44 protein-coding genes and 1 tRNA gene are annotated in these 41,894 nt (G+C 45.0%); 28 read left to right on the top strand and 17 right to left on the bottom strand.

Going from position 1 to position 41,894, the window contains the following annotated elements; genetic code table 11:
* Positions 1-196 (top strand): hypothetical protein (locus K2Q26_12090; protein MBY0316257.1); only part of this gene is annotated, 196 nt, incomplete at its 5' end.
* A gap of 16 nt (positions 197-212) precedes the next feature.
* Here K2Q26_12090 and K2Q26_12095 read toward each other — a convergent pair.
* Complete coding sequence (locus K2Q26_12095; protein ID MBY0316258.1) at positions 213-1,709, bottom strand: leucyl aminopeptidase family protein; 1,497 nt, start codon at positions 1,707-1,709, stop codon at positions 213-215.
* 27 nt (positions 1,710-1,736) lie between these two features.
* Between K2Q26_12095 and K2Q26_12100 the strand changes: the two genes are divergently transcribed.
* Entirely contained in the window at positions 1,737-2,258 is a 522-nt protein-coding gene (locus K2Q26_12100; GenBank protein ID MBY0316259.1) for a hypothetical protein, read from the top strand.
* Between the two features lie 136 nt (positions 2,259-2,394).
* Positions 2,395-3,318 carry a hypothetical protein gene (locus K2Q26_12105; protein MBY0316260.1) on the top strand — a complete coding sequence of 308 codons (924 nt, stop codon included), beginning with the start codon at positions 2,395-2,397 and terminating at the stop codon, positions 3,316-3,318.
* Between the two features lie 32 nt (positions 3,319-3,350).
* On the opposite strand, the gene K2Q26_12110 is transcribed toward K2Q26_12105, so the two are convergent.
* From K2Q26_12110 to cysS, 5 genes are all read right to left on the bottom strand, one after another.
* Positions 3,351-4,118 (bottom strand): glycosyltransferase family 2 protein, encoded by a 768-nt coding sequence (locus K2Q26_12110; GenBank protein MBY0316261.1) that lies wholly within the window; start codon positions 4,116-4,118, stop codon positions 3,351-3,353.
* Between the two features lie 9 nt (positions 4,119-4,127).
* Positions 4,128-5,420, bottom strand: a complete 1,293-nt coding sequence (gene tyrS, locus K2Q26_12115; protein MBY0316262.1) for a tyrosine--tRNA ligase — start codon at positions 5,418-5,420, stop codon at positions 4,128-4,130.
* Positions 5,421-5,423: 3 nt separating this feature from the next.
* Complete coding sequence (gene infA / locus K2Q26_12120) at positions 5,424-5,645, bottom strand: translation initiation factor IF-1 (protein ID MBY0316263.1); 222 nt, start codon at positions 5,643-5,645, stop codon at positions 5,424-5,426.
* 118 nt (positions 5,646-5,763) lie between these two features.
* Positions 5,764-7,119 carry a S8 family serine peptidase gene (locus K2Q26_12125; protein ID MBY0316264.1) on the bottom strand — a complete coding sequence of 452 codons (1,356 nt, stop codon included), beginning with the start codon at positions 7,117-7,119 and terminating at the stop codon, positions 5,764-5,766.
* A gap of 84 nt (positions 7,120-7,203) precedes the next feature.
* On the bottom strand, positions 7,204-8,661 hold the full coding sequence (gene cysS / locus K2Q26_12130; GenBank protein ID MBY0316265.1) for a cysteine--tRNA ligase: 1,458 nt from the start codon (positions 8,659-8,661) through the stop codon (positions 7,204-7,206).
* A 193-nt stretch (positions 8,662-8,854) separates the two neighbouring features.
* On the opposite strand from cysS, the gene K2Q26_12135 reads away from it, so the two are divergent.
* On the top strand, positions 8,855-10,273 hold the full coding sequence (locus K2Q26_12135; protein ID MBY0316266.1) for a YdiU family protein: 1,419 nt from the start codon (positions 8,855-8,857) through the stop codon (positions 10,271-10,273).
* Here K2Q26_12135 and K2Q26_12140 read toward each other — a convergent pair.
* Positions 10,270-10,836 carry a porin family protein gene (locus K2Q26_12140; protein ID MBY0316267.1) on the bottom strand — a complete coding sequence of 189 codons (567 nt, stop codon included), beginning with the start codon at positions 10,834-10,836 and terminating at the stop codon, positions 10,270-10,272. The genes K2Q26_12135 and K2Q26_12140 overlap by 4 nt on opposite strands.
* A 176-nt stretch (positions 10,837-11,012) precedes the next feature.
* On the opposite strand from K2Q26_12140, the gene K2Q26_12145 reads away from it, so the two are divergent.
* A complete protein-coding gene (locus K2Q26_12145) occupies positions 11,013-12,113 on the top strand; it encodes a SprT-like domain-containing protein (protein MBY0316268.1) in 1,101 nt (366 codons plus the stop codon).
* On the opposite strand, the gene K2Q26_12150 is transcribed toward K2Q26_12145, so the two are convergent.
* Complete coding sequence (locus tag K2Q26_12150) at positions 12,110-14,170, bottom strand: hypothetical protein (GenBank protein ID MBY0316269.1); 2,061 nt, start codon at positions 14,168-14,170, stop codon at positions 12,110-12,112. The two genes, K2Q26_12145 and K2Q26_12150, sit on opposite strands and share 4 nt — an antisense overlap.
* 91 nt (positions 14,171-14,261) lie before the next feature.
* Here K2Q26_12150 and K2Q26_12155 point away from each other — a divergent pair, with 91 nt between their 5' ends.
* Positions 14,262-14,873: a DUF2238 domain-containing protein gene (locus K2Q26_12155; protein MBY0316270.1), complete on the top strand. Its 612-nt coding sequence runs from the start codon at positions 14,262-14,264 to the stop codon at positions 14,871-14,873.
* Between the two features lie 3 nt (positions 14,874-14,876).
* Entirely contained in the window at positions 14,877-15,758 is an 882-nt protein-coding gene (locus K2Q26_12160; GenBank protein ID MBY0316271.1) for an MBL fold metallo-hydrolase, read from the top strand.
* An 88-nt stretch (positions 15,759-15,846) separates the two neighbouring features.
* On the opposite strand, the gene K2Q26_12165 is transcribed toward K2Q26_12160, so the two are convergent.
* Positions 15,847-17,187: a VWA domain-containing protein gene (locus tag K2Q26_12165; GenBank protein MBY0316272.1), complete on the bottom strand. Its 1,341-nt coding sequence runs from the start codon at positions 17,185-17,187 to the stop codon at positions 15,847-15,849.
* A 268-nt stretch (positions 17,188-17,455) separates the two neighbouring features.
* Here K2Q26_12165 and K2Q26_12170 point away from each other — a divergent pair.
* The 3 genes from K2Q26_12170 to K2Q26_12180 all read left to right on the top strand — a co-directional run bounded on the left by K2Q26_12170 (position 17,456) and on the right by K2Q26_12180 (position 18,251).
* A tRNA-Cys gene (locus tag K2Q26_12170) sits at positions 17,456-17,529 on the top strand.
* Positions 17,530-17,810: 281 nt separating this feature from the next.
* Positions 17,811-18,017, top strand: a complete 207-nt coding sequence (locus tag K2Q26_12175; protein ID MBY0316273.1) for a hypothetical protein — start codon at positions 17,811-17,813, stop codon at positions 18,015-18,017.
* 78 nt (positions 18,018-18,095) lie between these two features.
* The gene (locus K2Q26_12180) at positions 18,096-18,251 is read left to right on the top strand and encodes a hypothetical protein (protein ID MBY0316274.1); all 156 of its coding nucleotides are present in this window, start codon (positions 18,096-18,098) and stop codon (positions 18,249-18,251) included.
* 3 nt (positions 18,252-18,254) lie between these two features.
* Here K2Q26_12180 and K2Q26_12185 read toward each other — a convergent pair whose 3' ends face one another.
* The 3 genes from K2Q26_12185 to K2Q26_12195 all read right to left on the bottom strand — a co-directional run bounded on the left by K2Q26_12185 (position 18,255) and on the right by K2Q26_12195 (position 19,974).
* Positions 18,255-18,731: a DUF305 domain-containing protein gene (locus K2Q26_12185; protein MBY0316275.1), complete on the bottom strand. Its 477-nt coding sequence runs from the start codon at positions 18,729-18,731 to the stop codon at positions 18,255-18,257.
* A gap of 80 nt (positions 18,732-18,811) precedes the next feature.
* A complete protein-coding gene (locus K2Q26_12190; GenBank protein MBY0316276.1) occupies positions 18,812-19,228 on the bottom strand; it encodes a hypothetical protein in 417 nt (138 codons plus the stop codon).
* An 8-nt stretch (positions 19,229-19,236) separates the two neighbouring features.
* Positions 19,237-19,974, bottom strand: a complete 738-nt coding sequence (locus tag K2Q26_12195; GenBank protein ID MBY0316277.1) for a hypothetical protein — start codon at positions 19,972-19,974, stop codon at positions 19,237-19,239.
* A 268-nt stretch (positions 19,975-20,242) separates the two neighbouring features.
* Here K2Q26_12195 and K2Q26_12200 point away from each other — a divergent pair, with 268 nt between their 5' ends.
* The 9 genes from K2Q26_12200 to K2Q26_12240 all read left to right on the top strand — a co-directional run bounded on the left by K2Q26_12200 (position 20,243) and on the right by K2Q26_12240 (position 28,955).
* Positions 20,243-20,749, top strand: a complete 507-nt coding sequence (locus K2Q26_12200; GenBank protein MBY0316278.1) for a sigma-70 family RNA polymerase sigma factor — start codon at positions 20,243-20,245, stop codon at positions 20,747-20,749.
* Positions 20,736-21,281, top strand: a complete 546-nt coding sequence (locus K2Q26_12205; protein MBY0316279.1) for a hypothetical protein — start codon at positions 20,736-20,738, stop codon at positions 21,279-21,281. The genes K2Q26_12200 and K2Q26_12205 overlap by 14 nt, the downstream gene beginning before the upstream one ends.
* On the top strand, positions 21,278-21,907 hold the full coding sequence (locus tag K2Q26_12210) for a hypothetical protein (GenBank protein MBY0316280.1): 630 nt from the start codon (positions 21,278-21,280) through the stop codon (positions 21,905-21,907). Before K2Q26_12205 ends, K2Q26_12210 begins: the two co-directional genes overlap by 4 nt.
* Positions 21,908-21,917: 10 nt before the next feature.
* Complete coding sequence (locus tag K2Q26_12215; protein MBY0316281.1) at positions 21,918-22,235, top strand: heavy-metal-associated domain-containing protein; 318 nt, start codon at positions 21,918-21,920, stop codon at positions 22,233-22,235.
* Entirely contained in the window at positions 22,232-22,597 is a 366-nt protein-coding gene (locus K2Q26_12220; protein ID MBY0316282.1) for a hypothetical protein, read from the top strand. The genes K2Q26_12215 and K2Q26_12220 overlap by 4 nt, the downstream gene beginning before the upstream one ends.
* Before the next feature lie 9 nt (positions 22,598-22,606).
* Entirely contained in the window at positions 22,607-24,847 is a 2,241-nt protein-coding gene (locus K2Q26_12225) for a multicopper oxidase family protein (protein MBY0316283.1), read from the top strand.
* Positions 24,848-24,947: 100 nt separating this feature from the next.
* Positions 24,948-25,247: a metal-sensitive transcriptional regulator gene (locus K2Q26_12230; protein MBY0316284.1), complete on the top strand. Its 300-nt coding sequence runs from the start codon at positions 24,948-24,950 to the stop codon at positions 25,245-25,247.
* 20 nt (positions 25,248-25,267) lie between these two features.
* Entirely contained in the window at positions 25,268-27,655 is a 2,388-nt protein-coding gene (locus K2Q26_12235; protein MBY0316285.1) for a heavy metal translocating P-type ATPase, read from the top strand.
* A gap of 202 nt (positions 27,656-27,857) precedes the next feature.
* The gene (locus tag K2Q26_12240; protein ID MBY0316286.1) at positions 27,858-28,955 is read left to right on the top strand and encodes an agmatine deiminase family protein; all 1,098 of its coding nucleotides are present in this window, start codon (positions 27,858-27,860) and stop codon (positions 28,953-28,955) included.
* Between the two features lie 184 nt (positions 28,956-29,139).
* Here K2Q26_12240 and lpdA read toward each other — a convergent pair whose 3' ends face one another.
* Entirely contained in the window at positions 29,140-30,546 is a 1,407-nt protein-coding gene (gene lpdA / locus K2Q26_12245; protein ID MBY0316287.1) for a dihydrolipoyl dehydrogenase, read from the bottom strand.
* A 43-nt stretch (positions 30,547-30,589) separates the two neighbouring features.
* A complete protein-coding gene (locus tag K2Q26_12250; GenBank protein MBY0316288.1) occupies positions 30,590-30,880 on the bottom strand; it encodes a hypothetical protein in 291 nt (96 codons plus the stop codon).
* Positions 30,881-30,948: 68 nt separating this feature from the next.
* Between K2Q26_12250 and K2Q26_12255 the strand changes: the two genes are divergently transcribed.
* Genes K2Q26_12255 through K2Q26_12275 form a run of 5 tightly spaced genes read left to right on the top strand, consistent with a single transcriptional unit; the run spans position 30,949 to position 36,982 of the window.
* On the top strand, positions 30,949-31,359 hold the full coding sequence (locus tag K2Q26_12255; protein MBY0316289.1) for a metalloregulator ArsR/SmtB family transcription factor: 411 nt from the start codon (positions 30,949-30,951) through the stop codon (positions 31,357-31,359).
* Positions 31,356-32,558, top strand: a complete 1,203-nt coding sequence (locus K2Q26_12260; GenBank protein ID MBY0316290.1) for a TolC family protein — start codon at positions 31,356-31,358, stop codon at positions 32,556-32,558. Before K2Q26_12255 ends, K2Q26_12260 begins: the two co-directional genes overlap by 4 nt.
* Positions 32,555-32,980 (top strand): hypothetical protein, encoded by a 426-nt coding sequence (locus tag K2Q26_12265; protein ID MBY0316291.1) that lies wholly within the window; start codon positions 32,555-32,557, stop codon positions 32,978-32,980. The genes K2Q26_12260 and K2Q26_12265 overlap by 4 nt, the downstream gene beginning before the upstream one ends.
* A 13-nt stretch (positions 32,981-32,993) precedes the next feature.
* On the top strand, positions 32,994-36,158 hold the full coding sequence (locus tag K2Q26_12270; protein MBY0316292.1) for a CusA/CzcA family heavy metal efflux RND transporter: 3,165 nt from the start codon (positions 32,994-32,996) through the stop codon (positions 36,156-36,158).
* A complete protein-coding gene (locus K2Q26_12275) occupies positions 36,155-36,982 on the top strand; it encodes a cation transporter (GenBank protein MBY0316293.1) in 828 nt (275 codons plus the stop codon). Before K2Q26_12270 ends, K2Q26_12275 begins: the two co-directional genes overlap by 4 nt.
* 470 nt (positions 36,983-37,452) lie before the next feature.
* Here the strand turns inward: K2Q26_12275 and K2Q26_12280 are convergent, their stop codons facing one another.
* The 3 genes from K2Q26_12280 to K2Q26_12290 all read right to left on the bottom strand — a co-directional run bounded on the left by K2Q26_12280 (position 37,453) and on the right by K2Q26_12290 (position 40,162).
* The gene (locus tag K2Q26_12280) at positions 37,453-38,193 is read right to left on the bottom strand and encodes a hypothetical protein (protein MBY0316294.1); all 741 of its coding nucleotides are present in this window, start codon (positions 38,191-38,193) and stop codon (positions 37,453-37,455) included.
* 408 nt (positions 38,194-38,601) lie between these two features.
* Complete coding sequence (locus K2Q26_12285) at positions 38,602-39,729, bottom strand: hypothetical protein (GenBank protein MBY0316295.1); 1,128 nt, start codon at positions 39,727-39,729, stop codon at positions 38,602-38,604.
* A gap of 31 nt (positions 39,730-39,760) precedes the next feature.
* Complete coding sequence (locus K2Q26_12290; protein ID MBY0316296.1) at positions 39,761-40,162, bottom strand: helix-turn-helix transcriptional regulator; 402 nt, start codon at positions 40,160-40,162, stop codon at positions 39,761-39,763.
* A gap of 43 nt (positions 40,163-40,205) precedes the next feature.
* On the opposite strand from K2Q26_12290, the gene K2Q26_12295 reads away from it, so the two are divergent.
* From K2Q26_12295 to K2Q26_12310, 4 genes are read left to right on the top strand one after another with little or no spacing between them, the layout of a single operon-like run.
* Positions 40,206-40,715: a hypothetical protein gene (locus K2Q26_12295; protein MBY0316297.1), complete on the top strand. Its 510-nt coding sequence runs from the start codon at positions 40,206-40,208 to the stop codon at positions 40,713-40,715.
* A 12-nt stretch (positions 40,716-40,727) separates the two neighbouring features.
* The gene (locus tag K2Q26_12300) at positions 40,728-41,144 is read left to right on the top strand and encodes a hypothetical protein (protein ID MBY0316298.1); all 417 of its coding nucleotides are present in this window, start codon (positions 40,728-40,730) and stop codon (positions 41,142-41,144) included.
* Positions 41,145-41,196: 52 nt separating this feature from the next.
* Positions 41,197-41,484: a TrbC/VirB2 family protein gene (locus K2Q26_12305; protein MBY0316299.1), complete on the top strand. Its 288-nt coding sequence runs from the start codon at positions 41,197-41,199 to the stop codon at positions 41,482-41,484.
* Positions 41,485-41,540: 56 nt separating this feature from the next.
* Positions 41,541-41,816 (top strand): hypothetical protein, encoded by a 276-nt coding sequence (locus tag K2Q26_12310; GenBank protein MBY0316300.1) that lies wholly within the window; start codon positions 41,541-41,543, stop codon positions 41,814-41,816.
* Positions 41,817-41,894: the final 78 nt, after the last annotated feature.

Consider the following 41,894-nt stretch of genomic DNA (forward strand, 5'->3'; position numbering starts at 1 on the left):
TGGCGATCAAGATCTCACGGCCGAGTCCATGGACCCCAACGTGGATGACGAATCACTTGGCGTACGCTCTAAAGGTCTCGACGATGTCGAGAATGAGCCTTTAGATTTTATGCGCGGAGAGGTCGATGTCAAAACGCAAATGGATCGCATGGCGCGAAAACTTCAAGCCGATGTCACCGGTCGCCGAGAAAACTAGACGAGAAAACAAAACGTTAATTGATTTCGCAAAAGTGACAGAGGGTTTGGACCATTTGACCAGATCCTCCTTTTTCGGAAAACGCCCCGCTCGCCGAACTCGCCCACGCATAAATATCGAGATGCGCCCAAGGCGTCCCATCAACAAAAGCCTCTAAAAATAAGGCGGCCGTTACTGCGCCTCCAAAACCATCGACAGCGTTAATGTAGTCAGCGACCTCAGATTTCAATTTACTTCTTTGACCAGGATCGAGCGGCATTCTCCAACAGTTGTCTCCCGAGGCCTGAGCCTTCATCAGGATCTGCCCTGCAATCTTATCGTTATTGGCGAAGAGTCCGGGTAGACCATCACCCAGCCCCACCTTGATGGCCCCGGTGAGAGTGGCCACATCAATAATCCAATCCGGCTTTGTTTCACTCGCCACCGTAAGCGTGTCGGCGAGAACTAATCGTCCTTCCGCATCTGTATTGTGAATCTCTACGGTCTTTCCGTTACGGGCCACGTAGATATCTCCAGGGCGGAACGATGTCGAGCTCACCGAGTTTTCAGCGAGGGGCAAATAGAAATCGGCGTTGATTTTTTGCTTGGTGGCCATCATCCAGTAAGCCACTCCTATAACAGACGCAGATCCGCCCATGTCTTTCTTCATGTCACGCATGCCCGAGGACGGTTTAATGTCGAGCCCACCGGAATCAAAAGTAATTCCTTTTCCCACGAAAGCCACCACAGATTTCTTCGACGAATTTCCACGGTAACTCATCTTCACCAACATCGGAGGAACATTAGATCCATTGCCCACGGCCAGATGCAAATTCATGTTTTCTTTTTTGAGGCGATCCTTATTCCAAATGTCCACCTTCATCGAACTGCCGCGAAAAAGCTCTTGCACGGTCTGAGTGTACGTCGCGGGATTAAGAATATTTCCCGGAAGATTGACTAAGTGGCGGGCGATGTTGACGGATTTACCTAACGTCAATGCACCATCAAAAATCTTCTTTGCGGTTTTTAATTTTGGAGCATCGATCGTTAAAGATTTATTTTTTTGCGAAAGTTTGGGCCAACATTCTCTAAATCGATAGCGAGCAATTTCCATTCCCACAATCAAGCCTTTAAATTCCATCTCGTCGCTACCGATGTAAGTCAGTTCGATATTCTCAATGGACTGAGCTTCACGGAAAACCCCACCCATGGTATCTCTAGCCATGGCGTAAGCGCTTATATCAAACTGCCCAGAGTGAGTGAGATGCTTTACCTGCTGGGCCGAAATCACCCACACCATACCGGTGGATGTTGCATATTTATCGATGAGAGGTTGGGCGGGTGAGGTTGATCTCTGCACAAGGGGTGGAGTCACTTTTTTTGCGTCGTACTTTTCTTTGCAGCCAAAATAGAAAATCTCTGCCGTCGCTGATGGCGTTGCTTTGGAAGAGGACTTTACTGAACTCGCCGCAACCCCCCACTTCGTTTGATCGAGAAACGACTTTAGTGGCCCTTGCAACAACTCATTTGACATAAACCTTACCTCATATAGACTTGTGATATGCGCAAAATTTGCGGACTTATTTCATTACTCTTGCTCAGTCTTGTATCGTCGGCAAGTGTTTACGCAGCCTCCGGCAAATCCAAATCTGACAGTCACTACTACTTTGGATTCGGACCTGGTTATTTTAGCAACATGAACACAAGAAGCCTGTCGGCCGATGTTGCCACTGGCGTGTTCTGGAGCTTAGATCCCGTTTTTGATCTCGCCGCCACCGTTAATTTTGGATTCTCTATGGAGCACAATGATGTGCGGTTTGTGTCCCCTCAGTTAAAGGGACGCTACATGTTTAGCGAACTTCCTTTCACCTGGTATGCCGGAGGCGGAATGGGCTTTGGCTACGGAGCCGCTCATGATGGAGATTCGGCAAAGGGCTTTTCGTTAAGCCTAGCCATCGGGTATCGCGCCTACCGACAAGCACGCATGCAGCTCAGTTTTGAATTTGAGCACCAAATGATCCTTAAGGAATCCGCCAGCGGAACTCCCCTTTTGACCTCGTTTAAGGTCGGCGTCCACTTCTAGGCCGAAGATAGATCCTTTAAATGCATTCTAAAGCCGCAGAGATACGCAGATCAGGTATAATTTTTAGGGTCACCTCGAACTCGTGGTAAGCCGTCGATCTTGTTGCTAAATTGGTCCCTTCATGGGTCAAATGAGGGTGTATATTTTAATTTTGGCGATGCTTATGGCGTCGACTTCGCAGGCGGGGCTTCTAGAGCGGATGGGTTGGCGCTCGCGAAGTTGTGTAGATATTTTTAAAGCTCAACCACGCTCCACCGCCGTTGTGGCCCCAAAAACAATTCCAGAAAATTCGACCACCTCTATGAATCGCCGTGGTTTTCTTCGCGGTCTCGGTTGCACCGCCGCGATCGCCACTACGCTGGGTCCATCGGCCTTAAATCTAAATAGCGCCCCTTTGGTGACTAAATCCACGGAACAAATTGCAACTATTTTTTCTCGACGGGTTAAACTTCTTCACTCCAATGTTTTTGCCGGCCCCGGGCGAATTCTCGAAAGTATTTTCCCGGGATTTGATAAAGCCGACGTACAAACTCAGGCCGAGATCATTAACGAGTTTGCCACGGCGTGGATTCGTCACGAGGCGGCCGGTGTTTCTGGAGGATCCGCAGCCCACTCCTTAGTGCAAACTCTCGGTGGTTCGCCTCTCACAAGAAATATGTCGGGCCTGATGCGAACATCTCTTCAAAACCTCACCCCCTTGCAACAAACAGTTGTGCAGCAGCACCACGTCGCAAGAGCTTCTCTGCCGCTGGACGAATCGAACTCGAGGCTCGTTCAGACCATTCGTAAACGAGGCCAAGATATGCTGGATCGCTTTCTCGAAAAATTTAAAAAGCCGGTGGAAACTGTAACGGACGAACTGACCGACAAGATCACCACGCCATTAGAAGACGTCGCTCGCACTCCTGTCGTCGAGGAGCAAGATCCCGCCACTCTTCCCCCGCGACCGCTCACTCCCCAGGAAGTCGCCATCAACGAAGCTTTAAGGGAAAAAAGCATTATCGACACCGAGGAAGCCGTTAGAATCGTATGCAGTCTGTGTCCCGAGGACGAACGCTAGATCGAACTTTCGCTCAGACTAATCACTCTTTTTTACTTTTGATTTTTTCGCATTTCCCACAATTTAAAATAGCGGGTCATCCAGCCGAGGGCATCGAACAAGGACGCAAAGAAGCCCGGGATTCCATCTCGAAAACCACCTTTAAGAAAATAACGGCGGAAAAATCGATTGGCCGGCTTTAAGATAAAATACTTAATGTTATTCTTCCAGTTCACTTGAACATCGGCATTTAACAAATACTTCGCCTCAAAGGTGCAGTAAAAGTCAAATTTTCGAATGAACATGGAGATATCATCATATGGATAATGCTCCATGGCCGCATCGAGAGAGCCGATAGGGCCGTTCACGTGGAGACGCTCATGCACATGGCGATTATGAAATATTCCGTAACCCTTTTTAAAAATTCGAATTTGATGATCCGGGTATTGCCCCCCGTGCTTGAGCCAACAGCCAAAAAAGTAATTTCGACGAGGCAATTTAAAACCTCGCACCTCGGGATCCGCCGCGATTTTTTTGCGAAGCTCATCGACGATCTCCTGAGGGAATCTCTCGTCGGGATCGACGTAGAAAATCCAATCTCCAGTGACTTTTTCAAAGGCGATGGTGCGATTGATATTCGCATTCATGTTGTTGGGCTCGGAATGAACTTGGCAGCCGATGGACTTCGCAAACTCGAGTGAGCCATCCTTACTTTCGGCATCGAGATAAAAAACCTCGTCGGCAATTTGCTGGAGTTGGGGCAGAAGCTCTTTCAGGTGGGTGATTTCATTATGGCCAATACAAACAAATGACAACTTCATGGACCAACCTTATACGAATAGAACTACACAGTAGGACTTTTTCCCTTTTCTTAGGACAACAATAGACTGATAGAGCAACGTCTCTGGCTTAATCACCATGTCCTCTTTTTCGACACGGACGCTGTTCACGTACACACCGCCCCCTTGAACATCCTTGCGGGCGTTGCCCTTAGACGTTGCCAGTTTAGACTCCACCAAAAGATCGACGATATTGATGTGACCAATCTGCGCCTTAGGTACTTTGACGGAAGGAGCTTCGCTAAATACTTCAAGCAGCATACTCTTGTCTAATTCTCTCAGCTCGCCTGAGAACAACGCTTGCGTCGCTTTTTCCACTTTCGCCAGCTCGTCCTCACCGTGAACAAGAAGTGTTAATTCCCGAGCGAGTTCTGTTTGGGCCAATCGCTTTTCCGGCGTTTCTCGTGTGGCTTTGTCCAGCGCCGCGATCTCCTCTAAAGACTTAAAGCTAAAGTAATTGATGAACTTCATCACATCAGAGTCCTGAATGCGAACGAAGAACTGATAAAATTGGTAAGGTGACGTCTTACGAGCATCAAGCCAGATATTGCCTGTTTCTGTTTTACCAAATTTAGTGCCATCGGATTTCGTGACCAGAGGCATCGTTAATCCTACGGCTTCTTCCTTTGAAGCTTGATTATTCGCAACACGCATTCTTCGAATAAACTCAACTCCGGCAGTGATATTACCCCACTGGTCCGAGCCCCCCAACTGCAACTGGCAGTTGTAGTTTTTATTGAGCACGTAGAAGTCATAGGACTGAAGGAGCATGTAAGCAAATTCCGTAAAAGAAATCCCCTGCTCGCGATCTTCGATGCGGGACTTGATAGACTCTTTGGCCAACATGTAATTGACCGTAAAGTGCTTACCCACATCTCGAAGGAAATCGATAAAACTAAACTTCTCCATCCATGTGGAGTTATTGACCATCATCGCGCCCTGGGGGCCCTTAAGATCAATGAACTTTTCGATCACCTGACGGATTCCAAAAATATTTTTTTCGATGGTGTCACGATTGAGAAGCACGCGCTCCGCACTTTTAAAACTTGGATCTCCGATCATGCCTGTCGCTCCCCCAAGGAGAACGATGGGTTTATGACCCGCCATTTGAAAACGGCGCATCGTGATTAAAGGCATCAACGAGCCTATGTGGAGAGAGTCTGCAGAAGGATCAAAACCACAATAGAATGTTCGCGAGGTATTGAGCCATGACGACATGTTTTCAAGAGTTTCTTGATAAATCAGTCCGCGCTGTTTGAGTTCTTCGTGGAGCGAATGCTGCAAGAGCTAGCCCTTATGCCTGAAGGTAATGAGACCATGCGTAGGATCGTAGGGAGAGACTCCGACGGTGACTCTATCACCGACGATCACGCGAATTTTGAAACGTTTCATTTTACCGCAAAGACGTGCATTCACTTCCACACCGTTATCGAGCATCACTCTGTAGTTTCCGCCACCAGTAACGTCGGAAATCTTGCCATCCAGCTGTATTAAATCATCTTTTGCCATGGAGAGAATGTAGCTGATCGGCATTGATAACGCAATACTTCTCTTAGCTCAGTATGAAGGCATAAAAAAAGGGAAACCGAAGTTTCCCTTTCTTAAGAACTTGTAAAAAATCCTCGGATTAGAACGCGTGGATCTTTTGTGCTGCAGTGTTCAAGTTCAAGATACCGCCAGATACGGTTTTGCCCTTGAGAGCTTCCATTGGAGTTACAGTTTCCAACATGATCTCTTTAAGAATCAAAGCCGCAACTGCTGGATCTTTATAGTACCCGTCGTTGAAAGCTTGTGAAGCCGCGCTGTGGAGGTACGCTACTGCGCCCGCAACATGCGGAGTCGCCATAGATGTGCCCGTCAAGCTAGAGAAACCATTCTTAGGAGTGGTCGAGAAGATGTTCGTTCCAGGAGCCGCAAGATCAATCGTGGTTGCACCGTAACCTGCACCGCTGTTCTTTTTGCCATCTTTTTGCGTGTTCGTGACTGAGATCAAAAATTCGCTATCACAGCCTGTAGGAACATCTCCGGATTTATCAACATCAAGATTGATGTTCGCCGTCGCAGCTGCAGAGAGAATGCCGACTTTACCCATCTCGTTGTAAATATCGTTCCAAGCGGAATATTGAGAGCTTGAGCAATCGCCGTAGTCGACACCAAAGCTAGAGTTGGTGGAAACAACATTGGCTCCGGCCATTCCCGCCGTCTCTAGCCACAATTTCTTTTGCTTAAGAACATAACCGTAAGACTTGAGAACCGTTTTAGTGTCTCCAGAAGCGCCATCGACAGTCATGATTTTAACATTCCAGTTGATTCCAACACCGTGTACGGAGTTGTTTCCCTTCATGCCGATCGTTCCTGCAACATGAGTTCCGTGCATATCAGGAGAAATCTCACCGTTGTTAGCGAAGATATCCCAACCGTGAATATCATCCACGTAACCGTTGTTATCATCATCGATTTTGTTTCCAGGAATTTCGCCTTTGTTGACCCACATATTTTCGCGAAGGTCTTCGTGCTTAATATCTACGCCACCATCAACAACGGCGACAACGATATCATTTTGACGGAAATCAAGACCACCCACTCCGTAGTTCACCCATGCTGTCGTCGCATCGATACCAAAGTTGTTAGCATCTTTGATGAGGTCCCACTGTTGGCTGAACTTTTTGTCATTCGGAGTCGCCTTAGAAGGGTCTGCCGTACGACGAACCACTTTGTGGTTTTCTTGCGCGTAAATCACACCAGACATGTTGCGAACGCTGGCCGCCGCAGCACGAGTGCCCGAACGAGCCGCAGTGTCTGAAAGCGTTAATGCATAGATCCCGAGCTCAGGAATAACCGGCTCAAGTTCTGTGCTTCCTTGAAAGTTAAATCCAGCGACACGTGTCGGTTGTAATTTAACGATGATTTGTTTTGATTCTGCCCCCGCAGAGAATCCCAATAAAGAAACGATAGCGAAACCGAAAAGATTTCTCAATTTCATACTCCCCCCTTCCAGTGGTATGTAAGTAATGCCTTCCTAGGCGTGTAAATTATTTAGACATAGGTCTAGGGAGTAAGACAAGAATTATTTGATGACTTCCCAAAGCGTTTCGTTCGCCGCGTCACGCACTTCAATCCCCATGGCCGTCAATTCGGCTCGGATTTGATCCGAGAGTTGAAAGTTTTTATCCTTGCGCGCCTGGGTGCGTCTTTCGACTAACTCCTCGATTTTCTTCACATCGAGATTTTTTTGGCGAATCAACATTTTGTCGATCTGTTTTAAAAAGTCCGTGGGATTTTCTTGAAAGAGAGCCATGGTTTTTCCATAACTTTTCACAAATTCTAAAAACAAAGTGGATACCGTTTTGAGCTCGGCGGTGATTTTTGCTCCCACTTTAAACTTACTATTATAAAGACGAACGATTTCAAAAACCTCCGCAAAGGCTTTTGAAGTATTGAAGTCATCATTGAGTGATTCTTTAATACGCAACTGAGCCTCGTCGATGGCTTTTTTAAATTCAGGAACTCCAGGGAGGTTCAATTGAGGTTCCACTTTATAGGTCTCTGCAGTTCTTAGGGCGGTATAAACGCGAGTCAGTCCCGAAATCGCATTGGAGATCGTCTGTTCTGAAAACTCGGCCTCCGAGCGATAATGCACGCTCATCACCAAATATTTAAAAATTTCGCCATTGTACTCTTCGAGAAAACTGCGCATGGTGCGGATATTCCCCAAAGACTTCGACATTTTTGCACCACTAAAGGTGAACATATTATTATGAAGCCAATACTGAGCATATTGTTTTCCGCTCGCCCCTTCGCCCTGGGCGATTTCGTTTTCGTGATGCGGAAAAATCAAATCCATTCCTCCGCCGTGAATATCAATCTGCTCCCCTAAAATATCTTTGATCATGCAGGAGCATTCGATGTGCCAGCCCGGGCGCCCTTCGCCCCACGGGGACGGCCAGCTCTGCTCACCGGGCTTCGCGGGCTTCCAAAGAGTAAAATCCATTGGGTTCTTCTTTTTGGGATCCACCTCCACTCGCGCGCCGCTCAACATATCATCGACGTTGCGATTACTCAGCTTTCCATACTCCGAAAAACTGGAGATGGAATAAAACACTTCGCCGTCGACGACGTAGGCTTTGTGGTTGTCGATGATTTTCTCAATGAGACGAATGATGCTATCAATATGCTGAGTGACTCGAGGATTATGCTCGTGCGGCTTTAAGTGGAGAGCCGCGAAATCTTTTTTAAATTCTTCGATATACTTTTCCGCAACGGCCGAGGCGGTGGTTTTTTCGGCGACCGCACGATTGATGATTTTATCGTCGACGTCGGTAAAATTATAAACAAAAGTGACCGTGTAGCCTAAAGACTCCAGCCAGTTTCTGACGAAATTATAAAAAACAGCCCCGCGAAAATTTCCGACGTGCAAAAAATCGTAGACCGTCGGCCCACAGCAATACATCTTCACCGTGTTGGGCTCTAAAGTTTTGAAATCCTCTTTGGTTCGAGACAACGTATTGTAAACTTTTAAACTCACCCAACTTCTCCTCAAAATTCTTTTATGGAATCAGAAAATACTAGGTCGCAAACACCGCAAAAACAAGCCCGAAGGTACCCCAGAAGGTACCCCAGAAGGTACCCCAGAAGGTACCCGGTACCATTTGCGGATGCGATGTGTAAAAAACGTTTTATACATCGCATCCGCAAATGGTACCGGGTACCTTCCACCGATGCCTGTATCTTCTCGTTATATTGCAGACCCTCGCTGGAATCAGCTCGACGAACGCTTTCGCGATCCGGTGAGGCCAGTCACTTTCCCTCTAGCGATGGAACGTTTTCGCAATCGACAATGGGATCGTCGGATCGGTCTCGATTCTCTCAATGATGAGGAATGGAAACAGCACTTCTGGGAGTTTAGGCCCCTCCCGCAAAATCTGCCTCAACCTTTAGCACTCCGGTATCACGGCCATCAGTTTTTGCACTACAATCCCGATTTGGGAGACGGCCGAGGCTTCTTGTTCGCGCAACTCCGCGATGATCAGGGCCGACTTTTAGATCTCGGAACTAAAGGCTCCGGCACGACTCCGTGGTCGAGACGAGGGGATGGTCGCTTGACCCTCAAAGGAGCCGTTCGCGAAGTCTTGGCCACCGAAATGCTAGAGGCGTTGGGAGTGAATACTTCAAAGACCTTGAGCGTGTTCGAAACTGGCGAAGAGCTTCAAAGGAACGATGAACCCTCACCCACGCGATCCGCAGTCCTGGTGCGCTTAAGCCACGGGCATGTCCGAATCGGAACTTTTCAAAGACACGCTTATTTAAGAGACACAGAGGCTTTGAAAACTTTAGTCCACTTTTCCTGCGACAACTATTACCCCAAGATCGATCGCGAACAGAATCTTCAAGCTCTTCTTGAAGAATTCTTCGATCGTGTTTGTCATTCGGTGGCGCAAATGACAGCACAGTGGATGCTGGGGGGCTTCGTCCACGGTGTTCTCAACACCGACAATATCAATATCTCGGGAGAGAGCTTTGACTACGGCCCCTATCGCTTCCTCCCCTATTACGATGCGAATTTTACCGCCGCGTATTTTGATCACAACGGACTTTACGCCTATGGGGAACAGCCCAAAATTATGCTTTGGAATTTGCAGCAACTTCAGGCGTGCTTGCAATTGATTGCGCCGACGGGAACCGATTTTAAAAATGGACTTCAAACGTTTCAGAGCGTATTCTCACAAGAAGTGATTGGGCTTTTTCTCAAGAAACTCAATCTAAGACCCCTCGAAGATACGGAGAAAAATACAGATCTGTTCTCTGCGACCATCGAATTTTTAAATGCGACCCGTTGCCCCTATGACTCGTTCTTTTTTGATTGGTTCTGCGGGGCCCTCAGCGAGGATCGAGCCCACAAAAGTGAGCGCGCACCTTTTTACAAAAAACCCGAATTTAAAGTAATCCATGAACTTCTCAGATCTTATAAGTGCTTGAATGAGGAAATTTTAAGTCAGGAGTACTTCCAACAAAAGGACTCCACCTTCCTTTTGATCGACGATATCGAAAACATTTGGACCGCCATCGATCAAAAGGAAGACTGGTCCCTCTTCCAAAACAAAATCACCGCCCTCCGAAAAAGGAGCGGCGGACCTTAGAACCAGGCGCGGACGTAGACTTGGGTGTTCCAGACGTTGAACTCGTCGTCACCGTTGGTGGTGTCGTCGTCTTCGTAAAAAACGTGAACGAAAGTAAAGTCAGGGCTAATGGAGATGTGGGGCGCCACCGCAAAAGAATAGCCGACGCGAAAGCCTGCGGCTGTGTCGGTCTCGGTACTGTCTTCCGCCACGCCGAGCGTAGTTAATCTCACCTGACTGCGAGCGATTCCTAAAAGTCCGCTCACATAGGGCGTGTGAAAATGGGCGGGATGGTAAAGTGCAAACGAAAGTTCGGCCATGATCGGCATCACATTCACTTTAAGTTCGCGAGTCTCATCGAGAGCCTCTTTGGTATTATAGAAGTTGATGTAGGCGCCTAAAGACAATTGATCATTCAGCTGACCGCCGATCGTCACACCATAAGTGAGTTCCGTGTCCACTTCGAACGTGTCGTTATTGACGACGTTTCCAACTCCGAGCTGAATCCCAGCGTAACTGCCATCCTGTTGACCCCAAGCTGTCAAAGAAATCAAAAATAGTCCGACACCTAAAAGCTTTCCCATATTTCCTCCAGAGGTAACAGTTCCCTTTTAGTTGCGCGATACGCAACTAAAAGGGAACTGTTACCTCTCAAAGGTGGCGCAATGAAGCGTCGCCCGTCAAGAGGGAATGGGCGCCTGACTTAATTTTAAGCTTTCGACTTGGCCCGCACCACCTACCAATGTTATCTTTTGAATCCATGACTTCCGAAACTCTCAACGCCTGCACCGTCCAACTGATCAAAGAATATTCCGATATTTGTTGGCGGTATAAAGTGAACCTTCGACGACCTCTCATCGAAATCGTCGAGGTCCGATCTTTCCTGGGGCGATGGAATCCGACCGAAAGAAAAATTGAACTGACGACCCACTTACTTTTAAGTAGCAGCTGGGACGATGTTTGCTCCGTGCTCAAACACGAAATGGCCCATCAGATGGTGAGTGAACTCTATGGCTCGAAGGATGCAACCCATGGAGAGGAGTTTCATCGTGCGGGACAAACATTGGGACTCTCAGAGAAATTCCTAAGAGCTCAAACAGAACTGAGCCCCGAGATCCCGCCAGACCAAGAAGCGTCCCCACTCCCTATCTTACTTCGTATTGAAAAATTACTCTCTTTAGCGCAATCGCAAAATGAGCACGAAGCCTCTCTCGCCATGAGAAAAGCTCAGGACTTAATCGCTCAACACAATTTAAACTCACTCCATGCCGCTCAACGTGACCCGCTCCAATTGAAAATTATAGAAACCCATCGCCAAAAAATCTCAGCTCTTTGCAGTCGCATCTGCGGTTTACTGATGGAGTTTTATTTTGTCGATATTGTGATTGGAGAATCCTTTGATATTTCTAAGAGAAAAAAAACTAAGACCATCGAAATTTTTGGCCGCAGCGAAAACGTCAAAATCGCAGAGTACGTCTACCATTTTCTCGTCCACTGCGTAGACACGTTGTGGGAAAACTACGCTCAAACAACCAAAACCCGCGGGGGTCTTAAAAAGTCCTACACCATGGGACTTATTGTGGGATTTGAAAATAAACTTCGCGAAGCCGAACGCGAACGCACAACGCCCGATCTCAAAGCTCTTATCCCGCTTAAAGGCCTTCTCCATAAGGAGCAAAAAGATCTCAAAAATTTTATAAAAAAACGTCATCCCCGACTGTCCCGTCGCTCGCGCGGACGCCAAATGTATGACGAAAGGACTTTTGCAAGAGGACTCACCGACGGCAAAAAAATTGTGGTCCATAAGGGCATGAGCTCCGCAGTTCAAGGCGGAATTAAACTTTTAAAAAATTGGCTCTAGCGCACTCGAAGGAGCGATAGCTTTGCGGGACTTGCCGCCGTGATGGTGCCCGCCAAGGCATCTTGGGCCGAGGTCAAAGTAATCACGTCTCCCGCGACGACCCCATTTAAGAGAAATGTAAGACTGCACGAGCTTTCGTTGTGTCCATTGGCATTACTGATTTGGTGAGACGAACAAACAGCTCCACTGATCATCGACCCGTTTTTAAGAACTCGAATCGTGACGTTAGGACGAGTGATCGCACCCGTCAAATGATCGTTGTAGGTTAAAAGATAGTTACCACTTTGAGTGATGGTGATCTGATGACTATTGGTCGCCGTGGAGTGCGTGTAATGCGTGGGATCTGTGGCCAGCTGCGTGTTCCATTGGATCGGTGAAGCGGCAAGGTTCCAGTTGGTCGATCCCACGGTTCGAGTGCCTGTGAGCGACAGATAATTCTCTACGCTTTTCAATTTTTCAACAATGATTGAGGCCTGTCGTCCCGTTTCCACTTGAATCGTATTGGTGGAGGCTTCGCGAAGCACTTCCACGGTTAAAATCTGCCCGGCCGTCACTCCCTGAAGCTGCCCGACCCAGTGAGCGGTGGAGGTGAGATGGTTTCCGGCACAATCGATAAACCCTTGAGCGCCTTGCCCCCCACTCACCAACGATCCATTGAGCCTAACATTCACTTTGACGTTATGTCGCGTTGTACAGGCGCCAATTACTTCCATAGGAATATTCACATACACCAGATAATTACCCGCAGTGAGGACGATATTGTGAGGCTCCGCGGGCTCCCAGGTGAAAGCGCTCGTGATTTTATTTCGCGACCAAACCATCGGGTAAGCTGTGACCTGATTCAAATTTGGAGAATTCGTCGTGGCCGTCGCCGTGGCATAGAAGAAATCTCGGGACGGATAAATAAATTCTACGTACGCCTGAATTCCCTCGGAGACCACCGCTCCCGTTCCAGACGCTACGCGCTCCACATAAACCTGAATTTCATCATTGATCGAAAGATTCTGCAGATAAGCGACAAGATGATTGGAAGAGTCCGAAAATCCCGACGCATTAATCAAATAAGAACTGTGCGCGAGAGCGTCCGTTTTTTCGACTCCGTTTACGAGCACTCGTGCTTTAATGGAGCATCGAGCGGCGCATCCACTCTGAATCGTCAGAGGCATAGTTAAATACATCAAATAATCCCCGGAGCGGTTCACTGTGAGAACGTCGGGCTCGGTCAAGGTCGAATGCGAAAAGAACTCGTTGTTAAAGATCGAAGACGACCACCGAATATTGGCCGAGGCCGTCGAATAGAAATCATTGGAGGCTGTGGTTTGCGTCCCCGTGAGGAGCGCTGTGGGCGAACGCAACCTCCACGCTGAAGACGTAGCAACTGTCGATGTTCGAGCAGCCGTATCTTTAGCACGCACGGAGGTGTAATAAGGAATACCGTAGGTCAATGCGACACCGGAGGTGGCCTGGAATGATGTCGCACTCACAGGAGACCAGTTGAGTGTGTTCGTTCCTCCCGCCGTTGTTCCAATGGCAAGATCGTAACCCGCAAGCTGGCAGTTGTCTGTGGATGCGGTCCAAGTGGCGGTCCCTGATTTGGAATCGGTGGAATCACTTGCCACCACTAATCCCGTCGGTGCCGTGGGATTGGTAGCATCCACGCGAAACGGGTTTTGCGCAATATGAGTATCTAAAACAGAGTTGTTAGCCCCTCGCGCTCTCACCATCACGTAGTAATCTGTGCATTCCGCCAAAGTTAAACCGGTGAACTGATGGGACGTCGTCACTCCAATATCGGTCCAGGCGACGGTGCTCGGATTAAGTTCACTAGCTGTTGAGGAAACGGCGGCCTCTAACGAAGTAAAAATGGGAAAGCCCAATTGCCAAGTGAAGACCGGAGTCTCCGCAAGACTTGTGCTGAGAGCAGGAACCGCCAGATTTGTGATCGACTGGTAGTTTTGATCCGTGCCATCATCAACCGAATTCGTCTCCGTTTTTTTACAAGACAATACTGTGGTTAAAAAAGGCAATAAAATAAGAAATTTAACCACAGGATTCATACTGATCTTATCGGCATTTGTTAATAAAAAATAATGTTTGGTCTCACAATGAGACAGTGACTTTTAGGGGAGGCCCCCGCATACTCCCGCTGTGGAAAAAACCAAAAAATTTTTATTCTATCTTGCATGGGCGACCCTGCTATGGTCGGGAATCTTTCCTAAAGACTACCTCACATGGTTTTTAGAAGCCGTCCCGGCGTTGATTGGTTTGCCGATTCTGTATTATGTGGACTCTCGACATCGAGTCAGCTCGGCGCTATATATTCTCGTCTGTCTCCACGCGATCATTCTTTGCGTCGGAGCCAAATACACCTATGCCGAAGTTCCCGCGGGATTTTGGATGAGCGAAGCGATGGGATGGTCCCGAAATCATTACGATCGATTGGGACACTTCTTTCAAGGTTTCCAACCGGCAATTTTCTGCCGGGAGTTGTTGATTCGAAATTATGTGATTCAGCGCCGCGGCGGGTGGACCTTTTTAATCTGCGTCATGGCCAGTCTCTCGTTTAGCGCCTTTTACGAACTCATCGAATTCGGTGCCGCTCTTCTCAGCAGCGAAGCCGCCGAAGCTTTTCTAGGAACTCAAGGTGACGTTTGGGACACACAATGGGATATGCTTTTTGCTCTGATTGGCTCTTTGTGCAGTTTATTTTTCTTAAGTGACGTTCATGATAAGCAGATCAATACCTTGCAATGGAGGTAGTTCGTGAGCACAGCCAAAACCCGATTTCATTTTTCGGAAATTCTCGGAAATTCGCAAAAGCTCGACGGCGGAGCCATGTTTGGGAATGCTCCCCGTGCGGTTTGGCAAAAATGGATTTCGTCCGATGATATCGGCCGCATTCCCCTCGCCTGTCGCGCTCTCCTCATAGAATTTGATGATAAAAAAATACTCTTCGAAACCGGGATCGGAGCGTTCTTCGATCCCAAACTGGCGGATCGATTTGGTGTAGAAACTCCAAAAATTCATCAACTTCGTGAGAACCTCAAAAAAATCGCTCTTGAGCCCGAAGATATTACCCACGTTATTCTCACGCACCTCCATTTTGATCATGCCGGCGGGTTACTGCCAACCTACGAAGAGATCCAAAATGGCAATCACGGGATCATTTTTAAAAACGCGGAGATCCTCGTCGGCAAAGAGGCTTGGGAACGCGCCCTCCATCCTCACTCCCGCGATCGCGCGTCCTTCATTGCCGATTTGCCAGAAAAACTGAAAGCCACCGGAAAGCTGCGTATCCTCGATGGGCACGAACAACTCTTTGACGGACGACTCCGCTTTTTTATTTCTAACGGTCATACTCCCGGTCAAATGCTGAGTATTTTTCGCGGAGAGAATACGTCTATTGTTTTTTGTGGGGACTTAGTGCCAGGTCGACACTGGGTTCATTTACCGATCACTATGGGCTACGATAGATTTCCCGAACTTCTCATCGAAGAAAAAGAAACGCTATATAAGATGTCTCAGGACTGGCTGTTCTTTTTTACTCACGATGATCAAGTGGCCGCAAGTTACATCGAGCTCACTGATAAAAAGAAATTTGAGCCCGTGAGTCACGTCGCTCATCCCCGCCGGGACGTTTTTTAACTCCGCTCTGCAGGGTAAAAAAAAAGCTGCTAGTGGTTAGCTAGCAGCTTGGGGGGTTATTCCCTCTCCCCAACTAGTCTTCCTCAAGCTAGTTAGGACAGAAGTACTCAATACTATAATTTCCTTGTAATAATGGAGTGGTGAAGATGATCTGCTGACCATCCACTGTAAAGCTTGGAACCGCGGTCCCTGGCTTTACCGGAACGATGCGAATGTCTGCGACACCATCGTTGTTGGTGTCTTGCGGAGTGCACGACAGATCATACGTTTTTTGTAAGTTTGCAATCTCTTGACCGATCACCGTTAATTGATTGCCGTAGTCAGGGGCACAAATGTCTCCTAAAATTCCCGAAGTCAGCCCAGAGAGTTCGGCATAAGCCGTTCCGTATCCATGAACCGTAGGATCAATATCTTTACATTTCGTATCGCCCGGTCGAACAATGATCGAGTGGAACTGGAATAGTTTTTCCACTCCCCACGTTTTGTTCACAAATTTCACAAGCTCACTCCCTTTATTGAGATAACTTAAATTGGCCGGAGTTTGAGAAATATCCTCGTTCTCGTCGGTCACAACGATGGCCGCAAGAGCCGCATCTTTTCTAAAGAAAGCTTTGTTCACAGAATCTTTGTAAGTTGCATTATTTTGTACAGGGTTCACCGCACGCTCCAGTGAACGATAAAGGTTACGAATCCCTTGCTCGATATGGTGACCTTCTATACCCGTCTGTACAGTGGCGCTAAAAAGTTTTCGCGCTTCTTCTTTGCTCAATTGAGAAGTTAAGGAGTAATTGGAGTTTCCAAACTTAAGAAAGCGTCCATCCCCTTTGATGCCATTGATCGTATCCGTCGTGATAATACCAATCTTCCAATCTAAACCATCCACTCGATCGATAAAGTTGGAAATTTTTTGCGCCATACTTAATTGCTCTTCGCGCATCGATTTTGAGTTATCGATAATAAACACCACATCCACCGGGCCCTGCTTTGCCACCACCTGGATTGGAGTCGTTGCCGGTTTAAATCCTTGGAGGAGAGTCCACTCCACATCATCCTGAACTTGCTGATTCTGCGCATCGGTCACGATGATTTCTAAAGTATGATCCCCTAGAGTCGGATTATTGATCACAAGTGTGTCACCGTCGATCGAACACGGCACTGGCTTACCATCGACGTTACACACGATGCTGACGACCGGTGCAGATCCAGGAATAATGTCGTACACCACCGTGACTGGCTCGTTCACGAGCTGATTGCCCGGCACTTGCACCCAGACGATCGTGGGCGGAGTTTTAACAGGTCCCGGTTGTTCGATGTTTCCGCTGTTTTCCAATCCCGACGTTTTCATTTCACTAAACGTCGCTTTGGCGCATCCCACTGCGAATGGTGCGGCCGCAACCAGCATCAACAAGTTCTTAAAAAGAACCTTCATAAAAATCTCCCCCGTGTGCAATGACACAAATCTTTCTTACAAGGAAAATTTCGGCGCTTTGAATTAGATCTTGATCTGGGATGGCAAAACTCTAGTCGGGCTATAATATAAGGGGATCTCCCCTTCTGAAACTGGACTTAGGAAAGATATCCTGTTGAAACTTTCTACAAATTTACCCGAACCGAGTTTATAACGCACCCCATACTGATTTGATGTTCCTACTTTTCCACAAGGTCTTTTAATGAGATAAACTAAGACTTACGTCAGGGGTGGTATGGCCGAGTGGCTAGGCAGCGGACTGCAAATCCGTGTACATCGGTTCAAATCCGGTTACCACCTCCAATTTTCGCACAGCGAATAGCCCAGAAGTTAGTTAAGTACTGAAAATCAGAAACAAAGAATTTCAATGGCTTACAAGTTCGGATCTTCTTAAACGTAATCACAAATAACACCAAATAACCCGTGTGACCGGAATTTTACCGGAATCAAACCGGAATCGATAGTTTAGTAAAGTTCTAAATTCATTAGATAAATTCGTAGCCTTAGAAATAGCTTTTTTGTCGTTAAACCGGCGCGTCTTTAGAACCTTAAATAATCATTATAGAAAGAAAGAGGAGGTCTTTATGATCCAAATTCCCGATGGCTTAATTAAGTACGCAGTTGCAGTAACGATAGGTGTCGCCGCCGTAGGCCAGCTCCCTCGCTTTACTCATTTCGTCCAAATTCAGACCATCAAGCTATTGAAGAATTCCCAGAGTTCAAACTGGGGTAAAGTTTGGATACCTGAAGAATCTACTGTAAAAACACGAAAGCCAGGCTCTGAAAAATAGCAAATGCCCGTACATAAGTTAACAGCTATTGTGCTGACGGAGCTGTAGGATTTTATCGGACCATTCAGAGTGAGCCTTATGATACTTCCAACTAAAGCAAAAAGATTACACTGGCCAATTATAGACCCCGCTAATGCTGAAGAAGAGAAAAAGCCTGAACAATTCAGAACCGCTAAGAAAATAATTCGAGAAAAACTTTTAGAGTTTGGCGACAAAGCAGGATTAGATGAATGAAGCTCAAAGGCGACTAAGAATACTCTCCATTTGCTCTACCTCTTTTTTTTGACCCTCAATAATATTCGCGCATAATGTTTTAATTTCTATGTCGTTAATCTTTGCCTCTTCGCACATTAGTATAGCACCAGAGTGATGTGGGATCATTGATCGCAGAAATTGCTTATCTCCGACTAAATTTTGTCCGCGAATGAAAAAATAAAACAGCACCAAAATAGCAAGAGATGCCGCATACACAATCAAATTCTTTTTCTTGTCAGGGTACATTTCTTTCATCATTAATGGCATCAAGACTACCATAGGTGCGACCATCATCACGGCCATATAAAAGGTGTTCAGATTATTATAGATGTGTGAAAATTTATCGACCATCACGAACATAATAATGTACATAAAGGGCAGATGAGCTAGCGCCATTATTGCCAAATGCTTATAATGAGACGAAGGATGATTAGAATGACGTTGGTTGTGTTTTTCCATGTGTTGCTCCTAACAAAGATGTATTTCAACTAGCAAAGAAAAGCTTGGCTGAGCTCTCCTGAAAGCCCAGCCGATAAAACCTAGTGATGCGCGTGTCCACCTTCTGCTTTGGGAGCTTCACTGAACGCCGCAAGATCATAACTAACCTCAACGTCTACGTTGTCCCTTTTTGCTTTGAGGAAAAGCTTACCCTCTTTTGGCCGTGCCTCTTTTGATTTACAGTGAAAGTGAGAGCCGCCCATTACTGAACAGTTCAACTTTAGATCTTTTTTCGCAGACTTGATTGTGGCCTCAATTGCCGAGTTTTTTACTGTTGGATTCTCAACATTACCGTCTAACAAAAATATATGAAAAGAACCGTCTTTATCAGCGTTAACCTCAGTATGTACATTCTTTGCCATCTCTATTTTGCCACCATGTGGACCTGGCTTATCTTCACCATGAGCAAAGGCTTTAGCACTTAAAAGAACTGCTACCAGAATAATAATTAGTTTCATCTTTACTCCTATTTTACTACCACAGAAAGTGGGATAGTTTTAAGTTCGTTGTTGTCATTAAATTGAACCCAGAGACGATATTCACCCGCAGCCGGAAACGTAGCGTGCAGCATACCAGAGTTCGCATCGTCGCCTTCCATCGGATGAACATGGATAAGTTCACTTCCATTTAGCGCAGTAGCAATGACATGCGCAAAAGCTCCAAGATATGGCGAAAGGCTCGGCGTTGTGCCATCAGTGCGAGTTACGGTAAAATCAATCATTACCATCTTACCAGCTTTGATTTTTGTATTAGCTAACTCCACTTGAGTTACTCCGTCCACTCCTACTCGCACATCACCCAAAGATGTCACCGCAATTTCTGGCTCACCATTTTCAACCAATAAAGGTCGATAGGTTGAGAATTCTTTTCCACTTGTTGTTTCACCTTGAGCCCAAACCATGTAGCTTCCATTCACTGGGAGACTCAACTCTACATTCCAGCTTGAACCATCGAACTCTGGATGAACATGATTAAATTCATTTAGTGAAGCATCGTAAACCACGAGATGTAGAATTTTAGTATGGGTTTCGATAAGATTTTTATCCGTCAACTGAGCTAGAGTTTTATCATCTTGAAGTTGAAACGAATATTTAATTTTTTCTGATGCGGAAACTTGCTTCTGACTTGAGTCGATCTTAATTGCAGCAAAAGCATTGAACGAATACATTGAAAATAACAATACACTTAATAATAGTTGTTTCACAGATACCCCCCTTTATTGGTTAATTTGAAACCTAGTTGCCATTCTATAGTTAGGTCAAGACACTCAGTAACTGAACCATAGCGCCAATTTTGTATGACCGCCAATAATACGAAGAAAGTCCGGCATTTGTGACAAATCTAATCTATTTTTAATAAAAATAATTTTTTATGCTAATTTCCCTAGTCAATTCAGTTATTTACAAATAAATATATTAGTGCTGTCACAAATAGCACTTTTATTTCGTAATACATAGCGAGGAACAAACAACGTGTTAAATCAAAAAACGGATGAGGAACTTATGCTGGCATACCAGTTGGGCGAAGAACCCGCCTTTAGTGAGCTATACAATCGCCACGCACAAAAAATATTAGCTTTTTTGCGCTTAAAGCTTAGAGAAGAAAGTGCCGCTCACGATGTTTTTCAATCTACTTTTTTAAAGCTCCACAGAAGCAAACAGCTTTATAATCCTTCTCTCCCATTTTCCCCTTGGATCTTTACAATTTGTAGAAATGAACTTGTTGATTTCGTGCGGAAGCAAAAACACGCATTTGAGGAACTCAAGGAAGAAACTGTAGATGTTACTGCTCGCGTAGTCCATGCCGAAATAGACCTTGCCGTTTTGACACAAGAACAACAAACAGCAATACGCATGCGATATAGCTCTGACTCTTCTTTTGAAGAAATTGCAAGCGTACTTAATACGTCACCTGTGAATGCCAGAAAAATTATTAGCCGCTCACTTAAATACTTAAGAGGTTATTATGACAAAAAATAACAAGACCGATTGGGAAAAGGATTTTTCCGAATTTTTACTGACTGAGCCAGTTGAAGTGCCTGAGAGGCTGACTAATTCCATTTTAGAAAAAATTCATCGGGAACTAAATCCTTCGGCATGGAAGGTTTTCTCTAAAGTTTCTTTGATCCATTTTGCTGTTGGGTTTGTGACTTTACTTTTCTGCCCTCAGTTTGGAATTTCTATTACATCCCAGCTTGGAGTAATGCCTTACCTTATGCAGTTTGGCCATGAAGTCTGTATGCTAGGGTGTGGAGCCATTTTTGTTGGATTTAGCTTATTTACAGCAAGTTTCAGCTTGAAAGCTGAAGAGATCAGAGTCTTAAAAAATAATGCGTTTTTACAGATGCTTCTTTTAACGACCCTTTCTATTGGTTTTTTTATTGCTATAGGTGGAGAGATTGTAATTACTTTGGGCCTCATTTGGATGGCCGGAGCTATAATTGGCGGGATATTTTCTTTAGATCTCGGCTGGACGTTAAGACGATATTTAGCATCAAAGGCAATTGCGTGAAATCGATTGTCGTTTCTTTATCATTACTGCTTTCGACCTTAACTGCACAAGCGCATCCTGTTTCTTTTAAAGACGCGACTGCTGTAATGACTTGGAATCAATCATTTATGACTGATACATGGATCACCTACAGCTTTCGCAGTGACATGGCCGTGGCCGCACGAACCATGCGACTTGAAATGCCGGATGGCCGGATGAATTACTACGCTCCACAGTTCGACTATTTAGTAAAAAGGTGGAATGAAACCGACTCGCAAGCGAACATTTATGTTTATGGCTCATATGGCGTTGCACACTTTCTTAATGAAACAGATAGCGCAGGACAAGTAGGAATCGAACTTGATGCGGAATCAAGGAAACACTATATCGCGCTTAAATATGAGAAGATGTGGACGCCAATCGGACCAGATATGGATCGCATTGAAGCGCGTATAGGGATTGCCCCATACGAAGCGGAGTTCAGCGAAGTTGCTAGCTGGTTTATGATTCAATACCAGCGGCATCCATATTTAATTAAAAAAGAAGTGGTTACTCCCTTAATGCGGCTATTTTATAAGAGCGTTCTTTTTGAGGGCGGTGTGAGTACTGATGGCGACTGGATGTTAAATTTTATGTTTCATTTTTAAAGGAGATCACGTGAAGTTTATTATAATATTTTTGACAGGTGTATTAGTTAGTAGCACTTCTCTCGCGAGCGAGAAAGAAGTTGGCGCAAACGTAAAAGATAAGGAAGTGATCGTAAACGTAAAAGGTATGGTCTGTGCATTCTGCGCCCAAGGGATTACTAAGAAATTTAAAGCAGAACCGACCGTATCTAATATTGATGTCAGTCTTGAAAAGAAAATCGTTAAACTAAGTATTAAAGAAGGCAAAGAACTACCGGACGCAAAAATTGAGAGTTTATTAAAAGACTCAGGCTACACGGTAGAAAAAATTAAGAGGAATGGAACGTGAAAAAAACTCTCGCTTTTTTAAGTTTATTTACTTCTGTTAGCACTTTGCTTTGTTGTGCTTTGCCAGCGCTTTTCGTCGTGCTTGGGTTTGGTGCCGCTTTTGCCGGAATTGTTGGAAATGTGCCTGGGTTAATATGGCTTTCAGAAAACAAACTCCTCGTATTCGGTACGGGAGCTTTTCTTTTGATCGCTGGAGGCATACTCCAATGGAAGGCCCGAAATGCAGCTTGCCCCATTGATCGCAAACTCGGTGAATCGTGCACAACTACGAGAGACTGGTCTAAGCCCCTTTATTTTGGATCGGTGGCAGTATATTTAATAGGAGCTTTTTTCGCTTTCGCAGCCCCGTTGATTTTCCAGTAAGTTAGGTTTATGAAACTACATTTGCTTCTATTTATTCTGTTATCACTTCATGTGCCGCTGAGCTTTGCTAAGACCGTAAAGTATGAGCTGACAGCAACTCGGCAGACAGTTAATCTCAGCGGAAAAAAATCAGTAGATTTCGCAATCTCTTTGAACGGTCAGATCCCTGCACCGACGCTAACTTTTATTGAAGGTGATGATGCAGAAATAAAAGTTACAAATAAACTAGAAAATGAAGAGATTTCTATTCATTGGCACGGATTGCTTCTTCCACCTGAGATGGACGGCGTTCCCTATGTAAATACGCCGCCCATAAAGGCTGGTGAATCCTATACATTTAAATTTCGACTTCGCCAGAACGGAACTTTTTGGTATCATTCTCATACCCATGTTCAAGAACAAAAAGGTGTCTATGGTGCGATAGTTATTCTCCCGCGCGAAAATAAAATTAAAGCGGATAAAGACATCGTAGTCGTTCTCAGCGATTGGTCTGATGAGAATGCCGATCAGATTCTAAGAAATTTACGAAAAGATGGTGATTATTATCTCTATAAAAAAGGCACTATGCGCTCTTGGTGGGGCGCTATTCATCAAGGTCATGGTGCTCTTGGCCGTTTCTTATATAATGAGTGGACTCGCATGGGTGGAATGGACCTTTCTGATGTCGGCTACGACGCTTTTCTTATTAATGGAAAGAAGGAGTCTCAACTTGTCGAAGCTCATCCTGGTGAACGAGTTCGTTTAAGAATAATAAATGCTGCCGCCTCAAGTTATTTCTATGTCTCTTTAGGTAACGCACCGATGACAGTTATCTCCGCTGATGGAACAGACATACAGCCCGTGAAAGCTAACGATTTTCTAATTGGAATGGCGGAAACATACGATATTTTATTTACCGTTCCGGAGCATAAAAATTTTGAACTGCGTGCTACTGCTCAGGATGGGACTGGCTGGGCTTCCGGTTGGGTTGGAATGGGAGAAAAAGTGTTAGTCCCCACAAGACCGCTACCCGATCAATACGCAACAATGGATCATGGAAGCCACGCTAACGGATCAATGCAGATGGATCATAGCGGTCATAGCAGTGAACATATGAACATGGACCTCAACGCTCATAAAGACACCAAGCCGGAGGAACATTCAGCTTACGACTCTCACGAGCACCATCAGCCTCAGAAGACGTCCACCCATCACAACGATCACGCGAAGCACATGAAAACCTCGGATCATTCCGCTCATAAAAATCAGGAAAGCAAAGATTCCCAAAAGATTGAATCCCTAACGGTTGACAACATCAGTGCCCTTACTTCAACATCGCTACCCGAAAAAGCTCCGCGCTACGATGTTAAACTCGTCTTAGGCGGCGATATGTCCCGCTACATTTGGCACATAAACAATAAAGCAATTCATCAGGAGCGAACTTTAGAAATCAAAGAAAACGATGTTGTGCGCTTCACGATGGTCAATGATACAATGATGCACCACCCGATGCACCTTCACGGTCATTTTTTCCGTGTCATTAATAAAAATGGCGACAAATCCCCAATGAAGCACACTGTAGATGTTCCGCCGCACCAAACCCGCACAATAGAATTCTTAGCCAATGAGCCTGGTGAATGGATGCTCCATTGCCATAATCTATATCATTTAAAAACCGGCATGGCACGAGTTGTGAAGTATTCCTCGTTTACACCTAAACCCGAAATAGCAGGATGGCAAAAATACGACCCGCATCTGCACGACCATTGGTATACCTATGGTTTAGTCGAGACGTCATCAAACCATGCTCAGGCATTTTTGAGTCTTTCGCAAACTTGGAATCAGTTAGAGACTCGCGTTGAATCTGCAAATATTAGAAATAAGCAATTCTCTTTTGATGATAAATGGGACTACGAAGTAGATCTTTTCTATCGGCGATGGTTCAATAGGTTTTTTAATATTGTTGCGGGCGGAACTAGTTACGGTGAAGAAGAAAAAGCTGTTATCGGTTTTGGATACATACTACCCTTTATTATCCGCACAAATGTTTTAGTGAACAATTCTGGAAAACTAAGAATCGATGTTGAAAAAAGGTTTCAGTGGAGCAAAACCGTTTTTACAGACGTTGAATTTAGTTATCGCCCTGATCAGGATGGCGCCCATGAATCAGAAACCGAAGTCTCATTAATGTACGCCCCTAGTTGGTCATGGGCTGCTGGCCTGATGCTTACTAACGACAGCTTAGGTGGCGGACTAGAAATCCAATTTTAAGATAATGATGAATTACGACACCAGAGAAAATTTTAACAGCCCTTGACGTTCTCCATATACTATACTACCCTATAGTATATAAGCTGAACGAAAGGCATTTATGGCAAAGCAGAAAGCGACTCTTAAAGACTCCCGCATCCATCCCGATCATACGAGCCAGAAAAGCCGTGTAAATCGTATTCGTGGCCAGGTCGATGGCATTGAACGTATGATTGATGAACGTCGCTACTGCGTAGATATAGTTCAACAGATCAAAGCCGTCCGTTCGGCTCTTACAGGTCTTGAAAACTCGATTATTGAGACTCATCTTCGCGGTTGCGTTCAAAGCGCAATGACCTCCAAAGACGCGCATGATGCTGAACAAAAAATTCAGGAAATTATGAAAATCATGGCTAAATAGGCTCTAGAAAGAAGGACTATATGGATCACTCTCACCAATCCCACCACACCCAGAACGATAATCACTCGTGCTGCTCTATCGAAAAGAAACCGAAAACAGAGAGCACATCTGTAATAGATCCCGTATGCGGCATGACAGTAAATCCACCAGCCGCTAAGGGAAAATCCGAACACAAGGGCGAATCATACTTTTTTTGCAGCACTAAATGTAAAATGAAGTTCGAGGAGAATCCCGAAAAATATTTAAACAAAGAAAAATCAAAAGAACCAACTGTGTCGAAAGACGTTGAATACACTTGCCCGATGCACCCAGAGATAATTCAAATGGGGCCAGGTTCGTGTCCGAAATGTGGAATGGCTCTTGAACCAGTAATGATCTCGCTCGATCAAGAAGAGGATAATATTGAATATCTCGATATGAAAAAAAGATTTTGGGTGGCAACAGCTCTCTCCATCCCCCTTTTGTTTATCACAATGGGGGGCCGCCATTTTCTGCATTCGCTCGAACTTCAATCTCTTTTTGGGTATATTGAATTTGCACTCGCTACACCCGTAGTGATTTGGTGTGGATGGCCGTTTTTTGAGAGATTTGTTCAGTCGTTAAAAAATAAAAGTCCCAACATGTTTACGCTCATTGGGCTTGGGGTTGGCGTCGCATATATTTTTAGTATTGTCGCGCTATTCTTCCCTCACTTTTTCCCAAAGTCCTTCATAGATTCTATGACCGGAGAAGTAGGTTTATATTTTGAGCCTGCCGCTATCATTGTAACACTCGTTCTATTGGGCCAAGTGCTAGAGCTAAAAGCACGAGGACAAACTGGTGCGGCGATTAAAGCTCTCCTTAATCTCGCACCGAATAGCGCGACAAAGATTAATTCGGACGGAACCGAAGAAGAGGTGTCAGTAGACCAAATCCATATTGGAGACCAGTTACGTGTTCGTCCAGGCGACAAAGTTCCAGTAGATGGCATTGTGGTGTCAGGACACAGCTCCGTGGATGAGTCGATGATCACTGGAGAGTCCCTCCCAGTTCAAAAAACCGAAGGCGACAAAGTTGTTGGGGCAACGATAAATGGAACTGGGTCATTTGTTGTAAAGGCGGAGAAGATTGGAAAAGACTCACTCCTATCGCAAATTGTTCAGATGGTGGCAGAAGCACAGCGATCACGTGCTCCAATTCAAAAACTTGCCGATCAAATTTCTGCTTTTTTTGTACCGACGGTTATTATTGCAGCAATCACGACAGCAGTCGTATGGAGCATTTGGGGTATCGAACCAAAACTCGCGTATGCGGTTGTAAATGCTGTTGCTGTTCTCATTATCGCCTGTCCTTGTGCTCTCGGACTCGCAACGCCTATGTCAATCATGGTGGCCACAGGGCGTGCCGCTAGCATGGGAATTTTATTTAAAAACGCCGAAGCTATTGAAACACTGAGAAAAGTAGACGTTCTCGTTATTGACAAAACTGGTACGGTTACTGAGGGTAAACCAAAACTAATGAATGTAGAAAGCTACTCGAATTATTCTAAAGATGATCTCCTTCGCTTAGTCGCAACTCTTGAAAAAGAAAGTGAGCATCCCCTGGCTGCCGCTATCGTTGCAGGCGCATCCCACCTGAAGTTAGCGAAAGCGCAATCGTTTTCGTCCATTACTGGAAAGGGAACGCAGGCAACTATTGAAAACCAGTTCGTCTCAATTGGGAATATAGCTTTGATGAAAGACCTCTCAATCTCTGTTGCCTCAGCTGAAGACCGCGCTGATGAGTTGAGAGGTCAAGGCCATACGGTCATGTATGTAAGTATTGAGAAGACTTTTGCAGGCATTATAAGTGTTGCAGATCCAATCAAGCAGACATCAGCGGCTGCGATTAAGTCACTACAAGAATCCGGCATAAAAGTTATTATGTTAACAGGCGATAATCAAAGAACCGCAGATGCCGTGGCAAAATCCGTTGGCCTCAATGAAGTGGTCGCCGAGGTTCTTCCTCAACAAAAAACAGATGTCATCAAGAAGCTCCAAGCCCAAGGCAAAATAGTTGCAATGGCAGGAGATGGGATCAACGATGCGCCCGCACTTGCGCAAGCCCATGTTGGAATTGCAATGGGTACGGGAACCGATGTCGCTATAAAAAGCGCTGGAGTAACCCTCGTTAAGGGCGATTTAAAAGGAATCGTGACCGCTAGATCACTCAGTATTGCGACAATTAAAAATATTAAACAAAACCTATTCTTCGCATTTTTTTACAATGCCCTTGGGGTTCCCGTTGCGGCCGGAATTCTTTATCCTTTTTTCGGCATCCTTCTGAATCCTATGTTCGCTGCATTAGCTATGAGCTTGAGTTCCGTATCAGTCATTGGAAATGCTCTCCGCCTAAAATCCGCCTCTCTAAAGGAGGAATCAAAACTGTAAAATGCCCATCGGCACACATTTGAATGCTTGTTAGTTTTGATATATTCAATGACCGAGAACTCGATGCCAGAGCAACCATCCCACCGACTATGAGAAATATTTAATGAATTCTAACGCAGCATAGTTAATTTTAAGGATTATTCATTTGCTCCGCGCCAGAAAGCCACTATTCTGTTTGCATAATTTCACCAGAGGGGGAGAAATGAAAATTACATTACTAACATTACTAACACTGCTTTCTACGCAATTATTTGCTCAACAGTTGCCTGTTCAAGGACCATCGGACGAACAGATTGAAGCGATGGCACTTCACAACCAACAGGTTGCAAAGCGAGAAAGAACGCTTGGGCCCATTGGCTACAGAAGTGCCAATGTAAAACACTTTTATGAGTGGGATAAAACTGGGTACATTCTTACAAGCGATGACGATTTTTATGGCTTAGCTGAGGAGATGAAGCAGCAATTGGCACAAAACCTCCCGCAAGACGTCACCTTGATTGTTTACACTCAATCAAGTAGCAAAAGCTATCAAAAGCAGTTGTTTACGTCTTACTCGCAATACATTCCTAAAGAAAGACTCGTTGTTCTTCAGGTTCCACCGAGCGGAATGAATGACTTCTGGACACGAGATAATACTCCAGTTCCTGTTTGGGTTGACGGGAAATTTTCCTTAGTAGATGCGCAATATTATTATAATTTCGAGCCCGATGCTTTCATTAGCCAGTTGTTCGCGGTTGATATGGATGCCCATAACTATTTCTATGAAGGCGGTAATATGGCCGTCAACACGCGTGGGGAATGTATTCTCGTGAATAGAAATAAAAAATACCCAGGTGGCACTTCTGATACTGCTGCAATTCCGGACGACATTTTTAAGACCAAATATGGTTGCACAAAAATAATTCGATTTAAGCACCTCAAGGGAATCGGTCACACCGACGAAGTCGTAAAATTCATGACTGATGATATCGTCGTTACGGATACCGAGGAGTACGTTGATACTTTAAAAAAAGCAGGCTACACGGTGCATGTTTTGCCTGAAGCCGAGCTTCCATATGAGACGTACGTAAATTCTCTGCAGGTCAATGATGTTCTTTTTATTCCAATTTTTGGCGAAAAGAATGATCAAAAGGCTGTTGATATTTACAAGAACTTAAACTTGGGTCTTAAGATCGTCACTATGGACTCAAGAGAGATTTCCACTCAGGGCTGGGGCTCAATCCACTGCTTTACAATGAATTATCCTCCAGCGACTCTAGATCAAATAGTTTTACAAATGAATGGAACAGTTGTTCACTGATCTCGTTCTCTCAAAGTGAAAGTCTGATTATCCACTCCGTTGCTACCTAGATTTTCTAGGTAGCAAATTCTAAAAAACTTCGGTCGGCATAATCACTGCCACGCAAATCTTCCTAATAAATCCAATTGCAAAATAATTTGCACTTTTTTTGCAGAGGTATCCTGGAAATATATCGATGAAAAAACTAAAGGTGTAATCTTCGCTTATCAACGTCGAGGCATGCCTCTTTAAAAACTTCGGGTAGAGTCGGGTGTGCGTGACAGGTTCTTGCAACGTCCTCCGCACTGCCGCTAAACTCCATTACCGATACGGCATGTGGGATCATTTCGCTGGCTCTTGGACCCACAATGTGAACTCCCAGAATTTGATCTGTTGATGCATGCGCTAGAACTCGAATGAGGCCTTCGGTATCACTCAATGAGCGCGCACGGGCGTTCGCTGAAAAAGGAAAAGTTCCCACCTTGTAAGGCACGCCTTCTGAAACGAGCTCCTCTTCCGTCCGTCCCACCGCAGCCAGCTCAGGCGTTGTATACACAACACTCGGTATCGCTTGGTAATTGACATGCCCAGCTCTGCCGGCCATCAATTCTACCGCTGCTACAGCCTCCTCAGACGCCTTATGCGCAAGCATAGGCCCTTCAATCACATCACCTACTGCATAGAGCCCAGTTACATTTGTTTCGAAATTTTTATTTACTTTAATTCGTCGTTTAGAATCAACCTCTACACCAAACGACTCTACTCCGAGGCTCTCGGAATACGGTCTTCGCCCAACTGCCACTAGCAAGCGATCACACTCAAGTTCTGAACGTTTTCCCTCAGCATTCTCAATGACAACAGCCACACCGGATGCTGTATTCTTGGCTCCGTGGCACTTTGTTGAAAGTAAAAATGTCATTCCTTGTTTTTCTAACGATTTATATAGCTCTTGGGCTGATGCCTTATCTACGCCGCCCGCTAAAATTCGATCTTGAGCTTCTATTATAGTTACTTTCGCTCCAAGCCTTAACCACACTGATCCCATTTCAAGGCCAATAAATCCACCCCCTATGACAACAAGATGTTTTGGCACTTCTGAAAAAGAAAGTGCTTCGGTGGAGCTCACAATGGTCTGACCATTAAATTTTAGAAATGGAAGCTCAACAACCTCGCTGCCCGTAGCAATTAGAACTCGTTTGGCTGAGATGTCCTTTTTTATGTCGTTATCAGAGACTTCAATTATCCAATCTTCATTACGTTTTTCCTTAAGCCGTCCTGTACCGAGAAAACGATCGATTTTATTCTTGCGAAATAAGAAGTCTACTCCTTGCGCAAGACCATTTACTACGGAGTCTTTATGTTTCATGATCCCGCCTAAGTCGAACCGCAATCCATCGGCAAAAATACCTTGAAGTGGAAAACGCACTTTAGCTGCGTAAAAATTTTCCGTTGCATCAAGAAGTGCTTTTGAAGGTATGCAGCCGACGTTTAGGCATGTGCCACCGAGCTTTTTTCTTCTCTCGATGCATGCCACTTTCATTCCTAGTTGCGCCGCACGAATAGCCCCAACATATCCTGCAGGGCCGCCTCCGATAACTACTAAATCATACATATTGCCCTTACCTAAATTAGAATTCTATTTTATCTTCTCTTCTCTATTTCTTTTCCACAGACTTCTTTTTTTCCGCTATTTCCTTTTCGTAGATTTCATTGATTTCCCAACACTTTGATTTTTTAAATACCTTGTTCAGTCGCCCTTTTTTTTCTGCACACTCGTGGGCGGCCTGAGCTTTTCCATCCTCGGTCGCCGCATTAATCGCATCTTTGCAGTCGTTATGACAGGCGCTAATAATATCCTGCGAAGGTTTTCCAACTGCACCATTTTGAGCCACGGCGCTGAACCCTGAAAAAATAAACAATACAGCAATAAACAACCCAGGCTTCATAAACTCTCCTTCTTTGTTAGATCATAAGATATATTGACTTCATCAAATACTTGCGTAACCATGTAACTATGTACCAAAGTAAAATCGAAGTCACAGAAATTTTTCAGGCAGTAGCGGAAAAAACAAGATTAAGAATCATGCGCATAATGGTTTCCTTGCCACGCGAGGAAGCCTGTCTTTGCGATATGACTGACGCGCTGCTTGAGCCTGAGCATAACGTTTCTCGCCATTTAAAGATTCTAAGACAAGTTGGTCTGCTATCGGCGTACAAAGACGGCCGCTGGGTTTATCATCAGCTTAGCACAAGCCCACACATAAAAAGCTTCAGTAAACTCATCGCAAGCTTGCCTGACGACAGTGGAATATTCGAAAATGATCTTAAGCGATTTAAAGTTGAGCTTGCAAAACGAACTGCAAAAAAATGTATCAAAGACGGTCCTCAAACTTCTACGAAGCCGAATAAATACGAAGCCAAATGACTAATATTTTGATCCTTTATTCATTTCTGTTCGCCGTGCCGATGTCAATGGCCCAAGCGAGTGATTGTGCATCCCATGTTCAATCCGCCAACGATCTCTACAAATGTGCTTTAGATCAAGATCCACGTATTCGTTCATTACTGGCTCGCGAAAAAGCGCGTACTGGTCGCGATAAGGAAGCGCGACAGATTCCTAATCCTGTGGGTGAATTTGAGGGAAGTTCGGGAGAAGTTGGCGTGTCAATCGTACAACCGATTGAAATCGGTGGTAAGCGGTCGGCGAGAATTAAGCTTAGCGGCGTCGAAAATGAAATCTCGTTGCTAGAGGAAAAACTTGAGTTCGGTGAAATAGCTCTAACAATCATTCAAAACATTACGAGGCTGTCGCAAACCAATACGAAGTTGAAATTACTTGAAGACACTAGAAAATCTCTCATCAATCTTTCAACAAAACTCAAAGCCAAAGCCGTCCGCTCCCCCCAGGACCGCACTGCCTTAAATATATTTCAGATGCAAAGTACTCTTATCGAAGCGCGGCTCATTAACTTAAGACGTGAGCAAGCGCAGGCCACGCGACTGATCGAAGCGTCCTTTGACGGAAAATTTGGTGATTTGAGCAAGGTGACGGCCCCTGAAGTTAAAAAGTGGCCAAGCCTTGAGGGCTTGCAACCGAGTTCTGGACTTAATGTGCGCTTAAGGGAACTGGCAATCAAAAGATTCGAAGCGAAAGCCAAGGTGCAAAAAAGTGCCGCATGGCCTGACGTCGCGATTGGCCCTCTTTATTTCAAAGACGAAAGCTCCGCAAACGGTGCCATCGGCCTAAAGCTTGGCTTCGGATTGCCTCTTTGGAATCGAAACCAAGGGGCTGTTCTCCAGAGCGAAGCGGAATTAGAGGAAACGCGCTTATCTTCTGGGTACGCGCTCGCGCAAGCGCGGTTTTCAATTGAGGTTTTTATCGACTCGTATAAAAATCTTGTTACGTTTTTATCTCAAACTTCTTCCTCACCATCGCTCCAAAAATCCGTCAAGGAGACGCTTCAGCTATTTTCACGAGGCATGGTCGAACCTTCGAATGTGATCGAAACCTATCGAACCGCGTACGAAACTATGGAAGCCGTGCAGGAAGCGGAGTATAGCGCAATTACGTATTACTGGATGATTCAAACTGCATTAGGTGAAATACCCAAGGAGATTCCATGAAATTATTTACCCTAACTTTTTTCATTGTGTTCTCCGCATTTGCGGATGAGGAAGCGTCCGCTCCTGCAAAGGACCGTGTGGGGCCTGGCAAAGCTGTAGTTGCGGCAAGCGCCGAGGACGGTGTAAAGCTTTCTGAAAAAGGCCTTAGGACGCTCGAGCTTAAGTTTTCTGAAGTCAAGAGCGCAGAGGTATCGGTTCCGAAGTCCTCATTGATCCACTTTCAGGATTTTTCGGCGATTTACCGGGAGCGTAGCGGTTGGTTCAAGATGATTGAGGTCGAGCCCATCATTAAAAATGGCACCGCTAAAATCTCTTCCAAGGAGCTTAAAAATGGTGATCGAGTTGTGGTGGAAAACGGCGGTCTGTTACGCGTGGTTGAGCTAGATATCTTTGGCCCAGAGGCAGATGCTTGTGCCGACTAGTTTGGAATAACTAATGATAAATAAGATTATACATTTTTCCGTTTACCATCGCGGCATCGTCCTCTTCGCAACGGGCTTACTCGCGCTGCTAGGTTGGTACAGCTTCACTCATTTACCGATTGACGCCGTACCCGATATCACGAACGTGCAAGTGCAGGTCTTTGCGGAGGCCGGCGGGCTTTCCGCGGAGCAAGTCGAACGGAGTATTACTTTCCCTATTGAAAAATCAATGGGCGGGATTTCCGGCGTTATTCAAGTTAGGTCCTTGAGTCGCTTTGGCCTCTCAGTTGTGAATGTTATTTTTAAAGACGGCTCCGACATCTATCGCGCGAGACAACTTGTTTCAGAGCGCTTACAAGGGGCGGTTTCAGAGTTACCCGTGAGTGTCGAGCCTAAACTTGGTCCGATTTCAACGGGCCTCGGAGAAATTTTCTTCTATGCGTTGCGATTTGAAGACACAAAAGAAAAACCGTCTCTAGCTCAACTTATGGAACTTCGCTCGATTCAAGAGTGGGTTGTGAAACCACGAATTTTGACCGTGTCAGGCGTTGCCGAAGTGAACACGATTGGTGGGTTTGAAAAACAATTCCATGTCCAACCAGATCCTGTAAAAATGCTACGCTATGGTGTCAGCTTCGCAAGCATCGTGGAGGCACTCAAAAACAGCAATGCCAACGTCGGCGGCGGATACGTGCAGCAAACGGGCGAACAATTTGTCGTTCAAGGGTCAGGTTTGCTTTCAACCATTGAAGATATCAAAGCCACTCCCCTTCGTCCTTTAAATTCAATCACGGCCCTAACGATAAAGGACATCGCCAAGGTTTCACTCGCCTCCGAACTTAGAACAGGGGCTGCATTGGTGCGCGGCCAAGAAGCCGTTCTTGGAACTGCGATGATGTTGCTTGGAGAAAATAGCCGTGAAGTCAGTGAGAGTGTCGGAAAAAGAGTCGCGGAAATTTCTCAAAGTCTCCCGAAAGGTGTGGTCCTTGAAGTACTTTATGATCGATCCAACCTTGTCGATGAGACATTAGGCACGATCGAGCACAATCTTCTAACGGGCGCGGCTCTTGTTATCGTTATTCTTTTACTGCTATTAGGAAATTTGCGAGCAGCACTCATAACAGCCGCCGTGATTCCTCTTTCACTGTTACTTACATTCATCTTTATGAAATGGTTCGACATCTCAGGGAACTTGCTAAGTCTCGGTGCCTTGGATTTTGGGATCATCGTCGATGGCGCCGTGATTGTCTTAGACCATTGTGTTCGAAAGCTTCATGATGCGGGGGTGAGACTTAAGCGCAATTTGACACCTCTCGAAGTCCAACAAACTGTTTGCGATGCCACTTTTGAAATTAGACAAGCCGCAGGTTTTGGCGAACTGATTGTCGTCGTTGTCTTTCTTCCAGTGCTAGCGTTGACTGGAATCGAAGGAAAAATGTTTCAGCCGATGGCGGCCACCTTCGCATTAGCGGTCTTTTGCGCGCTTGTTCTATCCTTTACCACCGTTCCTGCATTGGCTGCGACTTTCCTTCGCGGTAAAGTGACCGAAGGCAACCCTTGGCTGATGAAACAGGCGGAAAAAATATACACCCCTTTATTTACAAAAGCTGTTCACTTTAGGTTTGTGACGATTACGATTGGGGCATTGGCAATAGTTCTAGGCTTCGTACTTTTTTCTCGTCTCGGCGGAGAGTTTCTACCGCAGATGGACGAAGCCTCAAGAACGCTTCAGTTCGTAAGACCTGTGAATATTTCGCTCGACCAAGCCCTTAGGCTCCAGGAAAAATCAGAAAAAATCATTACCGAGTTTCCTCAAGTGAAAGCCGTATTTAGTCGCATCGGAACCGCCGAAGTGGCCACAGACCCAATGGGTATTAATCTTGCCGATACATTTGTCACTTTTCACGACCGAAGTGCGTGGCCAACTGACGAAAATGCTCCTGAAACATGGTCGGAGCTGACTGAAAAAATGGTTGATCGGCTTGTCGAGGAAGTTCCCGGCCAGCGCGTGCTTGTAAGCCAGCCGATCCAAATGCGCTTTAACGAATTGCTCGAAGGGACCAGGGCAGATGTTTCTGTTAAGGTTTTTGGAGATGAGTTTTCAAGTCTTATCGAGACTTCAGAAAAAATCGCAGCCGCTGTTCGCACTATTCCTGGCGCGGGTGATGTCGAAATTGAACTTCAGGGAATGTCTCCGATTCTTAAAATCACCCCAAATCAGTCGTTTTTAGCTCCTCTTGGTGTTCCGAAGAGCGAAGTATTAGAAACCATCAGCACGGCTCTAGGGGGAGAGGAAGTGGGCTATGTCTATGAGGGTATCAGGCGCTATCCAGTCATCGTGAGGCTTGAGGAGTCTTTGAGATCGGATCTTAATGTCATCCGATCTCTCCCGGTGGAGCTTGCTGAACGCACTCTGGCGCCACTGAGTCAGGCCGCAACGATAGAGTTTGACGAAAGCTATGGTGTCGTTAACCGAGAGCAGGCAAAGCGTCGTGTGGCTGTATTAATCAATCCGCGCGGAGTAGATACGGAAACGTTCGTGATGGCCGCCCAAAAAAAAGTAGCTAAAGAAATTAAACTTCCTGATGGGATCTATCTTGAGTGGGGCGGAAACTTTAAAAATCTAATTCAGGCGAGAAGCCGTCTTGCGATCTTCGCCCCTGTTGCACTCCTTTTGGTGCTAGCAATGGTTTATTGGGCCTTTGGCAGCATCGCCCAAACCCTGCTGGTTTTCATGGGTGTTCCGTTTGCACTTGTTGGTGGTGTTGTTGGACTTATGCTAAATGGCCTCCCGTTTAGCATCTCCGCCGGGGTTGGATTTATTGCGCTTGCAGGAATTTCCGTGCTCAATGGGGTCGTGCTTATAAATTGTTTTAATGATTTAAGAGCCCAAGGTGTGCGCGGTATAGAGCTGGTTCGGAAAGGAACGACTTTGAGGCTACGCCCCGTTTTGATGACGGCACTTGTTGCGATTTTCGGTTTCGTCCCGATGATGATTTCAACGGGAATTGGGGGAGAAGTTCAACGCCCTCTTGCGTCCGTTGTAATTGGTGGCCTCTTCTCATCTACGCTACTCACCTTAATCGTTATTCCGATTCTGTATTTGGTATTCGAAAAGTTTATGACTCTCCCGGTGGAAAGTAAAAGCTCTAGAAATCAGACTGGAGACCCGTCGTGAAAAAATCAATTTTTGAAGTGCCGAAAATGGACTGTCCGTCTGAGGAGAATATGATTCGTTTGGCGCTCAGGGCAGTTGCTGGAATTGAAAACTCCAAGTTTGATTTGGTGGAGAGAAAAGTTACAATTATTCACGGGAATGATGCGTCCCTAATATTGAATGCTATTGAGCCGCTTGGCTTTGGCGCACGTCTCTCCACCACTGAAGAATTATCAAAAGAGCAATTCGAGGACATCAATGCAACAGTTCAAACGCTCGAAGAGAACCCCGCCGAGGCCCGCGTTTTAAAACAGCTTTTGGCCATTAATTTCACGATGTTTGTAGCCGAAATCATCATCGGATGGCTCGCGCAATCCACCGGTGTAATCGCTGATGCGATGGACATGTTTGCCGACTCCGCCGTTTACGGCGTAAGTCTTTACGCTGTTGGCAGGGCTCTTTCCACACAATACAAAGCGGCTCGCCTGAGCGGTTATCTCCAAGGAGCACTCGCTTTGTTTGCGCTTTTTGAAGTAGTTAGGCGATTCATTTTTGGCAGCGAGCCTTGGGCACAATATATGATGGTCATTTCTTTAATTGCGTTGATCGCAAACGTAACCTGCCTCTTTTTGATTTCAAAGCATCGTGGTGGGGGCATTCATATGAAGGCCAGTTGGATTTTTTCGACTAATGACGTTATCGCTAATTTGGGAGTTATTTCGGCTGGTGCAATGGTCTACTTTTTCAAATCGCCAATTCCAGATTTGATTGTCGGTTTTATCATAAGCATTGTTGTAGTCCGGGGAGCATGGGTAATTTTGAAAATATCTAAAGTCCCAACTTAAAAAGGTAAGCCACTCGGGGAGCTATGCTACTGAGGCGCATGGAGGTATCCCGGGTTTCACTGGGCGCGCCGCCTCGGCACCTTAAACTGATGTACTCATGTCCGGACGTCGTTGCCTATTTTAATACGTCTCTAGTTACTGGTATATATTTGATTGATGGAAAAGAATACTCTCGTACGAACTACTCGATCAGTGCCGAAGTTGAAAATATTGATTCAAGCGGCGACTGCGAAGATATTAAATAGCCACGTAAAAAACCTGTGCAATAAGATAGTGAGCAATAATAAGCAAACTCAAATTCATATTACCAATATGGACGGGCCCTCTGAGTGAGGCTTGGCCGCATGAGTTTCTCCCTACCTAAGTAACTATAAGGGAAGGACCTTGATCTCACCAAACGGATCATGGCTATTCACCATAAAGTGATGTCAAAGAGCCGGAGTATTCGAAGAATTTCGTCGTTCGACTCATTATAGTTCTTTGCTTTGGCTCATTTTTTCAATTTCGATATTTTTTTTAATACAATCCATTATCAAGTCAGTGGACCAGGCGTCCGAGTTAGCTGGGGGTTTTAATCCAAGCTTATTGAAATTCTCGGCAATATCCTCTACCGAAATTCCCGCATCCATATCCTCAGCCATTTTAGCTAACACCCACTGCTCAGTACTTTTTTTAATAGGCCGTCCCCGTTCTCGCATCCAACCGTAAGGCAGTGGTTCCGGCCGTTCATAGTATTTCGCTTCGGCTGCCGAACTCGCGCCCAGCTCAAAAACTTTTTTGACTCTTTTAAGGCTACACCCGATAAATTGAGCTGCTTCTTCAAGTGTGTTTTCTCGGTCTAAATACCACTTTATTTTCTCATAGGTAGCACCACGCTTACTATACTGAGGCCCCATATCAATTCGTATTTCGACTGATGGCCTCCCATCTTCGTCATAATGCACGCCGACGATGTGTGTTTCATGTTTTTCGCTATTTCTGCGGTTAAGCTTCTTCGGTGGATCGAGAGGAAAAGATTTGGGTACTCGCTTTCCTGATCGTCGTATTTTTTCTATTCGGCGCCGATCAGCTAATCCCCAATCGACTATTTCACTTTTTAGAGTTTGCTGATACTGAGCGATCTCATCTAAAGATGGACGGAACCCTGGTTCTTTTTCATTTTTAGCAATCCAGCTTCGAAGAATTTTAGAACTATCTTTTTCAAATTTCACTGAAAACCCTCAATCGAGTTGGGAGCGTCCGATTGAACTTCGGATAATAGAGTAGGAATTCTTTTATCACACAAAAAAGTGAAGGAAGAGTATGACTCTCGGTAGCGCCGCGTCGTCACCGGCGAATGAGCCTATTCTCTTGAAATTAAGAATTAATGTTAACTTTAGTACATGACGTTGTGCCGAAAATTAATCCAGTCAATTTGCCAGAAGCGTCGTAGCTGAGAGGCTCCCTTATCACGATCCTGCTGACACACACCCTACTTTCGAAGAGGACAAATGTCTGGATCGTTTGAACTGTCCATATATCATACGATGCAGGTCAAATTTGAAGATGGCTCGATTGGAGTCGGCTGATAAGCTGCAAAAAAAAGGGATTCTTTCGAATCCCCTTTTTATCTCTAATATTTACTTTTTTAACTGAATCTTCAGCAATTCAGCTGCACGAGCCGCTACGTCGCAATACTCGGAATCACCATACTCACCGCAGACCGTTTCGGTAGCGAACTTCACATCGCCTAGACAAGGCAATGCTACGGAGTTCAAGTCACCCTTGGACTTTGTGAGTTGGTTCGAACACTTAAATGCCCATGCCGAATCTTTTGCCGGCAATGGTTGCTCGAAGTTCCACCCAGCAAAGAACGCAGGTTGTTTTGCGCTAATCACATCTTGCTCTATTGAACGTGCAACAATTTGTCTTCCCGGATCGTTGCTACTGTAAATCAGACTGTCAGACATATAATCTTGCCAGTACTTGGATTTAGACCACGCAATACTCTCTAGTATCTGATCAACTGACAACGGCGCGATAGAGGCATTTTGAGCTTTCTGATCTCCGATAATGCCTGGATCATTCGCCGCTTGGCTTTGCTGTGAACTAAACGCCATCAAAATATAGACCACAAATGCAAAAACCGGCAATGTAAGGTCGTAGAATTTATGTCTTCTAAATGTAAGCCCTTCGGTCTCACCTTTCTTATTATTTTCTTGAACCACTCTCTTAACGTAAAATTTAATATCTTGTAGACACTTTTTAATATGCATAGTTTGCTCCTCGGTAAAATAACCATCCTCTGAAAAATAAGCGTTAGTTTTCCAAAATTCTTTATCCCCAGCCATTGTTTTCATAAGCTTAAATATTCTTATGTCTTTATCGGACTCGAACTCCTCGTCATAGGGATGATCCGTAAAGTTGACGTAGTTCTTTGGAAACTTTGAAAAATAACTGTTGTTCTCCAACGCTTCTACAAGTCCTACCTGAATAAAACGATGGATAGTCTCCTCTGCTGAACCGACTTCCGGTTCAGGCTCTTTCTCGGTTATCTCTATTATTGTCATTGGTTTGATTCGCGTTAAATTAAATATTTTTAGCGAATAGTCATCGGCTGTGATTTCTACGACCTGATCTGCGGTCAATCTCACACAAGGAATATCTCGTGGATCGTCTGATGGTTTTTCAGGATACACCTTACGGCCTAATCCTTCGTGCCCAGAGACTAGCTCAATATCTACTTTTTCTTTTTCCCCAACATTCATACACCCTCCTATTTACCCCTTCGCAGATGAATCAATCCTCAATCTGCAATTCACTCAAGTTACGCTTCAGTTCGCGATATTTTTTCTTAACTTCTCCTTTTGACTTTTTAACTTTAATAAAAAGATCGGCTTTAAGAATATCTATTACTCTCTTCTTTTTCGAATTCGGCAATAATCCAAGCGCTTCCACGATAGATTCTTCTACATCACCCGCGAATACTGGCACTCTATATATAAGAGCATTCATATTAACTCGGAAAACTTGTGCGATTTTCGCAAGCTCAATTGCAGATATTTCACGCACGCACCCTTCAATTTTTGCAATAACTGAACGCTCTAAATGTGCTTTTTTCGCTAGATCTTCTTGTGTAAGTTTTTTTGACTTTCTCAACTCACGAATTTTGCTAGCAATTGTTTTTCTTTGTTCATTCATATTTAGTCATTTAGCGATATTCGCAAATTTAGGACAATAAAAAATGTTGGATAAGTATTCTTTACTCGAATACAAACTCGTTTCTACAGCAAATTTACCTGTAGAACTGATGAATAACGATTATAAAATGTGCGATATTCGCACGATGGAAAACAAACCTATGTATTACGGTAGCTTAGTCGAGACCAACTTTTATACAGGGAAAATATACATATTTTCTCATTTTATAGACACCATTCCGAGAAATTGGACTGATACAAAGGATAGGAAAGACATTATGAATAATACAGCTAATTTAAAACTAATAAAGATGACCAATCAATATGAGCACAGCGAACGTATTAAGTTGTTATACGAATTATTACCGCAAATGGATGACGAGAGAGTTGTAGCTATTTATCTGCGCTTCTGGGAATCGCTAACAATTGCTGAGATTGCGAAGACGCTTGGCAAATCATGGATATATACAAATGAATTAATTGAGAGTTCACTTTTGAAGCTTCGTGGGGAAATTCAAAAGATTAATAAACAAGTGCAACTTACCGTTGCTTAAAAAGGGGTTAGTATGAATACAGTTACAGAAACAAACAAGTTTACGCGCTTTCAGGTCTTTATCGGTGACGTAGACGTAAGTGGAAGCGTTAAGAAAATTAAGAATGTCGGAATGTCTTACCTTGGCGAAGGTCAGAGTATTTTTTCTCTTCGATTATGGTCGCTATCGTGGGAACGATATTTTGTGCTTCCGGATAAAAAGAATCCATCGAAGTACGTAATTATGACTCGTGAACCATCAAAGAATCCCGAATCGAAGAATAAGTATTACTGGAACATCGTAGGTAACGCCACTACCGATACAAAAAACGGAGTCATGCGATTAGATTTCGATTTGTTGCTAAAGCCGATCTACATGAATCTGTATCCGGAACCATACGCCCAGGCGAAAAATGTTCCGGAACCAGATCGATTAGACGAAGCCGTTTAATATGAAATCAATTGGCTGAATAGTTGAGTCTCTAGATTACACAGGAGTACCAATGAAAACATATTCAAATATTATGTTACTGGGGCTTTGCATTCTTACAATGATGCTCGCCCCTGAGTTTGCAAATGCGAGTCTCGAATCGAGCTTAATAGGGATTAAAACAAAACTAACTGGCGTTATTCTGCCTTTGTTATCGGTGATAGGAATTGCGATTGCCGCAATATCCTTTTTCACCGGCAATCCGAACGCGAAACAACACATCGTGTATGCCGTTCTCGGATGTATGTTTGGTTTTGGTGCCCAAGCGATTGTTGACTTTATTTCGCAGACCGTGCGTTAGGCGCAACTATGGAAAACGAAGAAGTATTGAATTCTCGTGTGCCGAGGGCACTAGAAATGAAATCAAAGTTGTTTGGGTTTGAACTTCCCGACCTGCTGCTCATTTTTATGAACCTCGCTGTGACAAATTTAATCTTTGGAGGATCGTCGTTTCGCTACGTTCTCGTTTGGGGAACAACGTCTGGAATGGCGTTGTTCTTATTTTTTACCAAGCGCGGTCGGCCCGACAACTACCTCCAACATTTAATTGAGCACTATGTAAAGCCTGTTCACTTTGCTGCCGGTCGCGGCGACAAGAGATATAGGAAATTGAAGAAAGGTTCCAATGAGTAAAAAACATAAAGAAGCAAGTTTAGCCGAGGAATTACCCTATTGGGATTTTATCGATGATCCTAAAGGGCACGCCGTACT

The organism is Bdellovibrionales bacterium (assembly GCA_019750295.1).
Lineage (GTDB): Bacteria > Bdellovibrionota > Bdellovibrionia > Bdellovibrionales > JAGQZY01 > JAIEOS01.

Bases quoted from the DNA above. Each gene is read 5' to 3' on its own strand.
- K2Q26_12230 (MBY0316284.1), top strand. From the start codon at position 24,948: ATGGCAAAGCAGAAAGCGACTCTTAAAGACTCCCGCATCCATCCCGAT.
- K2Q26_12135 (MBY0316266.1), top strand. From the start codon at position 8,855: ATGCCTGTATCTTCTCGTTATATTGCAGACCCTCGCTGGAATCAGCTC.
- K2Q26_12190 (MBY0316276.1), bottom strand. From the start codon at position 19,228: ATGAAACTAATTATTATTCTGGTAGCAGTTCTTTTAAGTGCTAAAGCC.
- K2Q26_12240 (MBY0316286.1), top strand. From the start codon at position 27,858: ATGAAAATTACATTACTAACATTACTAACACTGCTTTCTACGCAATTA.
- K2Q26_12250 (MBY0316288.1), bottom strand. From the start codon at position 30,880: ATGAAGCCTGGGTTGTTTATTGCTGTATTGTTTATTTTTTCAGGGTTC.
- K2Q26_12300 (MBY0316298.1), top strand. From the start codon at position 40,728: ATGAATACAGTTACAGAAACAAACAAGTTTACGCGCTTTCAGGTCTTT.
- lpdA (MBY0316287.1), bottom strand. From the start codon at position 30,546: ATGTATGATTTAGTAGTTATCGGAGGCGGCCCTGCAGGATATGTTGGG.
- K2Q26_12180 (MBY0316274.1), top strand. From the start codon at position 18,096: ATGATACTTCCAACTAAAGCAAAAAGATTACACTGGCCAATTATAGAC.
- K2Q26_12260 (MBY0316290.1), top strand. From the start codon at position 31,356: ATGACTAATATTTTGATCCTTTATTCATTTCTGTTCGCCGTGCCGATG.
- K2Q26_12305 (MBY0316299.1), top strand. From the start codon at position 41,197: ATGAAAACATATTCAAATATTATGTTACTGGGGCTTTGCATTCTTACA.
- K2Q26_12290 (MBY0316296.1), bottom strand. From the start codon at position 40,162: ATGAATGAACAAAGAAAAACAATTGCTAGCAAAATTCGTGAGTTGAGA.
- K2Q26_12100 (MBY0316259.1), top strand. From the start codon at position 1,737: ATGCGCAAAATTTGCGGACTTATTTCATTACTCTTGCTCAGTCTTGTA.
- K2Q26_12110 (MBY0316261.1), bottom strand. From the start codon at position 4,118: ATGAAGTTGTCATTTGTTTGTATTGGCCATAATGAAATCACCCACCTG.
- K2Q26_12295 (MBY0316297.1), top strand. From the start codon at position 40,206: ATGTTGGATAAGTATTCTTTACTCGAATACAAACTCGTTTCTACAGCA.
- K2Q26_12140 (MBY0316267.1), bottom strand. From the start codon at position 10,836: ATGGGAAAGCTTTTAGGTGTCGGACTATTTTTGATTTCTTTGACAGCT.
- K2Q26_12175 (MBY0316273.1), top strand. From the start codon at position 17,811: ATGATCCAAATTCCCGATGGCTTAATTAAGTACGCAGTTGCAGTAACG.
- K2Q26_12270 (MBY0316292.1), top strand. From the start codon at position 32,994: ATGATAAATAAGATTATACATTTTTCCGTTTACCATCGCGGCATCGTC.
- K2Q26_12265 (MBY0316291.1), top strand. From the start codon at position 32,555: ATGAAATTATTTACCCTAACTTTTTTCATTGTGTTCTCCGCATTTGCG.
- K2Q26_12185 (MBY0316275.1), bottom strand. From the start codon at position 18,731: ATGGAAAAACACAACCAACGTCATTCTAATCATCCTTCGTCTCATTAT.
- K2Q26_12205 (MBY0316279.1), top strand. From the start codon at position 20,736: ATGACAAAAAATAACAAGACCGATTGGGAAAAGGATTTTTCCGAATTT.
- K2Q26_12255 (MBY0316289.1), top strand. From the start codon at position 30,949: ATGTACCAAAGTAAAATCGAAGTCACAGAAATTTTTCAGGCAGTAGCG.
- K2Q26_12225 (MBY0316283.1), top strand. From the start codon at position 22,607: ATGAAACTACATTTGCTTCTATTTATTCTGTTATCACTTCATGTGCCG.
- K2Q26_12235 (MBY0316285.1), top strand. From the start codon at position 25,268: ATGGATCACTCTCACCAATCCCACCACACCCAGAACGATAATCACTCG.
- K2Q26_12285 (MBY0316295.1), bottom strand. From the start codon at position 39,729: ATGAATGTTGGGGAAAAAGAAAAAGTAGATATTGAGCTAGTCTCTGGG.
- K2Q26_12145 (MBY0316268.1), top strand. From the start codon at position 11,013: ATGACTTCCGAAACTCTCAACGCCTGCACCGTCCAACTGATCAAAGAA.
- infA (MBY0316263.1), bottom strand. From the start codon at position 5,645: ATGGCAAAAGATGATTTAATACAGCTGGATGGCAAGATTTCCGACGTT.
- K2Q26_12310 (MBY0316300.1), top strand. From the start codon at position 41,541: ATGAAATCAAAGTTGTTTGGGTTTGAACTTCCCGACCTGCTGCTCATT.
- K2Q26_12095 (MBY0316258.1), bottom strand. From the start codon at position 1,709: ATGTCAAATGAGTTGTTGCAAGGGCCACTAAAGTCGTTTCTCGATCAA.
- K2Q26_12125 (MBY0316264.1), bottom strand. From the start codon at position 7,119: ATGAAATTGAGAAATCTTTTCGGTTTCGCTATCGTTTCTTTATTGGGA.
- K2Q26_12165 (MBY0316272.1), bottom strand. From the start codon at position 17,187: ATGAAGGTTCTTTTTAAGAACTTGTTGATGCTGGTTGCGGCCGCACCA.
- K2Q26_12150 (MBY0316269.1), bottom strand. From the start codon at position 14,170: ATGAATCCTGTGGTTAAATTTCTTATTTTATTGCCTTTTTTAACCACA.